This is a genomic window from Paraconexibacter sp., from assembly GCF_059438195.1.
The window spans coordinates 1-56667 of record NZ_JBLKKY010000019.1 but is presented as its reverse complement, the minus strand read 5'-3'; the positions used below and the strand labels follow the sequence as shown (position 1 = coordinate 56667).

Genomic DNA, 56667 nt, shown 5'->3' with positions numbered 1-56667 from the left:
TCGCCCCTCGGTGGTCGTAGCGCACGCGGATCACGCCACGCGCCCGCGAGCTGATCGTGCCGCTGACGTGCAGGCGGCCGCCGGTGATGCTCGACCCCGTGCGCCTCAGCCGAGCCTCGTGCCGCGCGGCTCGCACGCGCGCCGCGTCGGGGCCCACGCGCCCGTCGCCCCCGTAGGTGAGGCGGAGGATGCCAGTCCGCGCTCGGCGCATCCGGGCGGGGAGCCGCTCGTCGATGCGGACCCGGCCGTCGCGGATCTCCGCTTCCATCTCGTGAGAGCGTCCACGGGCCGTGAAGCGGCCTCGCAGCCGCCCCGTCGCGCGCGCCGTCATCTCCGCGAGCACGTCGAGGCGACCGTCCTCGACCTCCGCGCGGCGCACCCGCAGCTTCGCGGGCGACCGGCGCCGCGGCACCGCGGAGGCGCCGGTGGCCGCCTCCATGTCGAGCATGCCGTACCCGTAGATGCCGTCCGGACCGGGAGCGCCGAGATCCCGAGCCGTCCCGACGAGCCGCTGCATGGTCCCCTCGCTGTCGAGTCCCTGCGCGAGCAGCAGGGCGGCGGCGGCCGCGACGTGCGGGACCGCCTGTGACGTGCCCGACATCGAGGAGTAGCCGTCGTCGATCGTCGTCGAGAGAACGCGCGCCCCGGGGGCGACCATGTCGACGCGGTACCCGTAGTTGCTGTGCGCGGCGCGGAAGCGCTGCTCGTCGATCGCGCCGACGCAGAGGATGCGGCGCGTGACGAGGGGCTGGGAGCAGAACGGCAGATCGAAGTTCCCTGCTGCGGTCACGACGACGACGCCGGCCGCCGCGGCGCGTTCCAGGGACTGCGTCAGCGCCGAATCGGGGAGGACGCGCTCGGGCGCGTATGGCCCCGCCGTGAGCGAGAGGTTGATGACGCGTGCGCCGGCGGCGACGGCCGCATCGATGCCGCGCGCGACCCTCGCCTTCGTGCCGCGGTTCGACGCGTCGAGGACGCGGATCGGCAGGATCTTCGCCCCGGGCGCCGCTCCGTGCACCCCGATGCCGTTGTCGGCGACGGCGCCGATGATGCCGGCGACGTGCGTGCCGTGGCCGTGGTCGTCGTCGGGGACGCCGTCGCCGTCGACGAGGTCCGGCGCCTGGAGGAGCTTTCCGGCGAGGTCGGGGTGGTCGAGGTCGATGCCGCTGTCCACGACGGCGACGACGACACCCTCGCCCGTGCTCACCGACAGCGCCGGGTCCGCGCGCACGGCGGAGAGCCCCCACTGCCTCTCGCGGAGAGGGTCGCGCTCGGCCGCCGAGAGTGCGGGGTCGACGGGTCCGACGAAGAGCGTGGCGCACGCCGAAGCGCACGCGACGGCGCAGCGCGCCGCGAAAGCAGGGGGACGCAAGGCATCTCCTCTCACATACCCCTGCTCGTTCCGTGTTGCATAGCCCTCTAACCACGTCCGGTGCAGGTGAAACCTGCAACTGCTTGGCGCGTCGCACGTGTCATCGCGCCGGAACGGGGTAGTGGATGCCGAGGGGTAGGAATCGACGAAGGAGAAGCGATGCGATTCCGCAGTGACCCCTGCCCGGTCCCAGGCCTCCGTGCGCCGATGCGCTCCTCGACGCAGGCGGTCTCCCGATGAGCTGCCCGACCACGAGTGAGACGGCGCTCGCCGATGCGGAGGAGGCCGCCGGCTCACGAGCGCGCGAGAGCGCTCGCGACGGTCGAGCCCGCATCGCCGCCATCGACTATCCCGATTCCGGCCGGCCGGTCGAGGTCGGCGACGAGCCGGTGCTCACGGCACGCCGGAAGGCCGCCTACGGGGTGCTCACGCTCGTCTGGGTCGCGGTGAACGCGTCCTTCTGGGCCTGGTGGCTCGCGCCCGGCCATCGCGGCTCCACGCCGCTCTTCCTCTTGGCGACCGCTGCCCTCGCCTATCTCGTCACGCTCCTGCCGACCTTCTACTGGTTCTTCGCCGGGAGAGCCCGCCGGCCCCCGTCACCGCCCGCGCCGACCGGCATGCGCGTCGCGATGATCACGCTCTGCGTGCCGTCGCACGAGTCGCTCGCCGTCGTCGCCCGGCAGCTCGCGGCGCTGTCACGGGTCCGCTATCCGCACGAGAGCTGGGTGCTCGACGAGGGCGACGACCCGGACGTCCGCGCGCTCGCCGAGGCGTTCGGCGTCCGTCACTTCTCCCGCCGCGGGGTCGAACGCTGGAATCGGCCGGGGCCGCCGTTCCAGGAGAAGACGAAGGCGGGGAACGTCAACGCGTGGCTCGACCACGTCGGCAGCGAGGGGTACGAATACGACGCCTTCGTGCAGCTCGACATCGACCACGTCCCGCGTCGCGACTACCTCGACCGGACGCTCGGGCACCTGCGGGATCCGGAGGTCGCGTGGGTGCAGGCGCCCAGCGTGGTGGCGAACGTCGACTCCTGGGTCGCCCGGGGACAGGCCGAGCAGGACGTCGTGCTGCAGGGGCCCCTGCAGATGGGCTTCTATGGCCACACCCGCACGCCGTTCATCATCGGGTCGCACACGACGTATCGGACGTCGGCCGTGCAGGAGATCGGAGGCTTTCAGCCGACGCGGGCGGAGGACCACCTCGACACCGTCGTCCTCGCCGCGCAGGGCTATCGCGGTGTGTACGTGCCGGAGTTGATCGCGCGCGGCGACGGCCCGACCGACCTGTCCACCTACCTCGGTCAGCAGTTCGCGTGGGCCTACTCGATGGTGCAGATCCTCCTGCACCACATGCCGCGGCTCGTCCGCAGCTACGACCCGCGTCAGGCGTTCCAGTTCCTCATGGCGCAGAGCTGGTACTGCCTGTGGTCGATCTCGTGCGTGGTTCTCTGGCTCCTCCCGATCATCGCGCTCCTCGGAGGACGCCCGATCGCCGACGTGGTCCCCAGCGAGTTCGCCGTCGCCTTCGGCCTCGTGCTGCTCACGTCCACCCTCATGTGGTGGTCGACGCGGCATCTCTTCCAGCCGGCCGGCATCACCCTCTCGTGGCGCGGGCCGATCCTCGACATCGCACGCTGGCCGGTCGTCTTCTCGGCGGTCGTCAACGTCCTGCTGAGGGTGAGGCGTCCCTACATGATCACTCCGAAGGGCAGCCGAGCCGGCGGTCTCCCGCCGGGGCACCGGCTCTACGGTCCCTTCCTCGCGCTCGCGTGGCTCTGCATCGGGTCGATGGCGGCGTACGTCGCCGTCGACGGCCACGATGCCGCCGGCGGCTATCTCTGCCTCGTGGGACTCAACCTCGCGGCCGTCCTCACGATGCTCACCGTCACCATCGGTCTCGAGCACCGCCGCGTCCGCACCGAGGTCGGGCCCGCTCGCGCGATCCGTGAGCGGGCGCCCACGCTCAGCGTCCTCGCGCTCACCCTCACCGCGACCGCGGCCGTCGTCGCGCTCGCGTGGCAGCCCATGACGGAGGCGATCCGATGAGGGCACGCTGGTCCTCCGCGACTGCGGCGCTCGTCGTCCTCATCGGCGCTCTCGCGTCGCTGCGCATCGCCGACCCGTGGGGTCCCGCGGCGGACCGCCCCCCGTCGGGGAGCCCGCCGCCGCCGCCGCTCCTGTCGGCGAGACCCGTTCCCGCGCACGCTCTCTGCCTGCGCCCCATCCCCGCCGATCGAGCACCGCGGACATCTGGCGGGCCGGGGGCCGACCGAGCGGCCTGGGAGGCGGCGGAGCTCCCCGTCGGCGCCAGGTGCGCGGCCTTCGAGAAGGCCGTCCTCGAGACCGTCGCGGGCCTGTGAGACGCGCGCGTTCCGACCGTGAAGACGCCATCGCGGCGCTGCTCTTCGAGGGGCGCTCGCTCGTTCGCGAGCTCGAGGCCAAGGGCTCGCTCGAAGCGGCCGCCGCGGCCATCGAGACGCTGGGATCGGACGACGTGCGCCTCGCCCTCCTCGTGTCCATCCATGACGCGTGCGAGGCCCGCGGACAGCAGGAGGACAGGCGGGACGAGGGGCCGGCCGCGGACATCGACGGAGAGCGTCGGGCCTCTTGACGCGTCAGTACGCGGCGTGGATCTCCCGCCACGTGCTCTGCACGACGCCGGCGGACCCGAAGGAACGCACGGCGGCGAAGACGTCGTGGTCGAGGCGGACGTTGAGGCTCGACGAGCCCGCCACCGTCGTGGCGTCGCCGTCGACGAGGATCCCCCCGAAGACGGTCGCGTTCCCCTGGACCTGGACCGCGGGGTGGGCGCCCTGCTCCTCGTTGGCGTGGTAGACGACGCCGTGGAAGCGCACGGTCCCGGCGATCGAGAGCGAGCCCCGGGCCATGAGGACCATCCCGGGCGCGGAGGGCGAGTTGACCTGCGCGTTGCCCGCGTAGGCGCAGTCGCCGTGCTCGATGTAGACGATCTGGCCCTGGAGTCCGGGCCCCGGCGGACAGCCCGACGAGTAGTAGGTGCCTCTCGCGATCGCGGTCGCCCGCAGCCGCAGGCGTGCCGCGGGTGTCATCGCCGGCTGGGGGCCGTACCCGCTGCGGATCGTGTTCGGGCTGATCTGGTGGTCGAGCAGGGCGGTGGTGTCCGCCCACGCCGCGGACTCGTCGTCGCCCCGGAGCGCATGGCCGAGACACGGCGTCTCCTCGCCGAGCGCCGCCGTGCAGCGGACCGCGACGAGTCCGCTCTCCGACGATCCGCCCTGAGCGTCGATGATCGTCTTGCGTCCCTTGTTGGAGATGTCGAGCCGGCCGGTGAGGACGGCGGTGCGGGGGAGATCCTCGACGGTCTCCTGCGCGCGGGCGAGGGCGACGATGGTCCGGGTCTGACCGCCGACCGTGCCCTGCGCCCGGACCCAGACGCGGTCGTCTCCGTTGGCGTCGTAGCCGGGGGCGCCTTGCGAGAGGGCGTCGTCGTAGTGCGCCTTCGCCGGGCCGTCGCTGTTGTCGCGCACCGCCGTCGACCACCACGTCGACGGTCCGCCGTCGATCGAGCCCGAGAGCGCCGCGAGCGTCGCGGGGGCCGGGCACCTCGGGTCCCCGGTCGCCTGCGCGCTGCAGGCCGGGACCGGGCGCCCCGCGGCGCCGGCGCCCGGCCACTCCCGCGAGAGGTGGTAGATCTGCGCGTTCATCGCCGCCTCGGCGAGATTGAACGCGGCCTCTCGCATCCGGGTGACGCCCGACTCGTGCGACTGGGTGTCGATCATCGAGAGGGTCGCGACGCTGAAGCCGAACATGACGCTCATGAGGAGCATCGCGCTCATGAGCGCCATGCCGTCCTCGCCCCGCAGCGACACGCGACGGACGAGACGACGGACGCCGGTGATCCGCTCACCGAGGATCCGGAGATGACACGACCTGCCCATGGGCCCGTTATCGGCCCGGTGGGATGAGAACGTTAGGGGGCTATGCGGTTGGTCGGTGCGTCGCGGCGGCCGAGCGGCTCGACAGGTTGCTCTCAGCCCGCCGGCGTGCCCCGCAGCTCGCGCGAGCGCATCTCGCCGCGGGTCCGGGTCGGTGCGTGCCCTGTGAAGGCGGCGCTGACGTGCACGGTGCCGGTGCGCTCCGCGATCTCCTCGCGCACGGGCGTCGGGAGGGCCTCGCTCAACGACCAGCGGCCGTCCCGGATGCGGACGTTCGTGTCGAAGCGGCGGGTCGCGCCGGCGTAGGGGTACTCCAGCTCGACCCGGACGACGCCGCGCACGCGGTCCGCGATCGCGCCCTTCGCCTCGAGCCGCCCGCTGTCGGTGAGTCGCAGCGTGCGGAGGGAGAGCCGCGCCTTGCGTCCGGCGGCGCGGAGGCGGAGGGTCTGCGGGCGCGTCTCGCCGTTGCCGGCGTAGCGGATCGTGATGATCGCGGTGCCCGCTCGCGCCTGGGCGGCGGGGATGCGGTGCCGGACGCGGACGTGGCCGTGCTCGCTGTCGATCGGCGCCGTGAAGCGGGACGTGCGGCCGGCGGCTCGCACGGTCACCTCGACGTCTCCCGACGCGCGCCGGCTGATCGGCGCGAAGAGGTCGAGGCGGCGGCTCGACCTCAGGATCCGAGCTCTTGCGACCTGCAGCTTCGCGCTGTGCTCGGCGGCGGGCCCGGAGCTCTCGACGAACGCGTCCGCCTTGCGAGCCTTCGCCTTGCCCGGCTTCGACTTCCGGGGTGGCTTCGACGCCTCCGGTGCCGGCTCGACCGGGGCGGGGGTCGGCGCGAGAACGGGGCCGGGGGCGGGGGCCGGAGCCGGAGCCGGTGCGGGAGCCGGTGCGGGGGCGGGCGCCGGCTCGGGTGTGGGCTCCGGCGCGGGCGCGGGCTCCGGGACGGGCGTGGGCTCCGGCGTCGGCTCGGGCGTGGGCTCGGGCGTCGGCTCGGGCGTGGGCTCGGGCGTGGGCTCGGGCTCGGGCTCGGGCGTCGGTTCCGGCTCGGGCGTCGGCTCGGGCGTCGGTTCCGGCTCAGGTGTCGGCTCGGGCGCCGGGGCCGGCGCTCCCGCGGCGATCGTGTCTCGGAAGAACGTGTACGCCGGCTTGGGTGAGTAGTCGTCGCGGAGGAGGCCGTAGCCGTTCTCGAGCTGGCCCGAGGCGGTGTTCCCGTCGCGGAGGGCGAACGCGTACAGGTCGGTGACGCCGTAGGTCGCCTGCGTCTCGGACACCGTGTCGACGATCGCGCGGACGACGAGGTCCTGCGTCGCCTCGCTACGGGTCGAGCTCGTCGGGTAGCCGGTCTCGCTCACCACGATGTCGGCGGCGCCGACTCCGGCGGCGGGCATGTGCGAGGTCCGCATCGCGGCGAGCGTTCCGCGGATCGTCTCGTCGACCTCCGTGGCGGTCGGCACCGAGCTCGCCGACGGCGGCGACCACGTGCCGGGGTAGACGTTGACCCCGACGAAGCCGACGGCGCTCGTGAAGGCCGTCCCGCCGGCCTCGCGGAGCTGGGACCACATGGGCTCGGTCGTCGTCGGCCTCGAGCCGGCCGCCCAGTTGAAGCCGACGCGGACGTCGGAGCGGCCCATCGCGTCGAGCTCGCCGCGCGCCGCGGGCACGCCGGCGGCGAGCGCATCGATGACCCCCGGATAGGAGCCGTCGCCCGCGCCAGGCGAGGGGTTGTTCGGCTCGTTTCCGATCGTGATCGCCTCGACGCCCGCGAGCGCCCCGAGCCGACGGGTCTGCGTGCGCACCCACGCGGGATACCCGGCGGCCTTCGACGAGTCGGCCGGCCGGTAGCGCAGGACGGCCGAGACCTTGAGCCCGTTCGCCGACCACCACGTCGCCTCGCTGAGGAGGCCGTCGACCGAGGCGTTCGAGACGCCGTCGTAGTCGCCGTAGACGTGGACGACGAACTCGCGGCTGCCCTTCAGCTCCCGAACGGTGCGCATCGACTCGTCGGCGTTCTCCGGGACCGCGGGCGAGATCTTGGACGTCGCGCCGGCGGCGCCCCACGGGTAGATGCCGAAGCGCAGCCCGTCGGCGGCCTGCGCCGAGCCCGGCAGCACGGCCGGGGACAGGACGAGGAGGAGAGCGAGGCGCGACAGGACGTTGCGCGACGTCGCTCGACGAGGACCGGCGGAGGGAGCAGGCATCTCCCTCTGCGTCGGGCCGTCGCGGGGACCGTTCGTGCCCTGCGCGCTGCAGTGGACGTGTGTTCTAGCCAGCGCGAGAAACGCACTCTCGTCCGCGAGGGCCCCGCCGCCTCAGCGCGGGATCCAGCGGAAGAGCACCTCGCGACGCGCGAGCTCGGCGAGGAGGACGACGCAGGCGGCGAGCACGATGCTGTTGCCGATCGGCCCGAGCCCGTCCCCGGCGAGCGCCGGCACGCTCGCGAGCGCGATGCAGAGCGGGACGTGGACGATGAAGACGTAGAACGAGCAGCGTCCGAGGGGGAGGAGGAGCCACCCCGCGGCCCGCTCCGCCGCGGCCGTGTGCCGCCGCAGCAGCGCGTAGACGGCGACGCCGAGCGACGTCATGACGGCGAGGCGCACGGGGTCGAGGAGGCCCTTGTCGAACCGCGCCTCCTTCCACTCGAGGACGGGCTCGGGCGCCACGCCGGTCTGGAGGCAGACCGCCGCCGTCGCGGTCGAGGCGACGAGGAGCCCGAGCGGCCGTCCGACGCGCCGCAGGGCCGCCTCGACACGCAGCCGGTGGAAGCCCACGGCCATGCCGAGCACGAACGGCAGCTGCCAGACGAGGAGCGGGAACGGACCCTCGGACTGGGTGGGGAGGACGTCGACGTTCAGCACCCGTCCCACGGCGTAGATGCCGAGGCTGCCGGCGAGGAGCAGCGCCGCGTGCCCGCGCGCGAGGGCGAGGAGGACGAGCGGCGCGAGCGCGAGGGCGACGACGAAGAAGCCGAGGATGTTGAACTGCCACGGGCCGGCTTCGAGCGTGACGATGCCGAGGAGCGCGTCGAGGACGCCGTCGGCGGCGTAGAGGTCCCGCCCGCTGCGCGAGACGGCGACCGCGTCGGTCGCGAGCCCGGGCACGAGCGTCGCGAGGCCGACGAGCGCGACGACGACGACGGAGGCGACGTAGAGCTTGCGAGCGCGCTGCAGGAGCTGCAGTGAGGCTTCGCGACCCCCGAGCCGCCTCCACCTGCGGCCGTAGACCATGCCGACCGCGATGCCAGACACGGGGACGAGGATCTCCGCGGCGGAGAGGACCGTCCCCGTGGCGACGGCGAGCCAGCCGGGGATCTGGGCGTGGTTGACGACGAGGATCGCCATCGCGAGGCCGCGCAGCAGATCGAGCGCGACGTCGCGGCCCGGAGGCCGCGGACAGGGGAGGACGGGCCAGTTCTCGAGCTCGGCGCCCGTCGCGGGCACAGGGAGGACGTCATGCGCCCGACCCCGGGCCCCCGCATCGAGCAGCATGTTCGGGCACCCTAATGCTCTTGCCCGAGGGATGTCGCTAGGGTCCCCGCGCATGCCGTCGCACCATCAAGCTGTTCGTGCTCGCCGCCGATAGGCAGCGCATGTTCCCCACCGGCTTCACCCGCGCCGCGCGGACGAGCATCGCGACGCTGGTCGCGTCGTCGGCCTCTCCGTCTCGATCGCCGCCCCCCGCGCCGAGGCCGCGCTGCCCATCCGGGGCGTCGCGGTCGACATGTTCCTCCACGAGTCTCCCGACCGCGTGCTCACGGACATCGACGAGGCCGCGAAGCTCGGCTCGACGACCGTCCGGCTCACAGTTCACTGGTCGGGCCTCGAGGTCTTCGGGCCCGGCGAGCACGCCCGGTGGTACCTCGACCGCATCGACGCGGCGGTCGCCCGCGCCGGCGCGCGTGGGCTGAAGGTCCTCCTCACGCCGGTGTTCACGCCGAGCTGGGCGTCGTCGACCGGATTGCAGAACACCCCGCCCGACGATCTCGGGTCCTACGGGCGCTTCGTCGCGTTCCTCGCGCAGCGCTACGGCCCCGGACTCGCCGGCATCGAGGTCTGGAACGAGCCGAACCTCCAGAGCTTCTGGTCGACCGCCGATGCGGCCGGCGCATACGCCGATCTCGTGCGCGTGGCGCATGCCGCGATCGAGGCGGCGGCGCCGTCGGTGCCCGTGGTCGCCGGCGTGCTCTCAGGGGCCGACGTCGCCTTCCTCGAGTCGCTCTACGCCGAGGGCATCCAGGGCCACTACGACGTCCTCTCCGTCCACGTCTACAACGACGGCCGGCATCCCGAGGAGCTCATCGACCCGCAGTTCGCGCACGCGACGTTCCTCCAGGGCCTCCGTTCCCTGCGCACGACGATCGAGAGCCACGGTGAGACGAGGCCCGTGTGGATCACCGAGCTCGGCTGGAACACGAGCACGATGCGTGACGCGTCCTGGCTCAACGGCGTGACGCTCGACCAGCAGGCGGAGTACCTCGGCCGCGCGCTCGAGATGCTCGAGAGCCCCGACTGGGGGATCGACTTCACCTCGGGTGTCATCGTCTACCGGCTCCGCGACACCGGGACCGATCCCGATGACCCGCAGCAGAACTACGGGCTGCAGTTCCACGACGGCACCCAGAAGCCGAGCTACCGCGCCGTGCGCTCGGCATTCGGCGTGCGCGGCAAGCCCAAGCGCTGAGTCCCGACGACCCCGGCTGGTCGCGTGCCCGCGGGCGTCTCGTCCGCCGGCACGCGCGTGTCCGCGCCGTCGCGGGCCCGGGTCGAACACGCGTCCACGGTCGCGGATGACGAGGCCGCCGTCCGGCACACTGCGCCGATACCGGCTGCATGGCGGTGCTTCGCCGTGCAATCGTGACAGCAGTCGTCGCCGTCGTGACGACCGGCCTCGCCGGGGCTCGGCCCGACCTCGACCCCGCCCACGCGGTGCTCCCGGTGCGCGGCACGGCGATCGACGTCCTCCTCCACGAGGACCCGTCGCTCGCCCTGCGGGACGTCGACGCGGCGGCCGAGCTCGGCTCCACGGCGGTCCGGCTGAGCATCCAGTGGTCGGGTCTCGAGCCGGTGCGCCGCGGCGAGGTCGCCCAGTGGTACCTCGATCGCATCGACGCCGTCGTCGCCCGCGCTCGCGCGCACGGCATCTCGGTCCTCCTCACCCCGGTCTTCACACCGCCCTGGGCGTCGTCGTCCGGGCTGCCGAGCGCGCCTCCGGACGACCCCGCCGACTACGCGCGGATCGCCGCGTTCCTCGCCGGCCGGTACGGATCGGCGCTCGCCGGCATCGAGATCTGGAACGAGCCGAACCTGTCGAGCTTCTGGTCGGCTCCCGACGCCGCGACCGCTTACGCGGGGCTGCTCCGCGCAGCGCATGCGGCGATCAAGGCCGCCGACCCCTCGGTCCCGGTCGTCGCGGGCGCCATCTCCGGGGCGGACACCGGCTTCCTCGACGCCCTCTACGCCGCGGGGATCGGCGGCAGCTACGACGTCCTCTCGGTGCACGTCTACAACGACGGCCGAGCGCCCGAGGCGCTCATCGATCCCCGGTGGGCGCACGCGACGTTCCTCCAGGGCCTCCGGTCGCTGCGCGACGCGCTCGTCGCGCACGGCGAGCGCCGCCCGGTCTGGATCACGGAGATCGGCTGGAACACGAGCACGCTGCGAGGCGCGCTCTGGCTCGACGGCGTGACCCTCACCGAGCAGGCCGACTACCTCGCGCGCGCACTCGCCATGCTCGAGAGCCCCACGAGCGGCGTGGACTTCGTCTCGGGTGCGCTCGTCTACCGGCTGCGGGACATCGGCACCGACCCGGCCGACCCCCAGCACAACTACGGCCTCCAGCACGAGGACGGGACGCCGAAGCCGAGCTTCGGCGCGGTCCGCGCGGCGTTCACCGAGCCGCCGCCCGCCGCACCGGTGCCGACGGCCTCTGCCGAGACGGATCCTCCGGCACCCACGTCGGTGACCGCACCGACGGCGCCGCCACCCGCGGCCGCCCCACCCGCAGCGGCCCCACCCGCGGATCCCGCGGCGGCGAGTCCGCCCGCCCCCCGGTCGCCCGCGAAGCTGCGCGTCCGGCGCGCCCGGCTCCACGACGGGCGCCTCGACGTCCTCGCGGAGATGACGCGCCGCGCGACGGGTGAGCTCGAAGGCGAGCTCACGGCCGGCGGACGTCGGCACCGCTTCCGCGCGAAGATCGACGACAGCGGTCGCATCCGCATCGACGAGAAGCTGCCCCGGGCGATGCGGCGGTCGCGCACCGGCATCGTCGAGCTCTCCTACGACGGGAACGAGCGGGTGCGCCCCGACGACGTCCGCGTCCGCGCGGCGCCCCGCAAGGCGAAGCTCCGGCGGACCCGTGCGACGCTGGACGACGGGCGGCTCCGCGTCGAGGGCACGATCAGCGACCGAGCGAGCGGAGTCGTCCGCGTCCGCCTCGAGACCGAGGGCGCCGACGGCGTCGTGCGCCGGACGCGCATGCGGGCCCGTATCGAGGACGGGCGGTGGGCACTCGACGAGCACCTCACCGGACCGGCGGCGACCGGCGGTCAGCTCTCGATCCAGTTCACGGGCGACCTCGGCGCGCGCATGCGCGGCGAGCAGACCGCGAAGCAGGTCGGCTGACGGAGCGCTACGGCTGCGTCGGGGTCCACCTCCCCGGCAGCTCCTTCACGCCGTACATGAAGTTCGAGAGCTGGATCTTCGGCTCGTCGACGACGAGGTCCGGCATGTGGGTGAAGACCTCCCGGAGGCCGGCCTTCACCACCTGCCGCCCGAGCTCGTTGCCGAGGCAGAAGTGAGGACCGCCGCCGCCGAAGGAGACGTGCTTGTTCGGGTGGCGGTCGAGCCGGAACTCGAACGGGTCCCCGAAGACGTCCTCGTCCCGGTTGCCGGAGATGTACCAGAGGACGACCTTGTCGCCCTTCCTGATCTGCTGGCCGCGGAGCTCGACGTCCTCGAGGGCGGTGCGGCGGAAGTGCATGAGCGGAGGCGACCAGCGCAGGAGCTCGTCGATCGCGCGGTCGATCCGGCCCTCGAAGTCCTCGAGGAGCCATGCCTTCTGCTCGGGGTGCTCCTGGAGGTCGTAGAGCGCGTGTCCGAGAGCGTGACGGGACGTGTCGTTCGCCGCGCCGGAGAGGAGGGCGAAGAACGCTCCGAGCTCCTCGTCGGTCATCGACCGGCCCTCGAACTCGGACTGGAGGACCCACGTCATGAGGTCGTCTCCCGGCTCCTGGCGCCGCGCGGCGGCCTCTCTCATGGCGATCCCGTGGAGGATCGCGTGGGCGCCGGCGAACACCTGCATCGGCGGCGTGCCGTCGGAGGTGTACTTCGGGTCGCTCCAGCTCCCGAGCTGCTCGGAAGCCTCGATCATCTCGTGGACGGCCGCCGGGTCGGTGACGCCCATGAAGCTCGAGAAGATCCGGCCCGGGAGCTGCTTGCAGAACTCCTCGGCGAGGTCGCCCTCGCCCTTCGGCGCGACCTCTCGGACGAGCTGCTCGGCGTGGTCCCGGATCCAGTCCTCCATCTTCCGCATGTTGCGAGGACCGAACGCCTTCTGGACGATCCCGCGCATCTGGGTGTGCGCAGGGGCGTCCATGACGATGAACGAGAGGATCGTCTCGAGCTGCGGGAAGTCGTCGACGAACACGCCCTCGGCGGAGCTGAAGATCTTCGGGTCGCGCGAGAGCTTCACGATGTCCTCGTGCTTGGTCACCGACCAGTAGCCGAGCGCGTTGTCCATGCCGGGGGCCAGCGCCTCCGGGGGCTCGTGCCAGGTGACGGGCGCCTCGTTGCGCAGCCTCGTGAACGCGCGCTCGCGCTCGGCAGGCGGCTGCTTCCAGAAGTCGAGCGGGCTGAGGTTCGTGTCGACGGGGGCGGTGGCCACGGCTGCTTCCTCCTCGAGGCGGTGTCTGCCTGTGAGACTCGCGCCGTCGACGGCGCCCTTCGGCCCTCCATCGGGGGGTTCGCATCCTGCAGGGGTGGCACCGGCCTTGGCCGGGTACGTGGCGAGCGTGGCGCGAGCGCCCTCCTCCCACGACACCCTCGGTGGCGACTTCAACGGCCTCATGGGCCTCCTCGACTCGCCGATGTTCATCGTCACCGCGCGGCGCGGCGATGAGCGCGCGGGCTGCCTGGTCGGCTTCGCCACCCAGGCGAGCATCCGGCCGCCGCGCTTCCTCGTCGCCCTCTCCGACAAGAACCTCACCTTCCGCGTCGCCCGCGAGGCCGGTCTTCTCGCCGTCCACTTCGTGCCGGCCGGGGCGACGGACCTCGCCGAGCTCTTCGGCGGCCGGACCGGGGACGACATCGACAAGTTCGCGTCCTGCCGGTGGCAGGACGGGCCTGGGGGTCTGCCCCTCCTCGACGACTGCCCGGACCGGTTCGTCGGCGAGATCGTGGAACGCGTCGCGTTCGGCGATCACGTCGGCTTCGTGCTCGAGCCGGTCGTGGTCGAGCACGAGAGCGCCGGGCGGCGGTTCACGATGCACCGCGCGAAGCGGATCGAGCCGGGACACGAGGCATGAGCGCGGCGCGCTTCCGCCGGCTCCTGCCCGACCCGGCAGCCCCGCCCGCGACCGCCGGCGAGCTCGTGGCGGAGCTCGACCTGCGGGCCCGCGCCCCCGCCGGCCGTCCGGCCGTCGTCCTCAACATGATCGCGAGCCTCGACGGTCGGGTCAGCGTCGGCGGCCGGACGCGGCCGCTCGCGAACGCCGCGGACCACGACATGTTCCACGCCCTGCGGACGGCGGGCGACGCCGTCCTCGTCGGCGCCGGGACGGTGCGGGCCGAGGGCTACGGCGAGATGGAGCAGCTCGCGGTCGTCGTGTCCCGCAGCCTCGATCTCCCGGTCGACCGGGGGCTGCTGTCGCACGCCGGCAACCGCGTCGTGCTCGTCACCGACTCCGATCGAGATCTGCCCGACTGCGCTGCGCAGGTGGGCGCGATCCGACAGGAGGCCGTGGATCTCGGGCGGGCGCTCGGCGTCCTGCGCCGCGACCACGGCGTCGAGGCCGTCGTCTGCGAGGGCGGTCCGCACCTCAACGGCGCGCTCCTCCCCGAGGGCCTCCTCGACGAGCTGCACCTCGTCGTCTCACCGCTCCTCGTGAGCGGCGCCGACCCCCTCACGCTCGTCGAGGGGCCGCAGCTCGCGCCCGCGGCGCGGGGCGAGCTGCTCTGGCTCCTCGAATCGGGCGGATACCTCTTCACCCGGTACGCCCTCGGGTGACCGTCACTTCTGCTTCGGGCTCTTCGGCTCCTTGGCGGGCTTGGTCTTCCCGGTCGGCTCGGGGTCCGGCTCGGGCTCGGGCGTCGGCTCCGGCGTGGGCTCCGGTGTCGGCTCCGGCGTGGGCTCGGGCGTCGGCTCCGGCGTCGGCTCGGGGGTCGGCTCCGGCGTCGGCTCGGTCGCCGGGGCGCCCGTCGCGATCGTCGCGCGGAACGTCTCGAACGCGGGCTTCGCGGAGTAGTCGTCCCGCAGCAGGCCGTACCCGTTCTCCATCTCGCCGGAGGCCGTGTTGCCGTCACGCAGGGCGAAGGCGTAGAGGTCGGTCACCCCGAAGAGCGACTGCGTCTCGGTGACCGTGGCGAGGATCGTGCGGACGACCATGTCCTGCGTCGCCTCGGATCGGCCCGCCGAGGTCGGGTAGCCCGTCTCGGAGACGATGATCTCGGCCGCGCCGACGCCCGCCGTGGGCATGTGCGTCGTCCGCAGCGAGGCGAGGGTGCCCCGCATCGTCTCGGCGATCTGCTCGCTCGTCGGGACGCTCGACGCCGACGGCGGGGACCAGGTCCCGGGGTAGACGTTGACGCCGACGAAGCTCACGGCGCTCGCGAACGCCTCGCCGCCCGCGGAGCGCAGCTGCGACCACATCGGCTCGGTCGTCGACGGCGAGGAGCCGGCCGCCCAGTTGAACCCGACGCGGACGTCCGTGCGCCCGACGGCGTCGAGCTCGGCACGGGCGGCGACGACGCCCGAGGCGATGCCCTCGATGACGCCGGGGTACGAGCCGTCACCCGCGCCCGGGGAGAGGTTGTTCGGCTCGTTGCCGATCGTCACCGACACGGTCCCGGGGAGCGCGGCGAGCCGCCGCACCTGGGTGCGGACCCAGTCCGGGTATCCCGCGGCCTTCCTCGAGTCCGCCGGGCGGTAGCGCAGGACCGCGGACACCTTCAGCCCGTTCGCCGACCACCACGTCGCCTCGCTCAGGAGGCCGTCGACGGAGGAGTCGGACACGCCGTTGTAGTCCCCGTAGACGTGGACGACGAGCTCCTTGTCGCCCCGCAGGAGCTGCACCGTCCGCATCGACTCGTCGGCGTTCTCCGGGACGGGCGCCGAAGTCTCGGACGTCGTGCCCGCGGCGCCCCACGGGTAGACGCCGAACCGGAGGTCGGCATGGGCGGAGGCGGGGATCGCGGCGCTGCCGAGCACGGCCATCAGTGTGAGACCTGTGGCGCCGCGGCGCAGCGCCCCTGCGCGGGGAAGGCGGGGAAGGAAGGGCATGTGGACCTCGTCGGGTGCCGACGCGCGCGCGGGGTGAGAGGCGTCGCCGAGGTGGACGGGTGTATCAGGCGGCGCGAGGAATCTCCGCACGCCGTCGTGCAGTTCGCGTCCTCTGCGGCTTTCCCCGCACCGGCATCGGGTCGAGCACGGAGGACGTCCCCGGCCCCCGCCACGAAGATGCGGCCCACCCGATCAGGAGGATCCATCGATGCCCCGAATGACGCGCATCAAGCAGCCGACCGACCCCCACACCGCCGCGCACGATCCCGACCCGACGGTCGCCTACGACCTCCGGGGCACCGTCCGGTGGCTCGACCGGGAGACGCAGCGCATGGTCCTCCACGTCGAGGACGCCCACGGCCGCGGGACGCGGCTCGTCGGCGAGGACCTCACGATCGCGATCGACGGCGGGACGGCGGGCATCGACGTGTCCGGGGACGCCGGTGAGGCCGACGAACTGCTGCCCGGCGCGTCGGTCCGCGTGAAGACGAGGCTGCCTCGGGACCTCGGCATGCACGTCCCCGACCTCATCACCGCGACGCGGATCGAGACCGTCTGAGAGCAGGACCGGTCCGGCCGGTCCCGTCGGTCACGCGACGGGATCGGACGGGTCGGGCGTCTCCTCCCGGTGGGCACGCCCAGGGGCGTCCTGCCCGAGGATCGCACGCAGGAGCGCGATGACGGCCCCCGGCGCCTCGTCCTCGAGCCGCCGCAGCCCGTCGGCGGTGAGCACGCGGAACTCCGAGTCCTCGTCCGCGCAGACGTCGGTCGAGTGCGGAGTCCCGGTCATGAGGGACCTCTTCCCGAAGCTCGTCCCGGGGCGGAGCACGGCGAGGTGCCGGACGTCGTCGCCGCGCCGCGTCACCGCGCTCGCGCGCCCGTCGACGACGAGGAAGAGCGCCGCCGGCTCGTCGCCGCGCGCGACGACGACGTCGCCGGCGCTCGCGGTGCGCGCCTCGAGGACGTCGAGCACCGCTGCGCGGTCGTCGTCCCGGAGCTCGGTGAGCAGGGGATGGACGTCGGGCGCGACCCGCCGGCCGTTCGGCCCGACGCCCCCGTGACGGCGCAGCAGCCGGTCCTCGGCCCACGCGATCGCGCCGTCGAGCTCGGAGAACAGCAGCGTGGAGGAGAACCGCTCGTGGGGGACGCGTCCCTCGGGATCGACGAGGGCGACCCCGCAGCGCTCGGCCTCGAGGATCTCACGGGCGTCGGCGAGCATGCGGCGCGCGATCGCCGCGACGTCGTCGACGCGCCGCACGTCGAGAACGACGACGTCGAGGTCCTCCGCCGCCGCGGTGAGCGCGCGGATGACCGCCTCCGCGCCCGCGAAGAGGATGTCGCCGTGCAGCTCGAAGACGCGGGCGCGGTGGCCGACGGCGTCGAGGATCCGCTGCTCGTCGGGCGTGCGCCGCCGGTTCGACGGCGATCGGTGGACGTCGTAGGAGGCGCGGAGCGCCGAGCGGCGCGCCTGGGTCACCCGCAGGAAGTGCAGCTCGAGGTCGACCGAGAGCTGCCGGCAGGCGTTCACCGCCCGCACGCTGTTGCCGTGCGCGTCGAGTCGCGGCGAGTAGACGGCGATCGCGAGCTGCCCCGGGAGGACCGCGAGGACGCCGCCGGCGACGCCGCTCTTCGCGGGGAGCCCGACGTCGGCGACCCACTCGCCGGCCGAGTCGTACATCCCGCAGGTCGTCATGACGCTGAGGACCCGCTCCACGAGCGTCGAGTCGAGGACGCGGACGCCGGTCCGGGGATGCTCGCCGCCGTTGGCGAGGGTGGCGCCCATGAGCGCGAGATCGCGGCAGTCGACGAGGAGCGAGCACTGTCGGAAGTAGAGGTCGACCGCCGGCCCGGGATCGCCGTCGAGGACGCCCGCCCCGCGCAGCAGGTGCCCGATCGCCCGGTGGCGGTGCGCGATCGCGAGCTCGGCGGCGAGGACGCGCTCGTCGAGCTCGAGTTCGCGGCCCGCCCAGTCGGAGAAGGAGCGGTGCAGGCGCCGGTAGCGCTCGTCGTCGTCGGCGCCGGCGACGAGCCCGGCGGCGGCGATCGCGCCCGCGTTGATCATCGGGTTGCGCGGCCGGCCGGTCCGCGCCTCCAGGCTGATCTCGTTGAACGCGTCCCCGGACGGCTCGACGTCGATGCGCTCGTCGACCTCGGCGAGCCCGCGGTCGGCGAGCGCGAGCCCGTAGGTGAACGGCTTCGAGATGGACTGGATCGCGAACGGCGCGTGCGTGTCACCGACCTCGTAGAGATGCCCGTCGACGGTCGCGAGGCAGATGCCGAAGTGATCCTCGTCGACCCCCGGGGACGGCGCGATCGCGTCGTACACGTGGCCTTGGCGGTCGTCGGCGAGTGACCGGTGGACGGTGGCGAGATACTCCTCGACGAGCGGCCGCATGGCGGGCACCGTACCGCCGCGGATCGCGCGCGCACACGGGCCCGCGTCCAGGGCGCCCCGGCCGGAGCTCAAGTCGCCCGGTCCTGCTGCCGAGAGAAGGGCGACGCACGGACGCGTTTCCCCGTAAGGCAAGGAGGCCGCATGACCCGCCCCATCTTCATCCTCTCGACGACGGCGCTCGCCTCGATGGCGCTCGCGGCGCCGGCATCCGCCTCGGCGGCGACCGACACCGCCGCTCCGCAGCCCGTCGTGCAGGAGAGGCTCCTCGGAGGTCTGCTCGACCCGATCCTGGACCCCATCCTCGACCCGGTCCTCGGAGGCGGTGACAGCGGGACGACGACGGATCCCGTCGACACGAGCCTCGTCACGACCATCGTCGGCGACCTCCTCGGAACGGTCCCGCTCGGTGAGACGGCTCTCACCGATGTCGTGACCGACCTCCTCGGGGCCGGCGTCACCGGCGACAGCACGGTCGTCGGCGGACTCGTCGAGAGCCTCCTCGCGACCTCCGGCGGCACGCTGCCGGTCGGCGACCTCGTCGGCGCCCTGCTCGCCGACGGCATCTCGGCCGAGCTCGTGCCCGCCCTCCTCGCGCAGGCGCTCACGGCCGCGGGCGCCCCCGCGGAGCTCGTCGCGTCGCTCGTCGCCGGGGCGACCGGCGAGCTCCTCGTCGCGGGGCTCCCCACGGACCTCACCGATCTCGACGCGGTCCTCGGCCTCCTCGGCGGCGGCGCGAGCCTCACCGGGACGCTCCTCGAACCCGTCGCCGGGGTGCTCGACATCGTCGCGGCGAACCCGATCGTCCCGCCGGAGCTGAAGGCGACGCTCACGTCCCTCTCGACGCAGATCCGGAGCACCGGGGACGGCCTGCTCTCCGCCGACCTCGCCGGCTCGCTCTCCGGCGTCCTCGGAAGCCTCGGCTCCGCGACGAGCGGCACGGGCAGCCCGATCTCACCGGTCCTCGCCGGGCTCGGGACGCTCATCTTCGGGGCGAGCCAGCCGGCCCCCGCGCCGACACCCGGCACGACGACGACGACGCCGACGTACGTCTTCGTCCCGCAGCAGACGGCCACGCCCGCCACGGCGCCGGCTCGCTTCCGCTTCACCCGCGACATGCGGGCCCGCGTGACGCGCGTCCGCGTGAGCCGGACGCGGCGCACCGTGAAGGCGACGCTGTCGTGTCCGACGGTCGCGGTCGTCGGCTGCGCCGTGCGCTCGCGCATCCGCTACCGGGGGGCCTCGGTCGGCAAGTCGAAGGCGCTCATCATGCACCCGGGGACGAAGCGGACCGTGAGCCTCCGCATCCCGGCGTCGCGCGCGAAGACCGTCAAGCGCCGCGGCGGCCGCGTCTACGTTCGCGCCGTCTCCTACATGGGGTCGATGACGCCGACGGCGAGCCGGTCGGTGCGCGTGAAGAAGGTCCGCAGCGGCACGACGCGCCGCACGAGCAAGAGGTAGGGCGCGGCCCTCCCGCGGCGGGCGTCGCACGACGCCCGTCGCGGCGCGCTCGGGCGGATGTGCAGGGACGGCGGACGTTGCGTCGAAACCCTTCTCCGCCCATGAAGAGGACGGCCACCACCACCATCGCCCCGCCGCACGAGGCGCACGGACACCAGTCCCTCTCGGACTACGTGCAGTCGCGCTTCGACGAGTTCTCCCGGTCGCAGAAGGACGTCGCGCAGTACATCGTCGACCATCTCGACGAGGTCGCGTTCCAGACCGCGGAGGAGCTCGCCCGCCGGGCGAACACGTCGAGCTCGACCGTCGTGCGCTTCTCGCAAGCGCTCGGCTTCGAGGGATTCCCCGAGCTGCAGCACGCCGCGCGGGAGGAGTACCGCCGGCGTCACGAGTCGGGGTCGAAGGCGGGACGATCGTCCGAGCCGCTCTTCTCGCTGGACCGCAGCGAGTTCGAGACCGCGCTCGCGGCCGACCACGCGAACGTCGAGAACACGGCGCGCAAGACGTCGAGGTCCGACGTCGACGCGGCGATCGAGGCGATCGCGCGGGCGGACCGCGTGCTCATCGCGGGCACGGACCAGATGGCGTTCTTCGCGAGCTACTTCCGCCACCTCCTCATGCTCCTCGACCTCCGCGCGGAGATCGTCGCGAGCCCGTCGCAGGAGGCGCTCTCGCGCCTCGGCCGCATCGACGACCGCACGCTCGTCATCGGGCTCTCGGCCGGCCGCGCGCACCCGCTCGTCGTGCGGGCGATGAAGCTCGCGCGCCACCGCAAGGCGCGGACCGTCGCGATCACCGACGCGACGCTGTCCGAGGTCGCGAAGCTCGCGCAGGTCCGGCTCTACTACTCGAGCGACAGCCCGGCGTACGTCCGGTCGCACACGGCGCTCCTCAGCATCGTCCAGGCCCTCGCGTACGGCGTGTACGCGCGGGACGCGGAGCAGTACGCGGATCGCATCAAGGCCTTCCGGCTCAAGTAGTCGCGCCCTGCCGCGGAGGCGCGGGCACGGGCCTCGGTGACGGGGCCGTCCCGGCGACGCACGCCGGGCGCGGGGGAGAGGGGGCCGGGGAGGACGCGCCGGTACCATGGGTGCATGCGCGACGAAGCGACTTTCCGGGTCAAGGCAGGCCTCGCCGAGATGCTCAAGGGCGGCGTCATCATGGACGTCGTCGATCCGGAGCAGGCGAAGATCGCCGAGGCGGCCGGGGCCGCCGCGGTCATGGCGCTCGAGCGCGTCCCCGCCGACATCCGCCGTGACGGCGGCGTCGCGCGCATGTCCGACCCGGAGATGATCCGCGGCATCCAGGAGGCCGTGACGATCCCCGTCATGGCGAAGGCGCGGATCGGCCACTTCGTCGAGGCGCAGGTGCTCGAGGCCCTCGAGGTCGACTACATCGACGAGTCGGAGGTCCTCACCCCGGCCGACGAGGCCCACCACATCGACAAGTGGGCGTTCAAGGTCCCGTTCGTCTGCGGGGCGACGAACCTCGGCGAGGCGCTGCGGCGCATCGGCGAGGGCGCGGCGATGATCCGCTCGAAGGGCGAGGCCGGGACCGGCGACATCGTCGAGGCCGTCCGGCACATGCGGATGATCACGGGCGAGATCCGCCGTCTCGCGACGCTCGACGACGCCGAGCTCGCCACCGTCGCGAAGGAGCTGCAGTCCCCGCTCGACCTCGTCCGGGAGGTCGCCGAGCGCAAGGCGCTCCCGGTGCCGCTCTTCTCCGCCGGCGGCATCGCGACCCCGGCCGACGCCGCGCTCATGATGCAGCTCGGCGCCGAGTCGGTCTTCGTCGGCTCGGGGATCTTCAAGAGCGCCGATCCGGAGGCGCGGGCCCGCGCGGTCGTCGAGGCGACGACGCACTACCGCGACCCGGCGCGCATCGCGAAGGCCTCGGAGGGCCTCGGCGAGGCGATGATGAGCCTCGAGGTCTCGAAGCTCGGCGAGGAGCAGGTCCTCGCCACGCGCGGCTGGTGAGCGCCGGCGACACCGCCGAGGACCGCCGGCCCTGCGTCGGCGTCCTCGCGCTCCAGGGCGGCTACGACGCCCACCGCCGTGCGCTCGAGTCACATGGCGTCGACGTGCGCGAGGTGCGCGTGCCCGCGGACCTCGACGGGCTCGACGGGCTCGTGCTGCCCGGCGGTGAGTCGACGACGATGACGCTCGGCATCGAGCGGGAAGGGCTCGCCGAGCCGCTGCGCGCCTTCGCGAGGAACGGCGCGCCCGTGCTCGGCACGTGCGCCGGGCTCATCATCCTCGACCGCGCCCACCTCGACGTCCTCGACGTCGTCTGCGAGCGCAACGCCTTCGGCCGCCAGCTGCAGAGCTTCGAGGAGGACCTCGAGCTCGACGGCGTCGAGGGCGGGCCGATGCGCGCCGTCTTCATCCGCGCGCCGTGGGTCTCGGAGCGCGGGCCCGGCGTGGAGGTGCTCGCCGAGGTCGACGGGCACGTCATCGCCGTCCGTCAGGGAGCGATCACGGCCGTCTCGTTCCATCCCGAGCTCACCGGGGACGACCGTCTCCACGCGGCGTTCGCGGCATCGGTCCGGGCACGGTGCGCCGCCGACGTCCCGGGCGAACGGCGCTGACGACGGCGCTCAGCGCCGCTTCGGCACCGTCACGGTGACCTCGACGGGGTTCGGGTCGAAGAGCATGCCCGGTCCGCCGACGTGGAGACGCACGCGGTGGCGCCCGGCGCTCAGGCCGCGCAGACGGATCGTCCGCCCGACGCGCGCCGTCCGCGGCCGGCCGCCGTCGACCCGGTAGACGACGCGGTTCGCACGGGGGTCGTCGGCCTCGATGCGGATCTCGGGCACCCGCGAGCGCCGCTTCGCCGAGGCGAGCTTCCCGTCCGGGGCGGCGAGGAGCCGCGCGAAGGCGTCCGCCTCGCGGTTGGCGTCCGGCGGGACGAGGTTCGCGGCGGTCGAGACGAACGTCGCGACCTGGCCGTCGTCGGTGATCGACGGGCGCTGGAGGATCTGGTCGAGGAGCTCGAACCCGCGACGCGAGGAGTCGGCGGCGACGTCGACGACGGACGTGAGGCCGAGCTTGCGATCGCGGACGAAGAGGTCCTCGCGCGTCGTGCCGCCGGCGGCGAGGTTCGTCGCGAACGACTGGAAGGCGACGAAGCGGCCGTCGGCGCTGATCGACGGCGTCACGCTGTCGTTGTTCCCCTGGGTCCCGGTGTTGCCCGCGCTCACGAGCGACGTGCGGTCACGTCGCCGGTCGCGGACGAAGACGTCCGTGCGCTCGTTCTGATCGAAGCGCGTGAGCTCGTCCGAGGGGGAGTCGAAGACGACGTAGCGGCCGTCGTCGCTCACGTCGCTCACCGGCCGGAACGGGTCGGCGAAGGCGTCGCGCTGGCCGCGGTCCTCGCGGGTGACGGACACGAGCTCGGTGCGCGCGGCGCGGCGGTCGCGGACGAAGACGTCGGCGGTCGCGTCCCGGTCGTCCCGCGTGAGGTTCTTCGCGTTCGACGCGAACGTGACGTAGCGGCCGTCCTTCGAGATCGCGGGGGTGTCCGAGCGGCCGTTGGCCTCCGCGCCGTCCCGCCCTTCGCTCACGCGCACGATCCCGCCGGTGTCGAGGTCCATGAGGAAGACGTCGGACTCGCCGTTCGTGTCGCCGGGCACGAGGTTGCTCGCGTCGGAGGTGAAGGCGACGTAGCGGCCGTCCCCGGAGACCGCGGGCTCGCGGGACGCGCCGTTCGCCGGGGCGCCCCCGAGCCCGCGGGAGACGAGGACCGGCGGCTCGCCGTCGATGCTCGCGAAGACGTCGGAGAGGCCGTTGCCGTCCGCCGGGACGAGGTTCGAGGCCAGCGACGAGAACGCCGTCACCTGGCCGTCCGAGGACATGGAGGGCTGCAGCGACGGGCCGTTGGCCGCGACGCCGAGCGGGCCGACCGAGACGATCTTCGCGGCGCGCGTGTCGAAGTCGACGATGACGATGTCCGGGACGTCGCCGTTGCCGTCGAAGGGCGCGATGTCGGTGGCCAGCGTCGTCATCGCCGCGCCTTCGCCGTCGCCGGAGACGACGACCTGCGTCGTCGATCCGTTGGCCGGCAGCGCTTGTGCGTTCCCGCTCACGACGAGCGTCCGGGATGGGAACGTCGCCGCCTCGGCGGCGTGGCTGGACAGCGCGACGAGGAACGTCGCGAGGAGGGCGGAGCGGGTTCGGATCACGATGGAGGCTGTCGGCCCGGGGCGTCGGCGGGAGCGCTCGGCGCCGGCTCGCTCGCCGCCGGAGCGGGCGCGGGAGCCGGGCTCGGCGCGGGAGCCGGTGCGGGCTGGGGTCGGGGTGCGGGTGCAGGCCGCGGCGCGGGGGCCGGAGCGGGGGAGGGGGCCGGACGAGGCGCGGGCGCCGGTGCAGGGGACGGCGCCGGTGCGGGTGCCGGTGCGGGAGCGGCGACGGGTGCGCTGCGGGCGGGCGGAGGGCTCGCCGCGGGCGTGGACTTCTTCTTCTTGCTCTTCTTCTTCGCGGCCTTCTTCGGCTTCTTCTCCGAGGAACGCTGCGGGGTCGAGCCGGACCGCTCGCTCTCGACGGCGCGCCCCGGCCCGGAGGCGTCGCCGCCTCCGCCCGGCGGCACGTCGGGGGACGCGCTCCCCGGACGGCTCTCCGCGGCGCTGTCGCTCTGGCTCGCCTGCTCCGAGCCTCCGCTCACGGCGATCGCCGTCGCTGCGCCGCCGAGGACGACGATGGCCGAGAGCGCGCCGGCGAGTGAGCGGTGGCCGGACACCCACGCGCGGGGGCGCGCGAAGGGCGGCCGCGTCGGCGACGCACCGGTCGGCTCGGCCGGCGCTGCCGCGGCTGCCGGCGCGCCCTCACGGGGGGCCCAGGCGAGATGGTCGCCGTCGTGCTCCGGCGCCTTGCGATCGTCGGCGGGCAGCCAGGACGACGTCGCCGCCGACGAGGGGGTCGGCGACGTGCCGGAGGCAGCCGCGTCCGTGAGGTCCGAGGGAAGCCACGCGGTCGTGGTCTCGTCCCGGGACGGGGACGCCGGCGAGTCCGCGGGCCCGACGGCCGACCCGTCCGCCGTGAGCTCGGCCGGCAGCCAGTCGGCCGCCCCGCGCGGCTGGGAATCGTGGTCGGGTGTCTCCGGGAGCCAGGACACGTGCTGCAGTCTTGCGCGCGGGCGCGAGCCGTGCGTCAGCAGCCCCGCTGGCCGAAGACGACGGGCAGCGTGCGGACGAGCAGCTTGAGGTCGTTCCACAGCGACCACTCCGCGACATACAGGTAGTCGATGCGGACCATCTCGTCGAAGGGGATCGCGTTGCGGCCGAGGACCTGCCACGGTCCCGTGAGCCCGGGCGTGAGATCGAGCCGCGCACGATGCCAGCCCAGGACCGCGGTGTCCTCCTCGGGGATGAGCGGGCGCGGGCCGACGAGGCTCATCTCGCCGCGGAGCACGTTCCAGAGCTGCGGGAGCTCGTCGATGCTCGTGCGGCGGAGGATGCGGCCGACCCGCGTCACCCGCGGGTCCGACTCGATCTTGAAGAGCGTGCCGCCCGGGACCTCGTTGAGCGCGGCGAGATCGGCGCGCATCGCGTGGGCGCCGTCGACCATCGTGCGGAGCTTGAGCATGGAGAACCGCTGGTTGCCGCGGCCGACGCGGTCCTGGCGGAAGAGGATCGGGCCGCTCGACGTCGCCTTGATGGCGAGCGCGGCGATGATGAGGAGGGGCGCGGCGATGAGCAGGCCCAGAGTCGCGCCCGCGATGTCGAGGCCGCGCTTGAGGCGCAGCGTCGAGCTCGTCCGCAGGACCGGGCGGACGCCGAGGAGGGTGACGCCCTCGACGTTGTCCAGCTCCACCGAGGTCCCGCACACCTCGTAGAGCCGGGGGACGATCGAGATCTTCACGCCGAGGCGCTTGCTGCGACGCACGACGTCGATGAGCGACTCGTGGTCGGAGGCGGTGAAGGCGACGATCGCCCGCTCGATCTCGTGCTCGGCGCAGATGGTCTCGAACTCCTCGAGGGAGCCGAGTCGTGCGACCGCGCCGTCCCCGATGAGCGGAGGCCGGGAGCTGTCGGTCGCGTCGACGAAGCCCGCGACCTCGTTCCCGAAGTACGGACGCCGCTGGATCTTCCGCGCGACGAGATCGCAGACGTAGCCGGAGCCGATGACGAGGATGCGCTCCGGCGGGAGGGCGTGCCGCACGAGAGCGCGCGCGGCCGCGCGTCCGGCGAGGAGGACGGCCGTCCCGGTGATCGCGAAGGCGGCGGCCTGCGCCTGCGCGAAGTCGACGTCGGCGATCGGCGCGAGCATGAAGAGGAGCCCTGCCGCGAGCAGCACCGACTCGGCGACCTTCGGGATCTCGTCGAGCGTCGACGCGCGAAGGAGGTTCACGTCGCGGTCGTACTGCCGCATCGCCTTGTTGATGACGAGCCAGATCGCGAGCACGATCGCGGGGAGCGGCGTGACGAGCGCCGAGTCCGTCGGCGCGAGGACGAGCAGGGCGAGGGCGTAGGACGCGCAGAAGGTGAGGACGTCCGCTCCGGCGAGCGCACGCCGCCGGAGAGAGTCACGGCGGGCCGTGACCTCCGGGACGTGCCGGGCGAGGAGGGTGAGCCCCACCTCGTCTGCAGAGACGCGGGGCACGCGTCCCCCCCCGAATGGACGGGCACGTCGACTCCGCTGACGGACCGGCTGCGAAACCCCCACGCTTCCCCCTCGCTTCTGGACCTGCGAAAAGACGCGTCAGCGCTGCGCGGCAGCGCGTGTCATCCGCGCCGCGACGGCCGCATGCCGCCGCGGAGGACGACCACAGCGCCGCCTGCGAGCAGCGCGAGCAGCACCCACGGCACGGTCCCCGCCGCACCGTCGGTCTCCTCGGTGACGATCGCCGAGGCACGGTCGATCGCGATCTGCTCCTGCGTCGTGACCGCGCCCGTGAGGATCGCGGCGAGATCGGCCTTGCCGTCGTCCGTCTCGATGTTGTCGACGACGAGGACGCCGAGATCCTCGAAGAGCTTCGCGTTCGACGGGTCCGCGTCGCTCGCCTCGACGAAGGCGAGCGGGATGTCGGCCGAGAGGAAGCCCTCGGCGAGGCCGTCGAGGAACTTCGACTCGTCGTCGGAGAGCTTCACGTCCTTGGTGAGGACGGCGCGGGCGACGGGCTCGAACTCGGATTCGGCGCCGAAGAGCGCAGCGAAAGCGTCCTGGGCGAGCGGCGTCCCGGAGACGAGCTGCGCGGCGAGGGCGCGGCCGATCGCCTCGGGGTCGCCGCCGAAGGACTCCGCGAGATCGCTGCCGAGGAAGTCCTTGATCGCGTCAGAGGACGAGAGCGGCTGCACCTCGAGCGCGAAGCCGGCACGCTGGACGGCCTCGCGGATGTCGGCCTCGGTCTCGTCGGTGAGCGGCCCGAAGGAGAAGTTGAAGACGATGGGCGCCGCGGGCGCGGTCGCCGAGGGGCTCGCGCCCGAGCCGCCGGATGTGCGCTGGCCGCTGCCGGCGCCCTGGCCGTTGCCGGCGCCCTGGCCGGCGCCGCCACCCTGACCGCCCTCGGCGGTCTCGCTCGCGACGTCCTGCCCCGGGGGGCTGTCCGGCGGCGGGTTCTGCGGCGGCTGGGCAGGCGGATTCCCCTGACCCTGGCCCGGCGATGCCGGCGGGCCCTGCGGCGGTGTGCCCGGCCCGTACTGATCACCGGCCGGCGACTGTGCGGATGCCGTCCCGGCGAGGGCCACGACCGCAACGGCCGCGGCGAGCGAGGCGCGAAGCCCCTGCCTAGCGATTCCCGTGCTCCCCATAGCGCGGCAAGCTACACGTCGGCGAAGCGGAATGCCACCAGCCTCGCAACATTTCGCCCGGAAATCAGGGTTTGCACCGAGCGGGAGCCGGTCAGCTTCCGCGGGCGGGTCGGCCGTCGGAGGCGAGGAGCACCGCGCCGCAGGCGAGAGCCGGGAGCGTGACGGCCGCGACCTGCCAGTCCCAGTCGACGGCGGCGTGGACGAGCCAGACGCAGACGACGCCGGCCGCCCCTGCCAGCACGGTGTTCGAGACGTCGCGACGGAGTCGGCGGATGCGCCCGACGCCGAGGACGAGGGCCCCGAGGAGGATCGCGAGGAGCGCCCCCCCGACGAGACCCCTCTCGCTCGCGATCTCGAGCGGCAGGGAGTGCGCGTTGCGGAAGTTCTCCGCGACGTCGCGGTCCCGGATCCAGCGGATCCGGTAGCCGCCGACGCCGTCACCGCGCAGCGGGTCGTCGCCGATCGCATCGAAGGCGACCTCGTAGGCCTCGGAGCGGGAGGAGCGACTCGTCGTGAGACGCTCCTCGCCGGCCGGAAGGGCGCCGCTCGGCTCGAGGAACTCCGAGTACTGGCGGTCGAGGAAGTCGCCGAGGGCGGACGTGCCGCTCGCCGCCCGGCCCTCGATCCGGTCGGAGAATCCCGCGTAGACGCCGACGAGGAGGAGCGCGACGAGGAGCGCGGGCGCCGCCTTCACGAGGCCCGGCGCGCGTGCCCGGGCGGAGTACCGCTGCCGGCGCGTGAGGACGCGCACGCGGGAAGCTGCCGCCTGCGTGGCGCCCACACCGGCTGCCACGAGGAGCACGAGGAAGAGGATCGGCGCGCCGACGTCCTGCTGCGCGGCGAGCGTCCCGGGCTCATCGACGAGGATCGGCTCGGTGCGGACGATGAGGACCGCGATCGCGGAGCCCACGAGGACGAGCGTCGCTGATGTCGCGAGAGCGAGGCGCCGCCGCGAGAGCGCGAGCACGACACCCAGGGCGATGACGAGGGCGATTCCCGACGCCCGCGACAGGGTGAGGTAGAGGACGCACCCGGCGATCGTCCCGCCGGCGGCCGCGAGCCCCCTGACGGCGAGGTGCGAGCGCCGGTCGGCCGCGATGCCGACCGCGGCGAGAACCGCCATCGCCGCCACGGCGCCGAGGGCGTTCCAGTAGCCGACCGGGTGGGACAGACGGCCCTGCGCATAGGCGAGCAGCTCGGGGTCGGTCGCGATGAGGTCGGGCTGCATCCGGCTGATGAGCGCGAGGACGCAGGCCCCGACGAGCACGAACGCGACGACCCCGACGAGCAGTCCGCGGCGACGGCGCGCGGTGACCGCGAGGACCGCGAGCGCGAGGAAGGCCGCGTACGTCACGTCCCGTGCGAGCCCCAGCTCGGCGGCTGCGGGATCCGGTGACCACTCCGAGGAGAGCCCGCCCCATGCGGCGAGGCCGACGAGCGCGGCCAGCGCGACGAGCGCCGGACGGCTCGGTCGCCGGTGCTCGAGGAGGCCCGCGGCGAGGCCGGCCGCCACGCCGAGCGCGGCGAGCGCCCCGACGCCGAGATAGTCGTCCGGGAAGTAGCCGCCGTCGCTGAGGACCGCGAGCCCGCAGAGCACGCCCACGAGAAGGGTGAGTAGGAGCGTCGTGATGAGGATGAGGGCGCCCGGCCCGTCCGGCGCGGCCGATGGGCGCGTGCGCGCGGGCGGCGCGGCTGTCGTCGGGGCCTCCACGGGCGCGGAAGGCTATCCCGTCCGACGCCCCCTCGTGACGGTTGCGGCTAGTCTGGCGCCGTGCCCGGCCAGCGCCGACTCGCCAGCCTCCTCGCCGCGGTGGCCGCTCTCGCGGGCGGCGTGTGGCTCGCGGCGCAGTGGCGCGACGAGTCTCGGCTCGCGGACGCGCGCGAGGCCCTCGTCGACGGACGCCCGCAGGACGCGCTCGCCGACGCGACCGCCGTCTCCGGCTCGTCGATCGACGCTCGGGCGGCGCGGGTCGCTGCGGCCGCCGCCCTCGGCCTCGGCGACCTCGAGGCCGCCGCCGGTCACATCTCGCGGGCGGTCGACGCCTCCCCGAACGACTGGGAGCTGCGCTACGACCGCGCGGTCGTCCTCCGCCGGCTCGGCCGGCTCGAGGAGGCCGAGGAGGAGATGAGCAGGGTGCTCGCCCTCAATCCGCGCGTGCCGCTTCCCGCGGGCTTCCGCGGCCCCGACCCGGGCTGACCTGCGGCGCGTTCACCGCACGGCGCGCAGGTGCCGGGCCGCCCGCAGGCCGGTCCGGTGGGCCCGGCGCCACTGCCGCAGCGTCGCGAGGCCGTGCCCGTCGCGCCGGCGCAGCCGCCGCGCGGCGATCCTCGCCTCGACCCCCGCGAGGTTGATGAGCGCGACGGCGCGCGTCCGGACGGCGCCCCGCCGCCGCAGGAGCCAGGCGTAGGCGCGCTCCTGGGCGCGGACGAGCCGCTCCTCGCCGAACGCGGCGCTCGTCGCCGCGCTCACGTGATGGACGACCTCGGCGCTCGGGACGTACACGGTCTTCCACCCGCGCTCGTGGAGCCGCCACCCGAGGTCGAGGTCCTCCGCGAAGAGCCACTGGGCCTCGTCGAAGCCCCCGACGTCGTCCCACGCGGTGCGGCGGACGAGGAGCCACGCGCCGTGGAGCCAGTCCACCGTCCGCTCGCTGACGCCGTCCCACTGCCCTTCGATCGCGAGCGCGCGGCCGAGGCCGGGGAGGACGTGGTGGAGCCCGAGGTTGAAGGCGAGCGAGCGCGGGACGGTGGGGAAGGGGTGGGCGGTGTGCTGGCGCCGTCCGTCGGGGTGGACGAGCTTCGGCCCGAGCGCGCCGGCGGTGGGGTGGCGACGGCCGGCGGCGAGGAGCGCGGCGAGCGCCTCCGGCGTCGGGGCGGTGTCGGCGTTCGCGGCGACGATCCACGGCGCCGAGGTGCGCGCGGCGACGAGGTTGACCGCGGGGCCGAACCCGAGGTTCTCGCCCGGCTCGAGGACGGTCGCCCACGGGGCGCGCTCCCGCGCGGCGGCGGCCGATCCGTCGGTCGACCCGTTGTCGACGACCCACACCTCGGCCCGTCCGGCGCGCACGTCCGGCTCGAGCGCGTCGAGGCAGGCGAGCAGGAGGTCCCGCGTCTCGTAGGAGACGACGGCGACGGCGACGTCGGCGGGCATGCGGCGGGGATCCTGGCCGATCTGCGGTGCTAGCGTCGCCGAGGTGAGCACCGAGCCCCCCGTCGCGCCGCCACCCGAGGCGGATGCGCCCTCTCAGAGGTTCCGGCTCAAGGGGCGCACGGTGCGCGAGCACGCCGCTCGCGGCACGATCGTCAACGCGGTCTTCCTCGTCTCGGTCGCCGCGCTCGGACTGCTGCGCGGCTTCCTCCTCGCCCGCTTCCTCACCGCCGAGGACTACGGCATCTGGGGCGTGCTCCTCGTCTCGCTCGGGACCCTCCTGTGGCTGAAGCAGGCGGGGATCGGCGACAAGTACATCCAGCAGGACGACGAGGACCAGGAGGTCGCCTTCCAGAAGGCCTTCACGCTCGAGCTCGCGTTCGCGGGGATCTTCACGCTCCTGCTCGCGGCGGTCGTCCCGGTCCTCGCGCTCGCTCTCGACCGCTCCGAGCTCATCGCCCCGGGCCTCGCGATGTGCGCGCTCGTCCCCGCGCTCGCCCTCCAGGCGCCGCTGTGGATCCACTACCGGCGGATGGACTTCGTCAAGCAGCGTCTCCTGCAGTCCGTCGACCCCGTCATCGGCCTCGTCGTCTCGCTCGCCCTCGCGATCGCCGGCGCGGGGTACTGGGCGTTCGTCGTCGGCGTCCTCGCGGGCACCTGGGCCGCGGCCCTCGTCGCCGTGGGGTTCTCGCCGTACCGCCTCGCGATCCGGTACGACCGCGGGACGCTGCGCTCCTACGCGTCGTTCTCCTGGCCGCTCCTCGTGGCGAGCGTCGGCGGGATCGTCATCGCGCAGGGCTCGATCCTCGTGACGACCGTCCACCTCGGGATCGCGGCGGCCGGCGCCGTGACGCTCGCGGCCTCGATCTCGCAGTTCTCCGACCGGGTCGACCAGATCGTGTCCGGGACGCTCTACCCGGCGATCTGCGCGGTCGCCGACCGGACAGAGCTGCTCCTCGAGACGTTCACGAAGGCGAACCGGCTCGCGCTCATGTGGGCGATGCCGTTCGGGATCGGGCTGGCGCTCTTCGCCGACGCGCTCGTCCAGCACGCCCTTGGCGACAAGTGGGAGCCGGCGATCATCCTCATCCAGTTCTTCGGGATCACGGTCGCCTTCGGTCAGCTCGCGTTCAACTGGGACTCGTACTTCCGGGCGCGGGGGACGACCCGCCCGATCGCGATCGCCAACGGCGTCGCCGTCCTCGCCTTCGTGACGATCACCGTGCCGCTCATCCTCGCCGACGGGCTGCGGGGCTTCGCGATCGGCACGCTCGTGCAGACCCTCGTCCTCGTCGCCTGCCGGTTCCTCTATCTGCGCCGCCTGTTCGGCCCGGCGTTGCGGATCCCGCGCTTCGTCGTCCGCGCGACGGCGCCGGTGGTGCCGGGGACGGCGCTCGTGCTCGCCCTCCGCGCGGCGGAGGTGACCGGCGACGGCGGGGCGGCGGCGCTCGCCGAGGTCGCGCTCTTCGCCGCCGTCACGGCCGTCGCGACGCTCGTCCTCGAGCGGGCGCTCGTCCGCGAGGCGCTCGGCTACCTGAGGTCGAAGCAGCTCGCCGCGGCCTGAGCCTGGGCCGCCTCGGCGCGCCGCGCGGCTACGATCGGGGCATGGTCTTCGCCGTCGCCGCAGACGAGCGGACGGGCGTCGCCGACGCCGTTCCGCGCCTCCTCCGTGAGAAGGGCCACGAGGTGATCCCCTTCGGAGCGCTCGCCGAGGGCGAGCGTCCCGACTGGGCGTGGGCCTCGGAGGCCGCCGCACGGGCAGTCGCCGAGGGGCGTGCCGACCAGGCGGTCGTGTGCTGCTGGACGGGCACGGGCGCCTCGATCGCCGCGAACAAGGTCGACGGGGTGCGCGCGGCGCTCTGCGCGGACGCGGCGACCGCCGACGGCGCGCGGCGCTGGAACGACGCGAACGCGCTCGCGCTCAGCCTCCGGCTCACGAGCGAGGCGGCGCTCGAGGAGATCCTCGACGCGTGGCTCGCCGGCGAGCCGAGCAGCGACGAGGACGACGCGGCGAACGTCGCCCACATCGCGTCCATCGAGCGCGATTGACCCATCGTCCCTGACGAAGCTCACGCTCGGCGTGAGCTTCGTCAGCGAAGGATGGTCAGGCGGGGTGGAACGTGACGACGCGGTGGTCGTCCTCGACCTCGCGGATGGTGCCCTCGGCGAGCAGCACGTCCGCGTGGCCCAGGATCTCGCTCAGCGTGAGGTAGGCCTGCGTCACCGCGACGTTGCCCCAGAGCGCGTGCGCGAGCTGGTAGGCCGTGCGCGGCTCCTGCGCGATGAGCCGGCCGATCTTGCGCGCGCGCCGCTCCTGCAGGCGCAGGCGCTCGTCGATGAGCGAGACGTGGTCGGTGACGAGGTCGCCGTGGCCCGGAAGGACGACGTCGAGGTCCATCGCGCGCGTCGCGCGCAGCGAGTCGGCGTAGGCGAGCAGGGCCCGCGGCCGCTCGACGGCGTCGGCGGGCCCGTCGAGCGGCCGGGAGATGAGCGCGTTCGAGCTGATGCGGCCGAGGAGGTGGTCGCCGCCGACGAGGAGGCGCCGCTCGGCGTCGTGGAAGACCGTGTCCGACGGGCTGTGCCCCGGACGGTGGAGGACCGTGAGCGAGCGCCCGGCGAACGCGAGCGTCGAGCCGGCGGCGAGCGGGGTCGTCACCTCGCACGCGGCGCCCCACGCGCGGAACGAGTGGGTGACGGAGCGCAGCGCCCAGCGGACGTCCTCGGCGATCCCGTGGCGGCGCATGAGCTCCTCGGCGAACGCGTCGTCGGCGTCGATCGCGTTCTCGTAGCGCGCGAGCCACGGGGCGAGGGCGTCGAGCGCGCACACCTCCGCGCCCGACCGCCGGGCGAGGATCGACACGAGCCCCATGTGGTCGATGTGCTGGTGCGTGACGACGATGCGCTCGAGGTCCTCGACGCGCCGGCCGAGGGCGCCGAGGGTGCGCTCGAGCTCGTCGAGGGCGAGGCCGGAGTTCGGGCCCGTGTCGAAGAGCGTGAGGGGCTCGTCCTCGACGAGGTAGAGGTTCACGCGGCCGACCGCGAACGGCGTCGGGATCGAGAGGCGGTGGATCCCGAGATCGGCGAGCTCCTCGAGGGTCACTCGCCGATCTCCGCCCACTCGCCGCGCTCGCGGTCGAAGAACCGGATGGCGCGCGCGGGGTTGCCGACCACGACGCAGTGCTCCGGGACGTCGTCGGTGACGACCGCGTTCGCGCCGACGACGGCCCCGGCGCCGATCCTGACGCCCGGGAGGACGCACGCGCCGACCCCGAGGAACGCCCCGTCGCCGATCGTCACGGGACGGCCGGGCTGCATCGGCTGACGGATGACCGGGCGGGTGACGTCGGCATAGCCGTGGGAGCTGTCGCCGACGAAGACGCGCTCCGAGACGAGGACCTCCTCGCCGAAGGTGACCTCCTCGACGCAGGCGACGACGAGGTCGCGGCCGATGCGCGTGCCGTTCCCGAAGCGCAGCGCGGCCGACCGGGCCTCCGGGTCGGGGACGACGGAGAGGAACGCCCGCGAGTCGATGAAGACGTCGTCGCCGAGGTGGATGTGCTCGGGCCCGACGACGACGAGCGGAGGGACGATCCAGCTGCCCTCGCCGAACGAGCCGAACCGCTCGGGCCTGACGTGCCGGAGGTGCTTCCGGCGCAGGAGCTCGTGACGCAGCCGCGCGAGCACGCCGTCCTCAGGAGCGGATGACCTCGAGGACCTCGTCACGGCGGCGCTCCATGTCCTGCCGGGAGACGAGCGACTCGAGGCACAGTCGCAGGAGGGGCTCGGTGTTCGACGGGCGGACGTTGAAGTGCCAGTCGGCGTAGTCGACCGAGACCCCGTCGACGTGCGTGATCTGCGCGCCCGCCTCGCGGTGGACGCGCTCGAGCTCGGCCATGCGGCCCTCCGCGTCGGTGACCGTCGAGTTGATCTCGCCGCTGATGAAGTAGCGCTCGCGGTAGGGGGCGAGGAGCTCGCTCATCTTCTTCCCCTCGACCGAGAGCTTCTCGAGGATGAGGAGCGCGGGGATCGTGCCGGAGTCCGCGCAGTAGAAGTCGCGGAAGTAGTAGTGGCCGGAGACCTCGCCGCCGAAGAGCGAGCCCTCGCGCTTCATGCGCGTCTTGAAGAACGCGTGCCCGACGCGGTTGACGTGCGCGGTCCCGCCGGCGCGGGACACGGTGTCGGCGACCGCGCGGGACGCGCGGGCGTCGTAGAGGATCGCCTCGGGCGGGTGGGACTCCTCCTTCGCGAGGAGATGCTCGGCGAGGATCGCGGTGAGGAAGTCCCCGTCGACGAACTCGCCGGTGTCGTCGATGAAGAAGCAGCGGTCGGCGTCGCCGTCCCAGGCGATGCCCAGGTCGGCGCCGGTCTCCTTCACCTTGTCGATGATGAACCGCCGGTTCTCCTCGAGCAGCGGGTTCGGCTCGTGGTCGGGGAACTCCCCGTCCGGCGTCCAGTACGTCGCCACGAGATCGACGGGGAGGCGCTCGAGGATCGGGCCCACCATCGGGCCCGCCATCCCGTTGCCGCCGTCGACGACGACCTTCAGCGGCTTCACCTTCGCGGGGTCGATGAACGAGAGCGCCTTCTCGTGGAACTCGGCGGAGACGTCGACCTCCTCCACGCTGCCGGGCTCGCCGGACGGCGCGTCGCCGAGGCCGGACTCGACCATGTGGCGGATCTCCTGGATCCCCTCGTCGCCCGAGAGGGCGATCGCGCCGCGGCGGACGAGCTTCGCGCCGGTGTAGGCCTTCGGGTTGTGCGACGCGGTGCACATGAGGCCGCCGTCGAGGTCCCGCGAGCCGACGAGGTGGTAGAGCATCTCCGTCCCGACCTCCCCGGCGTCGAGGACGCTCGCGCCCTCGGCCGTCATCCCGGCCCGGTAGCGGCCGGCGAGCTCGGGCGCCGTCAGTCGCATGTCCCGGCCGAGGCCGAGACGGATGTCGCGGATGTCCTTGCCCTCCATGCCGGCGATGACGCGCGCGAAGGCGCGGCCGATCGCCTCGGCGACGTCGCCGGTGATCTCGTCCCCGTAGAGGCCGCGGACGTCATAGGCCTTGAAGATCGCAGCCGGTGCGGTCATGCCCTTGATCCTATGCTCCGCTCCGGAATGCGCGTCCTCACGGTCGGGAACATGTACCCGCCCCACCACCTCGGGGGCTACGAGCTCGTGTGGCGCGACACGGTGGCGCATCTGCGCGCACGCGGGCACGAGGTCGCGGTCCTCACGACGTCGACGCTCCTGCACGACGACGCCCGGCCCGACGAGCCCGGCGTCGATCGCGCGCTGCGCTGGTACTGGCGCGACCACGACTTCCCGCCGACGACCTGGCGCGAGGCGCGGTCGATCGAGCGTCACAACCGCTCCCTCGTGCGGGACCGCGTCGCCGAGGGCGTCGACGCGGTCGTCTGGTGGTCGATGGGCGGCCTCAGCCTCGGCGTGCTCGCGGAGCCCCGGCGCGCCGGGGTCCCCTCCGGGGCCGTCGTCCACGACGCCTGGCCCGTGTACGGACCGACCGTCGACGGCTGGATCGCGCGCCGCCGCGGCCGCCGGGCACCGCTCGAGGCGGTCGACGCGTGGTCGTTCAACAGCCGCTGGGTGATGGAGGGGGTCCTCGCGCGGCGGCCCGAGATCGAACGCGCCCGTTGCCGCGTCGATCACCCCGGCGTCGACCTCGAGCGGCTCGCGCCCTCGCCTGCGCCGCCCTGGACGGGGCGGCTCGCCTACGTCGGGCGGATCGACGACCGCAAGGGGATCGAGGTCGCGATCCGCGCGCTCGTCACCCTCCCGGAGGCGTCACTCGTCGTGACCGGGGCGGGGGACGCGGCGACGCTCGCGCGCCTCGCCGAGGAGGGCGACCGGCTCGCCGTCGCGGGGCGCGTCCGCTTCGACGGCGCCACGGACGACGTCGCCGCCGCCTACGACGCCGCGGACGCCGTCGTCTTCCCCGTGACGTGGGACGAGCCGTTCGGGCTCGTCCCGCTCGAGGCGATGGCCGTCGGCCGGCCGGTCGTCGCGACGGGCACGGGCGGCTCCGCCGAGTACCTCCGGGACGAGGAGAACGCGCTCCTCGTCCCGGCCGGGGACGCGGACGCCCTCGCGGCCGCCGTGCGGCGGCTCGCCTCCGACGAGGATCTCAGGGAGCGACTCGTCGCGGGCGGTCGCGCGACCGCCGCCGCCCATCCGCGGGCCGCCGCCGACGCGGCGCTCGCTGCGTTCGTCGAGGGCCTCGGCGCCGCGGGCCGCTAGCCTCGGCCGCCGCGACGCGCCCGGGCGCGGGCTCGCACCCGGCTCCCGCCTCGCGAGGAACGTCTACTCTCGCCTTCTGCTGCCCGCTCGGGAGGCGCGGAGCGCCGCACCCGCTGCTATCTTCGCCCGCCCCCTCCGAGGCCGGCCGACAGAACACAACCATGCACGACGCCTCACCCACGATCTCGCTGCCGGCCATCGTCGCCCTCCTGCGGCGGAACGCGTGGCTCATCCTCATCACGTTCGGGCTCGCCGTCGCCGCGTCGATCGCTCTCTCGGTCTCGACCGAGGCCGAGTACACCGCGGAGGCCACCGTCGGCTTCAACGACAACAGCGCCGAGCTGCAGGCGCTCGGCGTCCCGGCGGCCCCGAGCTTCCAGCCCGACAAGGAGGCGGCGGCGCAGGCGGAGCGGATCACGCGGCCGGACGTCGTCGCGGAGGTGCGCGAGTCGCTCGGGCTGCGGCAGTCGATCGCCGACATCCAGGACGCCATCTCGACGCGCGTCGAGGTCTCGAGCAACCTCGTGACGATCACCGCCGAGGCCTCATCCGGCTTCAAGGCGGCGCAGATCGCCAACGCCTTCGCCCGGACCATCCGGGAGGACGCGACCGAGCGCACCGTCGAGCGCTACGAGGCGGCGGCGAAGGAGTCCCGCCGCCGCGCGCGGCGGCTCCGCGGCGCCGACAACGCCGGGCGCCGCGCCGTCTACGAGGACCAGTCCGCCCGGCTCCTCGCGCTCGCCGACTTCGCCGAGCCGGTCGAGATCGTGCGCAGCGCGCAGGTGCCCGAGTCGCCGACCTCGCCGAAGCCCGTCCGCAACGCGGTCCTCGCCGGGATCCTCGGCCTCATGCTCGGGACCGGCCTCACGTTCGTCCGCCAGGCCTTCGACCGCCAGCTCCGCGAGCAGGAGGACGTCCAGCGCCACCTCGAGGCGCCGATCATCGGCGCCGTCCGGAGCTCGGCCCTCGGGAAGTCCCCGCTCGCGCCGGAGGGGAAGGACCGCACGACCGACGAGGACGTCGAGGCGTTCCGGATCCTGAGACCGAACGTGAACCGCCTCCGCGGGACGGGGGGCGAGGAGGGCGCCCACGTCGTCCTCGTCTCGAGCCCGCTCCCGGAGGAGGGCAAGTCGACGGTGTCGGCCGGGCTCGCGTGGGCAGAGGCGATCACCGGCCGCCGGACGCTCTTCGTCGACTGCGACCTGCGCCGCCCGACGGTCGCCGACCGGCTCGGGATCGCGCCGACGCCCGGACTCTCGGACTTCCTCGCCGGCGACGCCGGACCCGCCGACGTGCTGCGTCCCGTCGAGGCCGGCGGGGCCGCCGCGCGCACCGGCCCCCAGCTCGTCGTCATCCCGGCGGGGCGGGCGCGTCAGGACCACGCCGAGCTCCTCGAGTCCGAGCGCTTCCGCGACTTCCTCGCCGAGGTGCGGCAGGTCTACGACCTCGTCATCCTCGACAGCGCACCGCTGCTCCCGGTGAGCGACACGCTCCAGATGCTCCCGCTCGTCGACACGGTGCTCGTCTGCCTCCGTCTCGGCCAGACGACACGCGACGACGCCGATGCGACGCGGGCGGCGCTCTCGCCGTTCCCGGACCTGCCGATCGGCGTCGTCCTCACCGCGGCCGACCAGAAGAGCGGCACGTACTACGCGGGCGGCTACGCGTACGAGCCGCGCCCCGCTGCCGCGGCGAGGTGAGGCCGGATGGCGGGGCCGCGGATCCTCACGCTCCCGGGGAGCCGTAGGCCGCGCCGCACGGACACCCGCGTCTTCGCCGTCCTCGGCGTCGGGGCGGCCCTCTTCGCCGCCCTCCTCGTCGCCGTCGCGCCGACCGCGCCGGTGTACCCGATCGCCGTCATCGGCGCGATCGCCGCGATCGCGTGCGCGATCCTCTGGCCGCTGCACGTCATCGTCGTCGGCGTCCTCGCGATCCCGCTCGAGGGCCTGTTCCCGGCCATCGTCGGCCCGTCGCAGGCCCTGCTCGGCCTCGCCGCGCTCGGGTGGCTCGTGCGGTGGGGGACGACGTCACCCGTCACGCTTCCGCGCCATCCGGCGCTCGCGGCCGCAGGCGCGCTCTGGCTCGCGAACGCGGTCGGCCTCCTCTTCGCGCCCGAGCCCGACTTCGTCGCGCGCCAGGTCGTCACCTGGGGGACGTTCATCCTCGTCGCCGTCGCGATCGCGCACTCCGCCACGCTCCCGCAGCTGCGGCGGCTCCTGCTCGCGATCGCCGTCTGCGGCGGTATCGCCGGGGCGCTCGCGATCGTCGACCCGCAGCCGCTCACCGGAGTCGTCTACCAGGGGGGCGACGTCAACCGGGCGACGGGCGGCCTCGGCTCGCCGAACATCCTCGGGATCCTCCTCGCGCTCACGATCCCGATCCAGCTCGTCTTCGCGCTCCGGGGGACGACCGCCGAGCGCATCCTCGGCGCCTCGTGCGTCTCCCTCGCCCTCGTGGGCATGGCCCTCGCGGTCTCGCGCGGCGCGTTCATCGGCCTCGCCGCGGCTCTCATCACCCTCGCGTTCTGGGCGCCGTTCCGGCGTGCGGCGATCGTCGGGCTGCCGCTCCTCGCCGTGCTCGCCCTCGTCGGGAGCAACCCGACATCGGAGATCTTCGACAGCCGGGCGATCGTCGACCGGCTCACCGAGGTGCGTGAGACGGGTCCGAACAACCCGCGCCTCACCCTCTGGGAGAAGGTGCCGGAGATGGTCGCCGACCGCCCCGTCTTCGGGATGGGGGCCTACGAGTACGGCTACTACACGTCGCAGTACGGCATCCTCTCCAGCCAGGGCGTCGCGACCCATCCGCACAGCCTCACGTTCGCGGTCGCCGTCGAGACCGGCCTCGTCGGCCTCGCCGCGCTCCTCGCGATGTTCGCCGCGCTCTGGACGTCGCTGCGCCGGGCCTTCCGCGCGCCGGCGCTCGCGGGCGGCATGGCCTACGCGCTCGCGGCGTCGCTCGTCGGCTTCTTCGTGAGCGGGATCCTCGACTACGCCCTCGGCGCCGCCCCGATGTCCGCCGCCTTCTTCGTCGTCGTCGGCGCCGCGTGTGCGCTCACCCTCCGCACCGGGGAGGCCCGGGCGGCCGACGCGTCCGCGGAGACGACGGCGCCCGACGCCGTGGATCTCGCGCCGACCGAAGAGGCCCTCGTCAAGGCTTGACGAAGGCGACGTCCGTCTGGCCGGTCTCGGGCACGGCGCGCAGCGCCGCCGGCTCCACCGGCGGCTGGTCGATGTAGAAGTCGAGGTCGTAGCGGTTCTCGATCGCGAGCATCCGCTCGAATCCCGCCGCCCGCATGAGCTCGACGATCTCCTCGGCGGTCGAGCCGCGCTCGCGCAGCTCCTGCGGCGTGATCTCGACGAGCGCCGCGGACCCCGAGGGCATCGCGGCGAGGACGGGCTCGAGCCCGCGCAGCGCGCGGAGGTCGTCGCCCTCGGTGTCGACCTTCACGAGCCGCACCCGCGACCACAGGTCCTGGTCGATGCGGTCGGCGCCGCGGACGACGTCGACGTGGCCCTCGGAGACCCGACCGCGGCCCGGTGCGGTCGCCGACAGCCCGAGGTTCCCGGGGTCGCCGCGGAAGATCTCCGCCGTACCGGTCGTGTCGGAGGCGATGACGGGCTCGACGCGGACCCAGCCGACGTCGTTGCGGGCGAGGTTGTCGCGGAGCGCGCGGACGATCGAGGGCACGGGCTCGAACGAGATGACGGCGCCTCGCGGGCCGACGCGCTGCGCGGCGAGGATCGACAGGTAGCCGACGTTGGCGCCGACGTCGACGACGACGTCCCCCTCGCGCAGGTGGTCCGTCACCCAGCGGCTGATGCCGGGCTCCCACACGCCGAAGAGGTAGACGTTGCGCTGCAGGAGGTCGGCGGTCGTGCCGCCGAGGTGGAAGCCGAACGGCGTCGCCGCGTCGTCGAACGCGAGGGGGTGCGTCCGGAGGACCTCGCTGTGGAGCGTGAGGAGCCGTGAGCGCAGCGGACCCCGCGGGAGCCGGCGCGTGAACCTCGGGGGAGTGCGGCGGAGGAGGGCGATGACCGCGCGCTTCGCAGGGGCGGCGCTCACCCCGCGTTCTCCGCGGCTGGCGTCGGGTCGCAGAGGGGCGCGGGCCGGAGCATCGCGCGGCACTCTAGAGTCGTGCGCCGTCGGATGCAGGAAGGGCTGCGGCAGCTCCGCCCGGACCGCGTCTAGGATGCCGCTCTCGCATGGCGCCCGACCTGATGACGATCCCCGCCCACCACGGCCCCGCGGGCCGAAGCCCGGAGGAGCTCCACGAGATGGCTTCGGAGCTCGGCATCCGCGTCTGGACGCCGGACGAGGCGGCGGGCTCACGTGCTCGGCGGATCGTGCGGGCCGCGACGGAGTCCCCGCGGGGACGGCTCCCTGCGCGCTACGCGACCGACACGTGGCAGGTCCCGTTCGCCCCGCGGCTCGCGGAGAGCCTCGTCGAGGGCGTGAGGGTGCTCGACGTCGGCGCGGGCGCCCGTCCGATGGTCCCGCCGGACGAGAGGCCGGACGGATGCGTCTACGTGGGGTTCGACGTCGACGCCGATGAGCTCGAGAAGGCCCCCGCCGGGAGCTACGACGACGTCGTGGTCGGCGACGTCTGCACGCTCGAGCAGTCGCTCGTCGGGGACTTCGATCTCGTCCTCAGCTGGCTCACGATGGAGCACGTGAAGCCCGTGCCGCAGGCGCTGCACAACCTCAGCCGCTATCAGCGCCCCGGAGGGCGCTTCCTGGGCTATCTCGCGGGCAGCTTCTCGGTCCACGCGGTCCTCAACCGGATGCTTCCGCACGGCGTCTCCAAGCGCGTCATGCAGCGCCTCCTCGGCCGCGAGCCGGACACCGTCTTCCCCGCGCGCTACGACCAGTGCTGGCAGACCGCGCTCGAGCGGGTCGCGGCTTCGGCCTGGTCGGAGTACGCGGTCGTGCCGCTCTTCACCGGAGGGTGGTACTTCCGCTTCTCGCCGCTCGTCCGGGCGCCTTTCCTCGCCTACGAGGAGTGGGCGGAGACCGGCGGGCACGCGAACCTCGCCGCCTACTACCTCCTCGACGGCATCCGCTGAACGGCCCGGCGCGTCGCGCCGGGGCCGCTACGGCCGTCGCGCGGCGAGCAGCCCGTATCCGAGCGTCCCGTCGGCCCAGAAGCCGTCGAGGACCCCGCAGGAGTCGACGAACTTCTGCCAGTCCGCCTCGCCGATGAGCTCGACGACGGCGTCGCGATGCCGCCGGGCGTTCTCGCGCCACGCCGCGAAGGTGGGGCGGGTCGACTCCGTGAGGTCGAGCTCGGTCTCCACCACGAGTCCGCTCTCGCGGGCGAGCGTCGCGTAGGTCGAGAGCTCCTCCATGCGGGCGTCGCCGAAGACGTCGCGCAGGAGCGCGAGCGGCTCCCGCAGCTCGCGGACCTCGGCGAGGGAGAGCGGCCTCCGCAGGACGATGTCGCAGAGGACGAGCCGGCCGCCGGGGCGCAGGACCCGGGCGCACTCCGCGACGAGCCGGTCGCGGCGCCGCATGAGGTGGGAGGACTCGAGTGCCCACGCGCGGTCGAACGACGCGTCGGGGAGGCCGTTGTCCATGCCGTCGCGCAGGAGGAAGCGGACCCGGTCGCCGAGACCGTCGTCGGCGGCTCGGCGCGTCGCCGCGTCGACGCCCGCCTGGCTCGTCGTGATGCCGGTGACGCTCGCGCCGTGCTCGCGCGCGAGGCGGCACGCGGGGGCGCCGGTCCCGCAGCCGACGTCGAGGACGTCGACCCCCGGCCGGATCTGCCCGTGCTCGATCATGAGCGCGGTGAGGCGCGCCGTCGCGGCGGGCAGGGAGGCGTCGGGGGCGTCGAAGACCCCGTAGTGGAGCTCCTCCCCGAGGAGGAGGCCCCACGCGGCGGTGACCCGGTCGTAGTGGGCGGACGGGGCGGAGCTCATGCGCCGGCCTCCCTGGCGGGCTCGGGCGCGGGCTTCGCGACCGGGCGATTGACGATGCGCGCGCGTGCCGGGGCGGCGACGCCGCGCTCGGACAGGTCCTCCTCGAGCACGCAGTTCGCGCCGACGACCGCGGAGTCGCCGACGCGGATCGGGCCGACGAGCATCGCGCCCGCGAGGAGCGTGACGTTCGAGCCGACCTGCGGCTGGCCGCTGGCCCGCATGTCGGAGCCGAGCGTGACGTGCTGGCAGATCGTCGCGTCGCTCCCGATCGTCACCTGGCCGCCGATGCCGATCCCGAACGGGTGGGGGAGGTGGAGGCGCGGACCGATGCGCGCTCCGTAGACGACCTCGCTCGAGTGGAGGGTGATGAGGACGGAGCGCCAGAACCAGTGCAGCCACCGCGGTGAGGCGCACGTGAGTCGCACGAGCACCTGCGCCCGGAGCGTCGTGTTGATGAGCATCCGCAGCGGCGCCTTGAGGAGGCTCGTGCGCCGGCTCTCCGGCATGAACGCGCAGTAGCGCTCGTAGTCGGAGCGGATGAGGTCGAGGAGCCCGAGCCCCTGGTCCGGGCGGCGCGGCGTCATGCGGGCTTCCGGGCGGCGAGCCAGATCGAGTGCTGGGGGGCGAACAGCGCGACGGCGAGCGTGAGACGCGCGACCTGACCGGCGAGTCCGGTGACGGACCGCTCGAACGGCGCGGTCGGCTCGTGGAAGCGGCGGAACTCGCCGAGCCCGGCGGCGGCGCAGTCGCGCTTGAGGCGGCGCACGCCGATCCCGCGCTCGATCCAGCCCGACTCGCGGCTCACCTTCCGGGCCGACGGAGAGATCGCGTGGAGGAGGGACGGCTCGCCGAAGAGGACCCAGCCGCCGGGGCGGAGGTGCCGCGCGATGTGCCGCACGACGTCCTCCTGGCGCCCGGAGTGGTGCAGCGCGTCGTAGACGAGCGCGGCGTCGAACTCACGACCCAGGTCGAACGCGTCCATGTCCTCGACCGCCCAGTCCCCCTCGAGGCCCCACCGCTCGAGGCGGGCGCGGCCGGAGGCGATGCGCGCCTCCGCGATGTCGAGGCCCGTCGGAGCCCAGCCGCTCTCGGCGAGGAAGGCGGTCGTCCAGCCGGTCCCGCAGCCGACGTCGAGCACGCTCGCTCCAGGCCCGACGCCGAGGCGCGTCAGCGCGTCGCTGATCGTCGCCCACTTCGTGAAGTGCGAGCTGCCCCAGACGGGGGGAAACGGCTTGTGGTCGAGCCAGGCGCCCCCGGCGTTGTAGGACTCCTCGGCGGTCGAGATCTCCGCGAGCTTGTTCGGGTCCAGCGTCTGCCTGTCCACGGTCACGGCGGGAAGCGTAGCCGCGCCCACGGCGGGCGGGCGCACCGCGCCTCTCACGGGTGCTGCGAGCCGTCGAGGAGCTGCTCGTAGAGAGCGGCGTGGGAGTCGACCATCGCCTCGATCGTCCTTCCCACGACGGCGTCCCGCGCCTTCTCGCCCATGCTCGCCCGCTCGCCGCCCGTGAGCGCCTCCACGCGGCGCAGAGCCGCGGCGATATTCGCCCCGTCGCGCGAGACGAGGAAGCCGCTCTCGCCGTCCTCCACGACGTCGGTGACGCCGTTGACGCGCGTCGCGACGACGGGGCACCCGCACGCGGCGGCCTCGTGGGCGACGAGCGAGAACGTCTCGTACGCGGACGGCAGGACGAGCGCGTCGGCCGACCGGTAGACGGCGGGGAGGTCCGCCCGCATCCCGGCGAAGACGATCCGGTGCTCGACGCCGAGCGCGGCGGCCTCGGCGCGGATCGGGGCCTCGTCGCCCACGCCGACGACCGCGAGCCCCCAGGTCGGCGCGGCGGGAAGCGCCCGGACGCCCTCGAGGAGGCCCTTCGGCCCCCAGCCCCCGCCGACGAAGACGGCGAGGCGCGCGGCTCCCGGCGGCGCGAGCTCGCGGCGCACCGCGTCGTCGGGCGGCCCGGGACGGAACCGCTCGACGTCGATGCCGTTCGGGATGACGACCGCGGGCTCCGCGCGCGGATAGAACGCCGCGATCTCGGAGGCGAGACCGCCGGAGACCGCGACGAGACGGCGGTGGTGGCCCGGCCGCATCTGCCAGCGCTCGGCGGCGAGGAACTCGCGGGCGGCGATCGCCTGGTTGAGCCGGTAGGGGAGGGAGGCGTGGTCGAGGCGCGGCCCCGCACCGGCACGCGCCGCCGCCGCGTGGAGGAAGTGGATCGCGACGACGTCGGCGCGGATCGGGGCGAGACACCCGGCGACGTGCACGACGTCCCCGTCGCGGCGGCGGACGGCACGCGCCGCTTGCGCCGCGAAGGCGGGGAAGGCGACCGTGAAGGGCCGCGCCGGCCGTCCGACGCGGATGTGCTCGACCTCGTCGCGCGATCTCACGTCGCAGCTCCGCGCGACGACGCGGACCCGGACGCCGCGGGCGACGAGCCCGTCGACGAGCGCGGCGAGCTGGCGCTCCATCCCGCTCACCGGACCGACGTCGTGCGAGACGACGGTGACCCTCATGCCGGCGCCTCCCGCCGGCGACGCAGGAGGTCCGCCGCCCGCCGGGCGTCGTGCGGGTAGGCGAGCCGCTCGGTGAGCGCGAGCGCGAGCGCGTAGGCGAGGAGCGCCGGGACGACGCTCGCCGCCCCGGCGCCGAGCGTGAGGGCGACGCCCGCCATCGCCGCCGAGCCCGCGAGCGGCCCGATGGACACGCGCGGCGCGGAGAACCGCCCGCTCACCGCGATCGCCGGCGGGAAGTAGAGGAGCGCCATGACGACCATCGCGAGGACCATCGCGATCGCCGCCCCGTCGGCGCCGAGCGGCGGGATGAGGATGAAGTTGAACGCGATGTTGGCCACCGTCGCCGTCGCGACCGCGACGAGGACCGGCCGCTGCCGCGTCTGCGACGTGAGCACGTAGCCGCAGAGGCCGCACATCGCGCCGATGACGACGGCCGGCGACAGGAGCTGGAGCACGACGCCCGCATCGCGCAGCCCGTCGCCGTAGATCGCCGTGAGGAGCGGCTCGGCGTAGACCGCGTACAGGACGGTGATCGGCGCGGTCGCGACGATGATCGCCTTGAGGGTGAGCGCAGTGCCGTCGGCGAGCGACGGGACGGTCGTCCGGGTGAGCCGCGCGAGCACGGGGAAGCTCGCCATCGAGATCGCCGCGGTGACGAACTGGATGCTCTCGACCATCCTGTAGGCGCCGCCGTAGAGGCCGACCGTCTCGCTGTCCGTGAAGAAGCCGAGGATGACGATGTCGATGCGCGAGAGGACGGCGCCGAAGACGCCGGCGAGTCCGAGGCCGATCGAGTCGAGGCCGACCCGCCGCAGGCCGGCCCTCGAGATCCGGACCGGGAAGGAGATCGACTCCCGCCGAAGGCGGAGCATCGAGTAGATGAACGCGACGGCGGTCGTGGCGATCCACACGGCGGCGACGGCCCCGACCGGCGCGCCGCGCAGCAGGAGCCAGGTGCCCACGACCGCGAGCAGCCCGCGGTGGAGGACGAGCGCGATCGCGACCGTCCGCAGACGCTCGAGCCCGCGGAACACGGCGTGCGGCGTGAGCATCGCGAGCTCGACGAGCATCGCCACCCCGAGCAGGGCGGTCGCTGCGACGACCCGGTCCTCGTACGGGCCCGCGACGGCGACGCCGAGGACGAGCGCGAGGAGCACGAGCCCGAAGACGAACTTGAGGAGCAGGGAGCTCCAGAACGCCTCGCCGACCCCGTCCTCGCCTCGCGCGACGAGGCGCGTCACGCGGAAGTCCATGCCGAAGGCGGCGATGAACACGAGCACCGACAGCGAGGCGGCGCTCGTGAAGTCTCCGAACGCGGCCGTCCCGGCCTCTCGCGCCATGACGGCGTAGAGGACGAGCATCCCGAACTGGCCGATGGCGTACGCCGAGGCCTGGAGGATGCTGTTGAGCGCGACCCGCCGCGTCGCGCCGCCGCGCGTGGCCGCGGCGGGCACGTCGTACTCGCTCACGCGGAGGGCGGGGGCGCGGCGGGCCGCCGCGCTGACGAGGGGACGGGCATGAACTCGGCGCGCAACAGTAGCGCCGCGACTCGTCGTCAGCCGCGGACGGCGGCGAGGAGGCGCTCCGCGACGCCGTCCCACGAGTAGCGCGAGGCGTGCACCGCCGCGCGCTCCCCGACGATGCGCGCGGTCTCGCCGTCGGCGTAGGCGAGCATCGCGTCGACGAGGGCCGTCTCGTCGCCGGGCTCGACGACCGTGCCTCCCTCGCCGATCGCCGTGCGCGCGCCTCCGACCGCGGTGCCGATGCTCGGGATGCCGGCGGCCCCCGCCTCGAGGTACACGATCCCGAACGGCTCCATGAGGGACGGCAGCACGAAGCACGTGCTCCGCTCGTAGGCCTCGACGAGCCGGGCGCGGTCCGCGGGCGCCGACATGTCGAGTCGGCCGAGGCCTTCGACGCCCGGCGCGTCGACCGGCGGGTGCCCCCCGACGAGCGTGAGCGTCGCCGAGGGGTGACGCGCGCGGACCTCGCCGAAGGCGCGCAGGACGAGCGGCCCGTTCTTGCGCTCCCACTCCCGGCCGACGAAGAGGAAGCGCGGGCTCTCCCAGTCCCGGGGGCGGGCGGTCGCCGAGGCGTTGATCCCGAAGCCGACGGCGTGGACGCGCGCGACGGGCACGCCGTGGTCCTCCACGACCGACCGCGCGGCCCAGTCGCTCGCGGTGCAGCACGCGGCGGCGCGCAGGCACACGTCCGCCTCGCGGCGTCGCCAGGCGTCCGCCCGGCGGGCGCTCATCATCGCGGGGTCCGACCAGCCCGCGCCGAGCGCGAGCGGGACGGTGAGGTCGAGGAGCGTCGCGTACCGCACGCCGTCGGGGAGGACGAAGCCCGTGTTGACCTGGACGGCGAGGTCGGGCGAGATCGAGCGGAGGAGCCGGGCCACCCGCGCGGAGCGCAGCGCGGCCATCTCGGGTCCGTGACTCGCGCCCGTCCGCCCGGTCCGGGCGGCGCGGAGCGAGGCGACGAGGGGTCGCCGGATCCAGGCACGGGGGTTCGCATCGACGTGCACGACGTCGTGCCCCATGCGGCCGAGCGCCTCTCCGAGCCCGAACGGGATGCCCGACCAGGTCGACGCCTCGGCGCCGTCGCCCTGGCCCACGATCGCGATCTTCACGGCGGCGACGGTAGCGGCTCAACCCCGGCGTCGTGGCGGGCAGCGCCGCAGCTCGGCCGTCGTGCGGTCGACGACCCGGCCGAGCTCGTCGCGGGCGACGAGCCGGATGTCTCCGCTGCGCCGCGGGATGCGCATCCGCACCGAGGTCCGGGTCCGGCGCGGGCCTCCCGCGTCGGGGTCGGCGTACACCCGCGGCCGCCCGCCGGGAAGGGTGAGCGCGACCTCGGAGTACGGCTCCGGGCCGGGACCGAGGGACCAGCGGACCGTCATCCGGCGTCGAGAGCACGCCCGCACGACGCTCGCGCCGAACGAGCGGGCGGTCACGCGGGCGTCGAGGAGCCTCGGCAGGTCGCGGCGTCCGCACCGGGCGTCGCGCCCGTCGGCATCGGTGGCCGCCCGGACCGCCTCGGCGTAGGCGCCGCCCGACGGGCGCAGGGTCGCGGTCCTGCGGTCGGCGAGCCCGAACCAGGCCGCGGCGTCGAGCGCGTTGTCCTCCGGGGTCACCCAGGCGTACGGCGTCATCGACGCGACGCCGCAGTCGCTGCGGACGAGAGCCTCGACGAGCTCGCGGAGATAGCGTCCCCGCTGGTCGTCGCTGATCGGCGTGATGTCGGTGAAGGGGACCCCGCCGGCCGTCGCCCAGCCCGTCTCGTTGAGGTCGATCGGCGTCTCGCCCTCCCCGAGCGCGTCGAGGCCGCGCCGGAGGCCGGCGATCCGGTCGAGGACCTCGCCCGGGTGCCGCCGGTAGATCGTCACGCCGACCGCGTCGATGTCGCCGCGCAGGTCGGGGCGCGCGGCGAGCATCGCCCTCAGGTAGGAGACCGCGCCCTCGTCGGCGGGGTCCGGCTGGGAGTGCGCGAGTCCGCCGACGGCGACGCGCGCGTGCGGGTCGACGGCGAGCAGCGCGCCCCGTGCCGCGGCATAGAGCTGCGCGTACTCGTCCGGCCGCATCGAGGTGGCCGACCCGGGCACGTTGGGCTCGTTCCACACCTGGTAGGCGACGACGGGCACGTAGGGGAGCTCCGGGTTCTCCGACCAGAACGTCCCGCGGCGCCCGTAGCGCTCGGCGACCGCGGCTGCGTAGTCGGAGAACGGGCCCGTCCGCGGCGCGCCCGCCCACACCCCGGGGACGGCTCCCGCCCAGGGCGTCGAGAGGCCGAGGACGACGGTCCACCGCAGCCGGCGACGGGCGAGCGCCTCGGCGATGCGATCGGAGGACTCCCACCGGTAGGAGTGCGCGCCGGTGCGCGCGTCGGGCGGGTGGGGCTCGATCTCGTTCCACACGGCGAGCTGGCGGACCGAGCCGAGGCCTGCGCTGCGCATCGCGTCCGTGTGGCGATCGGCGGGGAGCTTCGAGAGACCGTCGAGCCACAGGACGCCCGCGTTCACGCCGAACGGCTCCACCGCGGCGGCCGCGCGCTCGCGGCTCTCGGCGAGAGCCGTGGGAGCGGCGAGGACGGCGGCGGCCGACGCGAGCGCGGCGGCGGCGCGGCGTCCCCGGGGCGAGATCCGCAGCATCGCGCGCACGCTAACCGACGCGACGACGCGTCGGGCCGGGACGTCCGCTCGGGGAGGCCTGCGTCGCCGGGGGCCTCCCTAGACTGCGCGCCGTGAAGGTTCCAGGGAGGCCCGTCCGGGTCATGTTCGTGTCCTCGCATGCCCAGCTCGGCGGGGGCGAGGGCTATCTCCGGTCGATCGTCGAGGGGCTCGGGCACGGCTGGGCCGCGGGCATCGTCACCCTCCATGACGGCCCGTTCGTGGATCGTCTGCGCGAGGGCGGGCACGAGGTCACGGTCCTGCGCGCCCATGGCCGCACCGGCCTCCTCGCCGGCGTGCGCGGGCTTCGCCGCATCCTGCGCGAGCAGCACCCGGACGTCATCCACGCCAACGGGGTGAAGGCCGCGCTCACCGCCGCGCTCGCGACGAGGCGCGGCGGACCTCCGGTCGTGTGGGTGAAGTACGACTTCGGCTGGGACGGCGTCCTCGCGCACCTCGTCGCGCTGCGCGTGCGGATGATCGTCGGCATCAGCGGCGCGGTGAACGCGACGTTCCGCGGCCCGCTGCGCAAGAAGGCGCGTGTCGTGTACGCGGGCATCCCCGACTATCCCGCCGAGCCGGAGCGCGGGGCCGAGCTGCTGCGCGACTCGTTCGGCGGCACGCCGCCGGGGCCGGTGATCGCGCTCTCGGGGCGCCTGTGCCCCGGCAAGGGGCAGGCCGACCTCATCGACGCGCTGCCGACGGTGCTCGTGTCACGCCCCGACGCGTGCGTCCACTTCCTCGGGGTCGAGGACAGCTTCTACCCGGGGTACCGGGCCATGCTCGAGGAGCGGGCACGGGAGCGCGGCGTCGCCGACGCGGTCTCGTTCTCGACGCTCGAAGGACACCGGCCCCAGGACGCGGTCGCGGTCGTGAGCGCCTGCGACGTCCTCGTCCAGCCCAGCCGGCTGCAGGAGCGCGGCGGCTGGCGCGAGGGCTTCGGTCTCGCGGTCGTCGAGGCGATGCACGTCGGCACGCCGGTCGTCGCGTACGCGAACGGGGCGCTCCCCGAGGTGGTCGGCTCGAGCGGCCTCGTCGTCGAGGAGGGCGACACGATCGCGCTCGGCGAGGCGATCGCCCGGATCCTCGAGGACGAGCCTCTCCGCACGCGGCTCGTCGAAGAGGGGAGGGTGAGATCGCGAGAGCGGTTCCAGCTCACGCGCGTCGTCGAGGAGATGGCCTCCTGCTATCGCGAGGCGGCACGCGCATGACCGACGTCACCGTCGTCGTGCCCGCATGGGGCGCTCACGTCCACTACGTGCCCGAGGCGGTCGCCTCGGTGCTCGAGCAGGACGGGCCGGACACGGAGATCGTCGTCGTCGACAACCGCTCCGACGTCCCGCTCCCCCCGCTGCCCGAGGAGGTCCGCGTCGTCCGCCTGGAGGAGCGCGTCACGGTGGGCGCCGCGAGGAACGCCGGCCTCGCGGTGGCGAAGGGCAGCTCGATCGTGTTCTGGGACGCCGACGACCTCATGCTCCCGGGCGTCCTCGCGCGGCTCCACGCGGTCCTCGACTCCGATCCGGGGATCGTCGCCGTCACCATGGACAGCGTCCGGTGGACGCCGGAGAGCGGGCCGGGAGAGCGCTGGCCGTGGCCGCGCTCCGTGATGTACCCGCTCGCGCGACGGCCGCGGCTGTTCGCCGCCGTGGCCCGGGTCTACAACGCCTACACGACGACGGGACCCGCCCTCATGCGGACCGACGCCGTGCGCGACGCCGGCGGCTTCGAGGAGGACGTCGACTACTTCGAGGACTGGGCGCTCGCCGCGAGCCTCACGGTGCGGGGCCGCGTCGTGATGCTGCGCGAGATCGCGCGGCACTACCGCGTCCACGACGACTCGCTCACGCTCGGGCACCTCGGGCATCCCGACCAGGGCGCGTGGCTCGCGCAGCTGCGCCGCCGCACCCGCGAGGACCCGCGGACGCCGTGGTGGCTGCACGGGCTCGGGCCGCTCATCCGCCTGCATCACGAGTGGCGCATCCGGCGGCGGAGGCGGACGGGGGCCGGCGTCGGGTTCTACGAGGAGGCGCTCGGCGACCTCACGCCGTCGAGCGGCGGCGCGGACTCATCCGCCGCCCGCCGGGACGACTGATCCGCGGTCCGCCGCCGCGCGCTCGACGAGGTCCGTGAAGCGCCGCTGGAACGTCGGCACCGAGAAGCGCTCGGCCTGAGCGGTCGCGGCGCGGGGGTCGTAGGAGAGGAAGTCGGTCTCGCGCATCGCCTCGGCGAGCTCGTCGACCGAGGCGGTGGGGAGGAGGACGCCGGTGACGCCGTCGGCGACCGTCTCGCGCGTCCCGCCGTCGTCGGGGGCGATGACGGGGCGGCCGGCGGCCTGCGCCTCGACGGCGGCGATGCCGAACTCCTCGACGTTCGGCACGACGAGGGCGAGCGCCCGCGGATAGAGGGCGGCGAGGTCGTCGTCCGACACGCGGCCGAGGAACTCCGCGGTCTCCCCGTAGAGGCCGCGCAGCCTCGGGAGGTCCGGTCCCGTCCCGACGACCTTCACCGGCCGTCCCGCCCGGCGCGCGGCCTCGAGCGCGGCGTCGACGCGCTTGTGGCGCACGAGCTCGGTGACGACGAGGAAGAAGTCCTCGGGCGTCCCCGGCGAGAAGCGGCGGGTCTCCACCGGAGGGAAGACGACCTCCGACTCGCGTCCGTAGGTGCGCGCGATGCGCTCGCGCCCGAACTCCGAGATCGCGACGTAGTGCGTGACGCGTCGCGAGGCCTCGAGGTCCCACCGGCGGATGCGCGCCAGCACGCGGCGCAGCGCCGGGCGGGCGAGGCGGGGGACCTCGGCCTCGGCTCGCTCGCGCTCGTGCCACGCGTACCGGAACGGCGTGTAGCAGTAGCAGACGTGCGTCGCCCCGGGGTCGGGGCGGACGCCGTGGGCGAACGCGCTGCTGCTCGAGACGACGACGTCGTGGCCCTGGACCGGGAGGCGCTCGGCCGCCGGCGGGTAGAGAGGGAGGAGCCGACGGAAGCCGCTCTGGTCGACGCCGAGGCGCTGGAGCTTCGAGGTCCCGACCGGGTGGCCGGGAAGGTGCTCGCGCATCACCTCGCGGTCCCACAGCAAGGTGAGGACCGGCGCCGAGGGCCAGCACGCCGCGATGGCCGCGAACGACCGCTCGGCGCCGCGGTACACGAGGAGGTAGTCGTGGACGAGGACCGGCTGGCGCCGCGGGGTCTCCGGGCGCTCGCCGTCGCGCGGCTCGTGCGTCGGCGTCGTGGCGTGGGAGGGCATGGGAGGAGGTGGTCCTGGAGGGTGCTGAGGGCGGGCCCGAGGCGGGCGACGCGGGCATCATCCCAGCGCCGCGGCGGGCCCGCGGGGCCGACACGGGGATCGCCGCCGGCATCCGGGTCAGCGGCTACGATGGCGCGCTCACGCCAAGGGGCCTGGCCGCGGCGACCAGAGGTCGCGGGCAGGCGGAGGGAGGAAGAAGCGGGGAATGGCTCCTGTAGAGACGGAAGCGACGATCACCGAGATCATCCGCGGGCTCATCCGCAAGCGCGGGGACGAGCCGCCCGAGACGATCGAGGACACGGCGACGCTCAGCGGCGACCTCGACCTCGACTCGCTCGAGCTCGCCGAGCTCTCGGCCGCCCTCGAGGACTCCTTCGGACGCGACCCGTACACCGAGGGGCTCGTCCCGGCGACCGTCGGCGAGCTCGCCGGCTTCTACGCCTCCTGAGGGCGGACGTGCTCATCGACCTCCTGCGGGGCGTCGCCGAGCGCGCGCCCGAGCGCGACGCCCTCGTCGCCCCGACGGGGACCCGCACCTACGCGGATCTCGTCGCGGCCGCCGAGGCGTACGGTCACGGCCTCGCGGCCCGGGGAGTCCGGCGCGCCGGCTGCGCGGTCGCCGATCCCGTCGAGGTGGTCGCGCTGCTCGCGGCGGCGTCGGCGTGCGGCGTCGAGGCGTGCGTCTACCCGCGCGACCTCGACGAGGCGGGCGTCGCGCGTTTCGCGGCTCTCCTCGACCACGACGTCGTCCTCGTGGACCGGCCGATGGAGCTCGACGGCACGGCCGCGCTCGACATCGGCGGGCTCGCCGAGCGCGACGGGATGCTCGAGGCGCCCAGCGACACGCCGCTCCTCATCCTCACCACCGGCACCTCCGGGACGCCGAAGGGCGTCCGGCACGACTGGGGCCGTCTCGCCGGCGCCGTCCGCCGCTCTCTCGAGGAGGACGGCGCGCGGTGGCTGCTCGCCTACAACCTCAACCAGTTCGCCGGCTACCAGGTGCTGCTGCACGCGGTGACGCACGGGGCGACGATCGTCGTGCCGCGGACGAGCCAGGCGCGAGACGCGATCGACGCGATGCGCCGCCACGGCGTCACGCACGCGAGCGCGACGCCGACGTTCTGGCGTCTGCTCGCCGGCGAGTGCCGTGACTCCGATCCGGCCGTGGACCTCCGGCAGATCACGCTCGGCGGCGAGGCCGCCCCCGACTCCCTCATCGAGCGTCTGCGCGACCTCTTCCCGCAGGCGCGGCTCTCTCACGTCTACGCCGGGACCGAGTTCGGGTCGGCCGTCGCGGTCGGCGACGGTCGCGGGGGCCTGCCGCTCAGCGTCCTCGACCGTCCCGAGGACGCCGACGTCCGGTTCCGCGTCATCGACGGCGAGCTGCACGTGCGCTCCCGGCACTCGATGCTCGGGTACCACGGCGCGGAGGCGGGTCCGGACGACGGCTGGATCGCGACCGGGGACATGGTCGAGGAGCGCGACGGCCGGCTGCACTTCGTCGGGCGCACCGTCGAGATCATCAACGTCGGCGGGGCGAAGGTGCATCCCCTGCCGATCGAGGAGATCGTCTCGGCCGTCCCCGGCGTCGTGGTCGCCTCCGTGCACGGCGCGCCGAACGCGATCACGGGGCAGATCGTCGCGGTCGACGTCGTCGTCGCCGAGGGCGCCGACCCGGACGAGGTGGTCGCGGCGATCCACGCCGCGTGCCGCGAGCTCCCGGCCCCGGGGCGTCCCCGGCGGGTGAAGGTCGTCGACGAGATCACCACGCGGGGGAGCAAGGTCCTCCGCGCCGCCAGCGAGGTGCGTGCATGAGCCGGGTCGTCCTCATCACCGGCGGGAGCCGGGGCCTCGGCGAGGGGATCGTCTCCGGCTTCCTCGAGGCCGGCGACGCGGTCGCGACGTGCAGTCGCTCCCCGACGCCGGCGACCGACGCGTGGTCGGCCGATCCCGCCCACGCGGACCGCTTCCTCTTCGCGCCCGTCGACGTCGTCGACCGGGAGCAGGCTTCCGGGTTCGTCAAGGAGGTCCTCGGCCGCTTCGGGCGCATCGACGTGCTCGTCAACAACGCGGGCATCGCGCGCGACGGCGTGATCGGCCTCATGAGCGACGACGACATCGACACGGTCGTCGACCTCAACCTCCGGGCGACCTTCGTCCTCACGCGTCTCGTCGCGCGGCGCATGCTCCTCCAGGGCAGCGGCCGCATCGTCAACATCTCGTCGATCGTCGGCCTCAGCGGCTACCGCGGGCTGTCGGTCTACTCGGCGACGAAGGCCGGCCTCGACGGCTTCACGCGCTCGCTCGCCCGGGAGCTCGGGTCGCGCGGGATCACGGTGAACTCCGTGGCCCCCGGCTACCTGCGGACGGACATGTCCCACGGCCTCGACGAGGAGCAGCTGCGGCAGATCGAGCGGCGCACGCCGGCCGGTCGGCTCGGCGAGCCGGCGGACATCGCCTCGGTCGTGAAGTTCCTCGTCTCGGCCGAGGCGTCCTTCATCACCGGTCAGACGATCGTGGTCGACGGCGGGCTCACCGCCTGACCGGCTGCCGCCCCGTCCTCTCGCGACCGATCCCCGGCGCGAACCGCCCGACGCGGCCCGCGTAGGCCGCGTACGCGGCGCCGTGCACGCGCCGGAGATGCGGCTCCTCGACGCGGCGGGCCCCGACCTCGGCCGCGAGGGCGACGAGCGGGACCGCCGCGAGCGCGGCCGCGTTGGGGACGACGAGCGCGAGCCCGGCGACGGCGAGGACCGTCCCCGAGTGGATCGGGTGCCGGACGCGCGAGAACGGCCCGCTCGTCACCAGCGCCGTCCGCTCGTCGGGGTCCGTGCCGATCCGCCAGGACGCCGCCATGTGGGCCTGCGCGGCGCCGACGAGGACGATCGCCGCGACCGTGATCGCGATGCCCGCGGCGTGGGTCGCGGGGGCGTCGAGAGCCTCGATCGGGTCGAGGACGCCGGCGAGGTCGAGGACCGGGGCGGCGAGACCGGCGAGCATCGCGGCGGTGTGGACAGCCTCGGCGACGTGCGCGGCCGCGGGGCGCTCCCCGGCGGGGCGCACGACGCCGCTCGTCCCGTGACGGCGGCGGTGCAGCAGCGGTCGGAGCCCGAGCGCGACGAGCGCGAACGCGGTCCAGAGCGCGAGGGAGGCGACGGGCACGCGGGGAGGGATAGCAGCGTCCGGGCCCGGGCGGGTTCTACTCTCCCGCCCGATGGCTCAGCCGATCACCCGCGCGTTCCTCGAGGACCTCATGGCCGTGCTCGACCTCCCCGACCCCGTCGTCGAGTTCGGGTCGCTCCAGGTCGAGGCCGAGCAGGACATCGACCTGCGCCGCTACTTCGAGGGTCGTCCCTTCACCGGGACCGACTTCCGCGAGGGGCCGGGCGTCGATCGCGTCGAGGATCTGCGCGCGCTCACGTTCGCCGACGGCGAGGTCGGCACCGCGCTCTGCTTCGACACGCTCGAGCACTGCGCGGACCCGCCGCAGGCGTGCCGCGAGCTCGCGCGCGTCACCCGCCGCGACGGCGGGGTGTGCGTCATCTCGAGCGTCATGCTCTTCGGCATCCACGGCTACCCGAGCGACTACTTCCGCTTCACTCCCGAGGGGTTCCGCGAGCTCCTCTCCGAGTTCGACGACGTCCGGGTCTGCGGGATCGGGCATCCGGACATCCCGCGGGAGGTGCTCGGCGTCGGCGTCCACGGCCGCTCGCTCGGCGACCTCGACCTCGCCGCGCTGCCGAGCGTCGTCGCCCAGCAGCGGATCTGGGACGACCCTGCGACCGGCGTCCCGATCGGCCCGCTCCGCGTCCCCCCGCGCGAGCTGGCGAGGACGATCGCCCGCGAGCTGCCCGGGGTCGTGCGGGCGCGCTGGCGTGCCCGCCGTGCGGGGTGACGGGCGGAGAGAAGGGCGGGTGTCGAATCGAACGCGCGTTGGATTGTCGCCCTGTGTGGGGGCGAATCGAACGCGCGTTGGATTGTCGCCCTGTGTGGGGGCGAATCGAACGCGCGTTGGATTGTCGCCCTGTGTGGGGGCGAATCGAACGCGCGTT

The 56667-nt window shown here is 74.1% G+C and carries 50 protein-coding genes (1 of these 50 only partly in view); 25 read left to right on the top strand and 25 right to left on the bottom strand.

Annotation, left to right across the window (positions count from 1 at the left end):
* Window positions 1–1372 carry the 5' portion of a S8 family serine peptidase gene (locus tag ACME2J_RS08985; protein WP_495544560.1) on the bottom strand. 173 nt of this gene lie to the left of the window's left edge, so the window shows 1372 of its 1545 coding nt (coding positions 1–1372); it begins with the start codon at window positions 1370–1372; its stop codon lies beyond the left edge, outside the window.
* 236 nt (window positions 1373–1608) lie between these two features.
* Here ACME2J_RS08985 and ACME2J_RS08980 point away from each other — a divergent pair, with 236 nt between their 5' ends.
* Genes ACME2J_RS08980 through ACME2J_RS08970 form a run of 3 tightly spaced genes read left to right on the top strand, consistent with a single transcriptional unit; the run spans window position 1609 to window position 3985 of the window.
* Window positions 1609–3420: a glycosyltransferase family 2 protein gene (locus ACME2J_RS08980; RefSeq protein WP_495544559.1), complete on the top strand. Its 1812-nt coding sequence runs from the start codon at window positions 1609–1611 to the stop codon at window positions 3418–3420.
* Window positions 3417–3734: a hypothetical protein gene (locus tag ACME2J_RS08975; protein WP_495544558.1), complete on the top strand. Its 318-nt coding sequence runs from the start codon at window positions 3417–3419 to the stop codon at window positions 3732–3734. The genes ACME2J_RS08980 and ACME2J_RS08975 overlap by 4 nt, the downstream gene beginning before the upstream one ends.
* Window positions 3731–3985, top strand: a complete 255-nt coding sequence (locus ACME2J_RS08970) for a hypothetical protein (RefSeq protein WP_495544557.1) — start codon at window positions 3731–3733, stop codon at window positions 3983–3985. The genes ACME2J_RS08975 and ACME2J_RS08970 overlap by 4 nt, the downstream gene beginning before the upstream one ends.
* 4 nt (window positions 3986–3989) lie before the next feature.
* Here the strand turns inward: ACME2J_RS08970 and ACME2J_RS08965 are convergent, their stop codons facing one another.
* From ACME2J_RS08965 to opgC, 3 genes are all read right to left on the bottom strand, one after another.
* Entirely contained in the window at window positions 3990–5291 is a 1302-nt protein-coding gene (locus ACME2J_RS08965) for a hypothetical protein (RefSeq protein WP_495544556.1), read from the bottom strand.
* Between the two features lie 92 nt (window positions 5292–5383).
* A complete protein-coding gene (locus ACME2J_RS08960; RefSeq protein ID WP_495544555.1) occupies window positions 5384–7486 on the bottom strand; it encodes a glycoside hydrolase family protein in 2103 nt (700 codons plus the stop codon).
* A 111-nt stretch (window positions 7487–7597) separates the two neighbouring features.
* Complete coding sequence (gene opgC / locus ACME2J_RS08955) at window positions 7598–8725, bottom strand: OpgC domain-containing protein (RefSeq protein WP_495544554.1); 1128 nt, start codon at window positions 8723–8725, stop codon at window positions 7598–7600.
* Window positions 8726–9005: 280 nt separating this feature from the next.
* On the opposite strand from opgC, the gene ACME2J_RS08950 reads away from it, so the two are divergent.
* On the top strand, window positions 9006–9965 hold the full coding sequence (locus ACME2J_RS08950) for a cellulase family glycosylhydrolase (protein ID WP_495544553.1): 960 nt from the start codon (window positions 9006–9008) through the stop codon (window positions 9963–9965).
* Between the two features lie 173 nt (window positions 9966–10138).
* Window positions 10139–11905, top strand: a complete 1767-nt coding sequence (locus ACME2J_RS08945; RefSeq protein ID WP_495544552.1) for a cellulase family glycosylhydrolase — start codon at window positions 10139–10141, stop codon at window positions 11903–11905.
* A gap of 7 nt (window positions 11906–11912) precedes the next feature.
* Here the strand turns inward: ACME2J_RS08945 and ACME2J_RS08940 are convergent, their stop codons facing one another.
* The gene (locus tag ACME2J_RS08940; RefSeq protein WP_495544551.1) at window positions 11913–13166 is read right to left on the bottom strand and encodes a cytochrome P450; all 1254 of its coding nucleotides are present in this window, start codon (window positions 13164–13166) and stop codon (window positions 11913–11915) included.
* 181 nt (window positions 13167–13347) lie between these two features.
* On the opposite strand from ACME2J_RS08940, the gene ACME2J_RS08935 reads away from it, so the two are divergent.
* Together ACME2J_RS08935 and ACME2J_RS08930 are read left to right on the top strand one after the other, a co-directional pair.
* Window positions 13348–13806: a flavin reductase family protein gene (locus ACME2J_RS08935; protein ID WP_495544570.1), complete on the top strand. Its 459-nt coding sequence runs from the start codon at window positions 13348–13350 to the stop codon at window positions 13804–13806.
* Window positions 13803–14507, top strand: coding sequence for a dihydrofolate reductase family protein (locus tag ACME2J_RS08930; RefSeq protein ID WP_495544550.1), 705 nt, complete (start codon window positions 13803–13805; stop codon window positions 14505–14507). Before ACME2J_RS08935 ends, ACME2J_RS08930 begins: the two co-directional genes overlap by 4 nt.
* A 3-nt stretch (window positions 14508–14510) precedes the next feature.
* On the opposite strand, the gene ACME2J_RS08925 is transcribed toward ACME2J_RS08930, so the two are convergent.
* Window positions 14511–15779, bottom strand: a complete 1269-nt coding sequence (locus tag ACME2J_RS08925) for a glycoside hydrolase family protein (RefSeq protein WP_495544549.1) — start codon at window positions 15777–15779, stop codon at window positions 14511–14513.
* A gap of 208 nt (window positions 15780–15987) precedes the next feature.
* On the opposite strand from ACME2J_RS08925, the gene ACME2J_RS08920 reads away from it, so the two are divergent.
* Complete coding sequence (locus ACME2J_RS08920) at window positions 15988–16338, top strand: hypothetical protein (RefSeq protein ID WP_495544548.1); 351 nt, start codon at window positions 15988–15990, stop codon at window positions 16336–16338.
* A 30-nt stretch (window positions 16339–16368) separates the two neighbouring features.
* Here the strand turns inward: ACME2J_RS08920 and glsA are convergent, their stop codons facing one another.
* Window positions 16369–18174 (bottom strand): glutaminase A, encoded by a 1806-nt coding sequence (gene glsA, locus ACME2J_RS08915; protein WP_495544547.1) that lies wholly within the window; start codon window positions 18172–18174, stop codon window positions 16369–16371.
* A 141-nt stretch (window positions 18175–18315) separates the two neighbouring features.
* On the opposite strand from glsA, the gene ACME2J_RS08910 reads away from it, so the two are divergent.
* The 4 genes from ACME2J_RS08910 to pdxT all read left to right on the top strand — a co-directional run bounded on the left by ACME2J_RS08910 (window position 18316) and on the right by pdxT (window position 22222).
* Entirely contained in the window at window positions 18316–19632 is a 1317-nt protein-coding gene (locus ACME2J_RS08910) for a hypothetical protein (RefSeq protein WP_495544546.1), read from the top strand.
* 101 nt (window positions 19633–19733) lie between these two features.
* Window positions 19734–20612, top strand: a complete 879-nt coding sequence (locus ACME2J_RS08905; protein ID WP_495544545.1) for a MurR/RpiR family transcriptional regulator — start codon at window positions 19734–19736, stop codon at window positions 20610–20612.
* 114 nt (window positions 20613–20726) lie between these two features.
* Entirely contained in the window at window positions 20727–21611 is an 885-nt protein-coding gene (pdxS, locus tag ACME2J_RS08900) for a pyridoxal 5'-phosphate synthase lyase subunit PdxS (protein ID WP_495544544.1), read from the top strand.
* The gene (gene pdxT / locus ACME2J_RS08895; protein WP_495544543.1) at window positions 21608–22222 is read left to right on the top strand and encodes a pyridoxal 5'-phosphate synthase glutaminase subunit PdxT; all 615 of its coding nucleotides are present in this window, start codon (window positions 21608–21610) and stop codon (window positions 22220–22222) included. The genes pdxS and pdxT overlap by 4 nt, the downstream gene beginning before the upstream one ends.
* A gap of 9 nt (window positions 22223–22231) precedes the next feature.
* Here pdxT and ACME2J_RS08890 read toward each other — a convergent pair whose 3' ends face one another.
* From ACME2J_RS08890 to ACME2J_RS08875, 4 genes are all read right to left on the bottom strand, one after another.
* Window positions 22232–23815 (bottom strand): TolB family protein, encoded by a 1584-nt coding sequence (locus ACME2J_RS08890; RefSeq protein ID WP_495544542.1) that lies wholly within the window; start codon window positions 23813–23815, stop codon window positions 22232–22234.
* 964 nt (window positions 23816–24779) lie between these two features.
* Window positions 24780–26231 carry a sugar transferase gene (locus tag ACME2J_RS08885; RefSeq protein WP_495544541.1) on the bottom strand — a complete coding sequence of 484 codons (1452 nt, stop codon included), beginning with the start codon at window positions 26229–26231 and terminating at the stop codon, window positions 24780–24782.
* A 122-nt stretch (window positions 26232–26353) separates the two neighbouring features.
* A complete protein-coding gene (locus tag ACME2J_RS08880; RefSeq protein WP_495544540.1) occupies window positions 26354–27316 on the bottom strand; it encodes a hypothetical protein in 963 nt (320 codons plus the stop codon).
* Between the two features lie 154 nt (window positions 27317–27470).
* On the bottom strand, window positions 27471–29090 hold the full coding sequence (locus ACME2J_RS08875; protein ID WP_495544539.1) for an O-antigen ligase family protein: 1620 nt from the start codon (window positions 29088–29090) through the stop codon (window positions 27471–27473).
* A gap of 60 nt (window positions 29091–29150) precedes the next feature.
* Here ACME2J_RS08875 and ACME2J_RS08870 point away from each other — a divergent pair, with 60 nt between their 5' ends.
* Complete coding sequence (locus ACME2J_RS08870; protein WP_495544538.1) at window positions 29151–29576, top strand: tetratricopeptide repeat protein; 426 nt, start codon at window positions 29151–29153, stop codon at window positions 29574–29576.
* Between the two features lie 12 nt (window positions 29577–29588).
* Here the strand turns inward: ACME2J_RS08870 and ACME2J_RS08865 are convergent, their stop codons facing one another.
* Window positions 29589–30530 (bottom strand): glycosyltransferase, encoded by a 942-nt coding sequence (locus ACME2J_RS08865; RefSeq protein ID WP_495544537.1) that lies wholly within the window; start codon window positions 30528–30530, stop codon window positions 29589–29591.
* A gap of 43 nt (window positions 30531–30573) precedes the next feature.
* Here ACME2J_RS08865 and ACME2J_RS08860 point away from each other — a divergent pair, with 43 nt between their 5' ends.
* Window positions 30574–32091 carry an oligosaccharide flippase family protein gene (locus tag ACME2J_RS08860; RefSeq protein ID WP_495544536.1) on the top strand — a complete coding sequence of 506 codons (1518 nt, stop codon included), beginning with the start codon at window positions 30574–30576 and terminating at the stop codon, window positions 32089–32091.
* A gap of 41 nt (window positions 32092–32132) precedes the next feature.
* Window positions 32133–32576, top strand: coding sequence for an RpiB/LacA/LacB family sugar-phosphate isomerase (locus ACME2J_RS08855; RefSeq protein ID WP_495544535.1), 444 nt, complete (start codon window positions 32133–32135; stop codon window positions 32574–32576).
* A 55-nt stretch (window positions 32577–32631) separates the two neighbouring features.
* Here ACME2J_RS08855 and ACME2J_RS08850 read toward each other — a convergent pair whose 3' ends face one another.
* From ACME2J_RS08850 to ACME2J_RS08840, 3 genes are read right to left on the bottom strand one after another with little or no spacing between them, the layout of a single operon-like run.
* On the bottom strand, window positions 32632–33627 hold the full coding sequence (locus ACME2J_RS08850) for an MBL fold metallo-hydrolase (RefSeq protein ID WP_495544534.1): 996 nt from the start codon (window positions 33625–33627) through the stop codon (window positions 32632–32634).
* The gene (locus ACME2J_RS08845) at window positions 33624–34211 is read right to left on the bottom strand and encodes an acyltransferase (protein WP_495544533.1); all 588 of its coding nucleotides are present in this window, start codon (window positions 34209–34211) and stop codon (window positions 33624–33626) included. The genes ACME2J_RS08850 and ACME2J_RS08845 overlap by 4 nt, the downstream gene beginning before the upstream one ends.
* Before the next feature lie 7 nt (window positions 34212–34218).
* The gene (locus ACME2J_RS08840) at window positions 34219–35607 is read right to left on the bottom strand and encodes a phosphomannomutase/phosphoglucomutase (RefSeq protein ID WP_495544532.1); all 1389 of its coding nucleotides are present in this window, start codon (window positions 35605–35607) and stop codon (window positions 34219–34221) included.
* A 27-nt stretch (window positions 35608–35634) separates the two neighbouring features.
* Between ACME2J_RS08840 and ACME2J_RS08835 the strand changes: the two genes are divergently transcribed.
* The 3 genes from ACME2J_RS08835 to ACME2J_RS08825 all read left to right on the top strand — a co-directional run bounded on the left by ACME2J_RS08835 (window position 35635) and on the right by ACME2J_RS08825 (window position 39935).
* Entirely contained in the window at window positions 35635–36774 is a 1140-nt protein-coding gene (locus ACME2J_RS08835; protein ID WP_495544531.1) for a glycosyltransferase, read from the top strand.
* A 161-nt stretch (window positions 36775–36935) separates the two neighbouring features.
* Window positions 36936–38474 (top strand): tyrosine-protein kinase domain-containing protein, encoded by a 1539-nt coding sequence (locus ACME2J_RS08830; protein ID WP_495544530.1) that lies wholly within the window; start codon window positions 36936–36938, stop codon window positions 38472–38474.
* Between the two features lie 6 nt (window positions 38475–38480).
* Complete coding sequence (locus tag ACME2J_RS08825; protein WP_495544529.1) at window positions 38481–39935, top strand: O-antigen ligase family protein; 1455 nt, start codon at window positions 38481–38483, stop codon at window positions 39933–39935.
* On the opposite strand, the gene ACME2J_RS08820 is transcribed toward ACME2J_RS08825, so the two are convergent.
* Window positions 39925–40839 (bottom strand): FkbM family methyltransferase, encoded by a 915-nt coding sequence (locus tag ACME2J_RS08820; RefSeq protein ID WP_495544528.1) that lies wholly within the window; start codon window positions 40837–40839, stop codon window positions 39925–39927. The genes ACME2J_RS08825 and ACME2J_RS08820 overlap by 11 nt on opposite strands.
* Window positions 40840–40979: 140 nt before the next feature.
* Here ACME2J_RS08820 and ACME2J_RS08815 point away from each other — a divergent pair, with 140 nt between their 5' ends.
* Window positions 40980–41840 (top strand): class I SAM-dependent methyltransferase, encoded by an 861-nt coding sequence (locus tag ACME2J_RS08815; protein WP_495544527.1) that lies wholly within the window; start codon window positions 40980–40982, stop codon window positions 41838–41840.
* A gap of 27 nt (window positions 41841–41867) precedes the next feature.
* On the opposite strand, the gene ACME2J_RS08810 is transcribed toward ACME2J_RS08815, so the two are convergent.
* From ACME2J_RS08810 to ACME2J_RS08780, 7 genes are all read right to left on the bottom strand, one after another.
* Window positions 41868–42692, bottom strand: a complete 825-nt coding sequence (locus ACME2J_RS08810; RefSeq protein WP_495544526.1) for an SAM-dependent methyltransferase — start codon at window positions 42690–42692, stop codon at window positions 41868–41870.
* Window positions 42689–43276, bottom strand: a complete 588-nt coding sequence (locus ACME2J_RS08805; protein ID WP_495544525.1) for a serine O-acetyltransferase — start codon at window positions 43274–43276, stop codon at window positions 42689–42691. The genes ACME2J_RS08810 and ACME2J_RS08805 overlap by 4 nt, the downstream gene beginning before the upstream one ends.
* On the bottom strand, window positions 43273–44022 hold the full coding sequence (locus ACME2J_RS08800) for a class I SAM-dependent methyltransferase (protein WP_495544524.1): 750 nt from the start codon (window positions 44020–44022) through the stop codon (window positions 43273–43275). The genes ACME2J_RS08805 and ACME2J_RS08800 overlap by 4 nt, the downstream gene beginning before the upstream one ends.
* 47 nt (window positions 44023–44069) lie before the next feature.
* Window positions 44070–45206, bottom strand: coding sequence for a glycosyltransferase family 4 protein (locus tag ACME2J_RS08795; RefSeq protein ID WP_495544523.1), 1137 nt, complete (start codon window positions 45204–45206; stop codon window positions 44070–44072).
* On the bottom strand, window positions 45203–46660 hold the full coding sequence (locus tag ACME2J_RS08790; protein WP_495544522.1) for a flippase: 1458 nt from the start codon (window positions 46658–46660) through the stop codon (window positions 45203–45205). Before ACME2J_RS08790 ends, ACME2J_RS08795 begins: the two co-directional genes overlap by 4 nt.
* Before the next feature lie 101 nt (window positions 46661–46761).
* The gene (locus tag ACME2J_RS08785; RefSeq protein ID WP_495544521.1) at window positions 46762–47838 is read right to left on the bottom strand and encodes a glycosyltransferase family 4 protein; all 1077 of its coding nucleotides are present in this window, start codon (window positions 47836–47838) and stop codon (window positions 46762–46764) included.
* A gap of 18 nt (window positions 47839–47856) precedes the next feature.
* The gene (locus ACME2J_RS08780; RefSeq protein WP_495544520.1) at window positions 47857–49356 is read right to left on the bottom strand and encodes a hypothetical protein; all 1500 of its coding nucleotides are present in this window, start codon (window positions 49354–49356) and stop codon (window positions 47857–47859) included.
* Window positions 49357–49448: 92 nt separating this feature from the next.
* Here ACME2J_RS08780 and ACME2J_RS08775 point away from each other — a divergent pair, with 92 nt between their 5' ends.
* Window positions 49449–50585: a glycosyltransferase family 4 protein gene (locus ACME2J_RS08775; RefSeq protein WP_495544519.1), complete on the top strand. Its 1137-nt coding sequence runs from the start codon at window positions 49449–49451 to the stop codon at window positions 50583–50585.
* Window positions 50582–51466, top strand: a complete 885-nt coding sequence (locus tag ACME2J_RS08770) for a glycosyltransferase family 2 protein (protein WP_495544518.1) — start codon at window positions 50582–50584, stop codon at window positions 51464–51466. Before ACME2J_RS08775 ends, ACME2J_RS08770 begins: the two co-directional genes overlap by 4 nt.
* On the opposite strand, the gene ACME2J_RS08765 is transcribed toward ACME2J_RS08770, so the two are convergent.
* Window positions 51440–52615, bottom strand: a complete 1176-nt coding sequence (locus tag ACME2J_RS08765) for a glycosyltransferase (protein ID WP_495544517.1) — start codon at window positions 52613–52615, stop codon at window positions 51440–51442. The genes ACME2J_RS08770 and ACME2J_RS08765 overlap by 27 nt on opposite strands.
* Before the next feature lie 205 nt (window positions 52616–52820).
* Here ACME2J_RS08765 and ACME2J_RS08760 point away from each other — a divergent pair, with 205 nt between their 5' ends.
* The 3 genes from ACME2J_RS08760 to ACME2J_RS08750 are packed head-to-tail and all read left to right on the top strand — an operon-like array spanning window position 52821 to window position 55158.
* Window positions 52821–53063: an acyl carrier protein gene (locus ACME2J_RS08760; RefSeq protein ID WP_495544516.1), complete on the top strand. Its 243-nt coding sequence runs from the start codon at window positions 52821–52823 to the stop codon at window positions 53061–53063.
* A gap of 8 nt (window positions 53064–53071) precedes the next feature.
* Entirely contained in the window at window positions 53072–54430 is a 1359-nt protein-coding gene (locus tag ACME2J_RS08755) for a class I adenylate-forming enzyme family protein (protein WP_495544515.1), read from the top strand.
* Window positions 54427–55158, top strand: coding sequence for an SDR family NAD(P)-dependent oxidoreductase (locus ACME2J_RS08750; protein WP_495544514.1), 732 nt, complete (start codon window positions 54427–54429; stop codon window positions 55156–55158). The genes ACME2J_RS08755 and ACME2J_RS08750 overlap by 4 nt, the downstream gene beginning before the upstream one ends.
* On the opposite strand, the gene ACME2J_RS08745 is transcribed toward ACME2J_RS08750, so the two are convergent.
* Window positions 55148–55777 carry a methyltransferase family protein gene (locus ACME2J_RS08745; protein WP_495544513.1) on the bottom strand — a complete coding sequence of 210 codons (630 nt, stop codon included), beginning with the start codon at window positions 55775–55777 and terminating at the stop codon, window positions 55148–55150. The two genes, ACME2J_RS08750 and ACME2J_RS08745, sit on opposite strands and share 11 nt — an antisense overlap.
* Before the next feature lie 52 nt (window positions 55778–55829).
* Between ACME2J_RS08745 and ACME2J_RS08740 the strand changes: the two genes are divergently transcribed.
* On the top strand, window positions 55830–56510 hold the full coding sequence (locus tag ACME2J_RS08740; protein WP_495544511.1) for a methyltransferase domain-containing protein: 681 nt from the start codon (window positions 55830–55832) through the stop codon (window positions 56508–56510).
* The last annotated feature ends 157 nt before the right edge of the window (window positions 56511–56667 follow it).

Coding starts and splice junctions, on each gene's coding strand:
- pdxS (WP_495544544.1), top strand. CDS start 20,727: ATGCGCGACGAAGCGACTTTCCGGGTCAAGGCAGGCCTCGCCGAGATG.
- ACME2J_RS08935 (WP_495544570.1), top strand. CDS start 13,348: ATGGGCCTCCTCGACTCGCCGATGTTCATCGTCACCGCGCGGCGCGGC.
- ACME2J_RS08865 (WP_495544537.1), bottom strand. CDS start 30,530: ATGCCCGCCGACGTCGCCGTCGCCGTCGTCTCCTACGAGACGCGGGAC.
- ACME2J_RS08815 (WP_495544527.1), top strand. CDS start 40,980: ATGGCGCCCGACCTGATGACGATCCCCGCCCACCACGGCCCCGCGGGC.
- ACME2J_RS08840 (WP_495544532.1), bottom strand. CDS start 35,607: ATGACCGCACCGGCTGCGATCTTCAAGGCCTATGACGTCCGCGGCCTC.
- ACME2J_RS08980 (WP_495544559.1), top strand. CDS start 1,609: ATGAGCTGCCCGACCACGAGTGAGACGGCGCTCGCCGATGCGGAGGAG.
- ACME2J_RS08760 (WP_495544516.1), top strand. CDS start 52,821: ATGGCTCCTGTAGAGACGGAAGCGACGATCACCGAGATCATCCGCGGG.
- ACME2J_RS08975 (WP_495544558.1), top strand. CDS start 3,417: ATGAGGGCACGCTGGTCCTCCGCGACTGCGGCGCTCGTCGTCCTCATC.
- ACME2J_RS08810 (WP_495544526.1), bottom strand. CDS start 42,692: ATGAGCTCCGCCCCGTCCGCCCACTACGACCGGGTCACCGCCGCGTGG.
- ACME2J_RS08925 (WP_495544549.1), bottom strand. CDS start 15,779: ATGCCCTTCCTTCCCCGCCTTCCCCGCGCAGGGGCGCTGCGCCGCGGC.
- ACME2J_RS08910 (WP_495544546.1), top strand. CDS start 18,316: ATGACCCGCCCCATCTTCATCCTCTCGACGACGGCGCTCGCCTCGATG.
- ACME2J_RS08905 (WP_495544545.1), top strand. CDS start 19,734: ATGAAGAGGACGGCCACCACCACCATCGCCCCGCCGCACGAGGCGCAC.
- ACME2J_RS08750 (WP_495544514.1), top strand. CDS start 54,427: ATGAGCCGGGTCGTCCTCATCACCGGCGGGAGCCGGGGCCTCGGCGAG.
- ACME2J_RS08780 (WP_495544520.1), bottom strand. CDS start 49,356: ATGCTGCGGATCTCGCCCCGGGGACGCCGCGCCGCCGCCGCGCTCGCG.
- ACME2J_RS08920 (WP_495544548.1), top strand. CDS start 15,988: ATGCCCCGAATGACGCGCATCAAGCAGCCGACCGACCCCCACACCGCC.
- glsA (WP_495544547.1), bottom strand. CDS start 18,174: ATGCGGCCGCTCGTCGAGGAGTATCTCGCCACCGTCCACCGGTCACTC.
- ACME2J_RS08770 (WP_495544518.1), top strand. CDS start 50,582: ATGACCGACGTCACCGTCGTCGTGCCCGCATGGGGCGCTCACGTCCAC.
- ACME2J_RS08960 (WP_495544555.1), bottom strand. CDS start 7,486: ATGCCTGCTCCCTCCGCCGGTCCTCGTCGAGCGACGTCGCGCAACGTC.
- ACME2J_RS08795 (WP_495544523.1), bottom strand. CDS start 45,206: ATGAGGGTCACCGTCGTCTCGCACGACGTCGGTCCGGTGAGCGGGATG.
- ACME2J_RS08765 (WP_495544517.1), bottom strand. CDS start 52,615: ATGCCCTCCCACGCCACGACGCCGACGCACGAGCCGCGCGACGGCGAG.
- ACME2J_RS08930 (WP_495544550.1), top strand. CDS start 13,803: ATGAGCGCGGCGCGCTTCCGCCGGCTCCTGCCCGACCCGGCAGCCCCG.
- ACME2J_RS08830 (WP_495544530.1), top strand. CDS start 36,936: ATGCACGACGCCTCACCCACGATCTCGCTGCCGGCCATCGTCGCCCTC.
- ACME2J_RS08825 (WP_495544529.1), top strand. CDS start 38,481: ATGGCGGGGCCGCGGATCCTCACGCTCCCGGGGAGCCGTAGGCCGCGC.
- ACME2J_RS08965 (WP_495544556.1), bottom strand. CDS start 5,291: ATGGGCAGGTCGTGTCATCTCCGGATCCTCGGTGAGCGGATCACCGGC.
- ACME2J_RS08950 (WP_495544553.1), top strand. CDS start 9,006: ATGTTCCTCCACGAGTCTCCCGACCGCGTGCTCACGGACATCGACGAG.
- ACME2J_RS08835 (WP_495544531.1), top strand. CDS start 35,635: ATGCGCGTCCTCACGGTCGGGAACATGTACCCGCCCCACCACCTCGGG.
- ACME2J_RS08855 (WP_495544535.1), top strand. CDS start 32,133: ATGGTCTTCGCCGTCGCCGCAGACGAGCGGACGGGCGTCGCCGACGCC.
- ACME2J_RS08740 (WP_495544511.1), top strand. CDS start 55,830: ATGGCTCAGCCGATCACCCGCGCGTTCCTCGAGGACCTCATGGCCGTG.
- ACME2J_RS08805 (WP_495544525.1), bottom strand. CDS start 43,276: ATGACGCCGCGCCGCCCGGACCAGGGGCTCGGGCTCCTCGACCTCATC.